This window comes from Chryseobacterium potabilaquae (assembly GCF_902728265.1).
Taxonomy (GTDB): Bacteria; Bacteroidota; Bacteroidia; order Flavobacteriales; family Weeksellaceae; genus Chryseobacterium; species Chryseobacterium potabilaquae.
On record NZ_CACVBR010000022.1, the window covers coordinates 1 to 57,671 of the forward strand.

General features: G+C 30.4%; 34 protein-coding genes and 2 pseudogenes. 22 read left to right on the forward strand and 14 right to left on the reverse strand.

The genetic code is table 11. From position 1 onward, the window contains the following. On the reverse strand, nt 1–258 hold a 258-nt coding region (locus CHRY9293_RS11885; protein ID WP_162033179.1), incomplete at its 3' end, for an ISAon1 family transposase N-terminal region protein. Between the two features lie 96 nt (nt 259–354). Here CHRY9293_RS11885 and CHRY9293_RS11890 point away from each other — a divergent pair. Then, complete coding sequence (locus tag CHRY9293_RS11890; protein WP_238476826.1) at nt 355–717, forward strand: phage integrase SAM-like domain-containing protein; 363 nt, start codon at nt 355–357, stop codon at nt 715–717. A gap of 343 nt (nt 718–1,060) precedes the next feature. On the opposite strand, the gene CHRY9293_RS11895 is transcribed toward CHRY9293_RS11890, so the two are convergent. From CHRY9293_RS11895 to CHRY9293_RS11905, 3 genes are read right to left on the reverse strand one after another with little or no spacing between them, the layout of a single operon-like run. Then, the gene (locus CHRY9293_RS11895) at nt 1,061–1,858 is read right to left on the reverse strand and encodes an NUMOD4 domain-containing protein (RefSeq protein WP_162033180.1); all 798 of its coding nucleotides are present in this window, start codon (nt 1,856–1,858) and stop codon (nt 1,061–1,063) included. Further along, nucleotides 1,845–2,027, reverse strand: coding sequence for an NUMOD4 domain-containing protein (locus CHRY9293_RS11900; RefSeq protein WP_162033181.1), 183 nt, complete (start codon nt 2,025–2,027; stop codon nt 1,845–1,847). Before CHRY9293_RS11900 ends, CHRY9293_RS11895 begins: the two co-directional genes overlap by 14 nt. Continuing rightward, nucleotides 2,024–2,803: an NUMOD4 domain-containing protein gene (locus tag CHRY9293_RS11905; RefSeq protein ID WP_162033182.1), complete on the reverse strand. Its 780-nt coding sequence runs from the start codon at nt 2,801–2,803 to the stop codon at nt 2,024–2,026. Before CHRY9293_RS11905 ends, CHRY9293_RS11900 begins: the two co-directional genes overlap by 4 nt. Nucleotides 2,804–3,010: 207 nt before the next feature. On the opposite strand from CHRY9293_RS11905, the gene CHRY9293_RS11910 reads away from it, so the two are divergent. Both CHRY9293_RS11910 and CHRY9293_RS11915 read left to right on the forward strand, forming a co-directional pair. After that, nucleotides 3,011–4,237, forward strand: coding sequence for a MutS-related protein (locus CHRY9293_RS11910; protein WP_162033183.1), 1,227 nt, complete (start codon nt 3,011–3,013; stop codon nt 4,235–4,237). 153 nt (nt 4,238–4,390) lie between these two features. Further along, on the forward strand, nt 4,391–5,845 hold the full coding sequence (locus CHRY9293_RS11915; protein ID WP_162033184.1) for a lipopolysaccharide biosynthesis protein: 1,455 nt from the start codon (nt 4,391–4,393) through the stop codon (nt 5,843–5,845). Between the two features lie 61 nt (nt 5,846–5,906). Here CHRY9293_RS11915 and CHRY9293_RS11920 read toward each other — a convergent pair whose 3' ends face one another. From CHRY9293_RS11920 to CHRY9293_RS11945, 6 genes are all read right to left on the reverse strand, one after another. Then, complete coding sequence (locus CHRY9293_RS11920; RefSeq protein WP_228455523.1) at nt 5,907–6,746, reverse strand: thiopeptide-type bacteriocin biosynthesis protein; 840 nt, start codon at nt 6,744–6,746, stop codon at nt 5,907–5,909. A 181-nt stretch (nt 6,747–6,927) separates the two neighbouring features. Further along, entirely contained in the window at nt 6,928–8,982 is a 2,055-nt protein-coding gene (locus tag CHRY9293_RS11925; protein WP_162033186.1) for a lantibiotic dehydratase family protein, read from the reverse strand. A gap of 161 nt (nt 8,983–9,143) precedes the next feature. Further along, a complete protein-coding gene (locus CHRY9293_RS18725; protein ID WP_228455524.1) occupies nt 9,144–9,434 on the reverse strand; it encodes a hypothetical protein in 291 nt (96 codons plus the stop codon). Between the two features lie 475 nt (nt 9,435–9,909). Continuing rightward, nucleotides 9,910–12,087: a prolyl oligopeptidase family serine peptidase gene (locus tag CHRY9293_RS11935; protein WP_162033187.1), complete on the reverse strand. Its 2,178-nt coding sequence runs from the start codon at nt 12,085–12,087 to the stop codon at nt 9,910–9,912. A 9-nt stretch (nt 12,088–12,096) separates the two neighbouring features. Then, complete coding sequence (locus CHRY9293_RS11940) at nt 12,097–12,249, reverse strand: hypothetical protein (protein WP_162033188.1); 153 nt, start codon at nt 12,247–12,249, stop codon at nt 12,097–12,099. Between the two features lie 136 nt (nt 12,250–12,385). Continuing rightward, nucleotides 12,386–14,116 (reverse strand): helix-turn-helix domain-containing protein, encoded by a 1,731-nt coding sequence (locus CHRY9293_RS11945; RefSeq protein WP_162033189.1) that lies wholly within the window; start codon nt 14,114–14,116, stop codon nt 12,386–12,388. 385 nt (nt 14,117–14,501) lie between these two features. Between CHRY9293_RS11945 and nusG the strand changes: the two genes are divergently transcribed. The 17 genes from nusG (at nt 14,502) to CHRY9293_RS12030 (ending at nt 51,979) form a co-directional block, all read left to right on the forward strand. Beyond that, a complete protein-coding gene (nusG, locus tag CHRY9293_RS11950; protein ID WP_162033190.1) occupies nt 14,502–15,002 on the forward strand; it encodes a transcription termination/antitermination protein NusG in 501 nt (166 codons plus the stop codon). Then, nucleotides 15,002–23,794 carry a non-ribosomal peptide synthetase gene (locus CHRY9293_RS11955; protein WP_162033191.1) on the forward strand — a complete coding sequence of 2,931 codons (8,793 nt, stop codon included), beginning with the start codon at nt 15,002–15,004 and terminating at the stop codon, nt 23,792–23,794. The genes nusG and CHRY9293_RS11955 overlap by 1 nt, the downstream gene beginning before the upstream one ends. Continuing rightward, a complete protein-coding gene (locus tag CHRY9293_RS11960; protein WP_162033192.1) occupies nt 23,784–25,022 on the forward strand; it encodes a PLP-dependent aminotransferase family protein in 1,239 nt (412 codons plus the stop codon). Before CHRY9293_RS11955 ends, CHRY9293_RS11960 begins: the two co-directional genes overlap by 11 nt. Continuing rightward, entirely contained in the window at nt 25,012–25,794 is a 783-nt protein-coding gene (locus tag CHRY9293_RS11965) for an alpha/beta hydrolase (protein WP_228455525.1), read from the forward strand. Before CHRY9293_RS11960 ends, CHRY9293_RS11965 begins: the two co-directional genes overlap by 11 nt. Beyond that, entirely contained in the window at nt 25,784–30,097 is a 4,314-nt protein-coding gene (locus CHRY9293_RS11970) for a type I polyketide synthase (RefSeq protein WP_162033193.1), read from the forward strand. The genes CHRY9293_RS11965 and CHRY9293_RS11970 overlap by 11 nt, the downstream gene beginning before the upstream one ends. A 132-nt stretch (nt 30,098–30,229) precedes the next feature. Further along, nucleotides 30,230–31,810 (forward strand): MBL fold metallo-hydrolase, encoded by a 1,581-nt coding sequence (locus CHRY9293_RS11975; RefSeq protein ID WP_162033194.1) that lies wholly within the window; start codon nt 30,230–30,232, stop codon nt 31,808–31,810. Nucleotide 31,811: 1 nt separating this feature from the next. Next, nucleotides 31,812–33,173 carry a condensation domain-containing protein gene (locus CHRY9293_RS11980; protein WP_162033195.1) on the forward strand — a complete coding sequence of 454 codons (1,362 nt, stop codon included), beginning with the start codon at nt 31,812–31,814 and terminating at the stop codon, nt 33,171–33,173. Nucleotides 33,174–33,225: 52 nt separating this feature from the next. Beyond that, the gene (locus tag CHRY9293_RS11985) at nt 33,226–40,131 is read left to right on the forward strand and encodes a non-ribosomal peptide synthetase (protein ID WP_162033196.1); all 6,906 of its coding nucleotides are present in this window, start codon (nt 33,226–33,228) and stop codon (nt 40,129–40,131) included. Next, nucleotides 40,118–41,068 carry an NAD(P)-dependent oxidoreductase gene (locus CHRY9293_RS11990; RefSeq protein WP_162033197.1) on the forward strand — a complete coding sequence of 317 codons (951 nt, stop codon included), beginning with the start codon at nt 40,118–40,120 and terminating at the stop codon, nt 41,066–41,068. Before CHRY9293_RS11985 ends, CHRY9293_RS11990 begins: the two co-directional genes overlap by 14 nt. Continuing rightward, nucleotides 41,058–41,435: a RidA family protein gene (locus CHRY9293_RS11995; protein WP_162033198.1), complete on the forward strand. Its 378-nt coding sequence runs from the start codon at nt 41,058–41,060 to the stop codon at nt 41,433–41,435. Before CHRY9293_RS11990 ends, CHRY9293_RS11995 begins: the two co-directional genes overlap by 11 nt. Beyond that, nucleotides 41,432–42,529, forward strand: coding sequence for an alanine racemase (locus CHRY9293_RS12000; protein ID WP_162033199.1), 1,098 nt, complete (start codon nt 41,432–41,434; stop codon nt 42,527–42,529). The genes CHRY9293_RS11995 and CHRY9293_RS12000 overlap by 4 nt, the downstream gene beginning before the upstream one ends. Beyond that, nucleotides 42,526–43,191, forward strand: a complete 666-nt coding sequence (locus CHRY9293_RS12005; protein ID WP_162033200.1) for a thioesterase II family protein — start codon at nt 42,526–42,528, stop codon at nt 43,189–43,191. The genes CHRY9293_RS12000 and CHRY9293_RS12005 overlap by 4 nt, the downstream gene beginning before the upstream one ends. Continuing rightward, nucleotides 43,192–44,814, forward strand: coding sequence for an ATP-binding cassette domain-containing protein (locus CHRY9293_RS12010; RefSeq protein WP_162033201.1), 1,623 nt, complete (start codon nt 43,192–43,194; stop codon nt 44,812–44,814). Nucleotides 44,815–44,831: 17 nt separating this feature from the next. Further along, nucleotides 44,832–49,259, forward strand: a complete 4,428-nt coding sequence (locus CHRY9293_RS12015) for a non-ribosomal peptide synthetase (RefSeq protein WP_162033202.1) — start codon at nt 44,832–44,834, stop codon at nt 49,257–49,259. Further along, nucleotides 49,259–49,903, forward strand: coding sequence for a 4'-phosphopantetheinyl transferase family protein (locus CHRY9293_RS12020; protein WP_162033203.1), 645 nt, complete (start codon nt 49,259–49,261; stop codon nt 49,901–49,903). Before CHRY9293_RS12015 ends, CHRY9293_RS12020 begins: the two co-directional genes overlap by 1 nt. A gap of 34 nt (nt 49,904–49,937) precedes the next feature. Continuing rightward, complete coding sequence (locus tag CHRY9293_RS12025; RefSeq protein WP_162033204.1) at nt 49,938–51,815, forward strand: alpha/beta fold hydrolase; 1,878 nt, start codon at nt 49,938–49,940, stop codon at nt 51,813–51,815. Then, a complete protein-coding gene (locus CHRY9293_RS12030) occupies nt 51,809–51,979 on the forward strand; it encodes a hypothetical protein (RefSeq protein WP_162033205.1) in 171 nt (56 codons plus the stop codon). Before CHRY9293_RS12025 ends, CHRY9293_RS12030 begins: the two co-directional genes overlap by 7 nt. A 430-nt stretch (nt 51,980–52,409) precedes the next feature. On the opposite strand, the gene CHRY9293_RS18730 is transcribed toward CHRY9293_RS12030, so the two are convergent. Next, the gene (locus CHRY9293_RS18730; RefSeq protein ID WP_228455526.1) at nt 52,410–52,619 is read right to left on the reverse strand and encodes a hypothetical protein; all 210 of its coding nucleotides are present in this window, start codon (nt 52,617–52,619) and stop codon (nt 52,410–52,412) included. Between the two features lie 2 nt (nt 52,620–52,621). Continuing rightward, nucleotides 52,622–52,702, reverse strand: a pseudogene (locus tag CHRY9293_RS18955) (hypothetical protein); the annotation flags it as partial. 171 nt (nt 52,703–52,873) lie between these two features. Between CHRY9293_RS18955 and CHRY9293_RS12040 the strand changes: the two are divergent. Further along, nucleotides 52,874–53,337 (forward strand): annotated as a pseudogene (locus CHRY9293_RS12040) (IS982 family transposase); the annotation flags it as partial. A 42-nt stretch (nt 53,338–53,379) separates the two neighbouring features. Here CHRY9293_RS12040 and CHRY9293_RS12045 read toward each other — a convergent pair. Beyond that, on the reverse strand, nt 53,380–53,760 hold the full coding sequence (locus CHRY9293_RS12045) for a VOC family protein (RefSeq protein WP_162033207.1): 381 nt from the start codon (nt 53,758–53,760) through the stop codon (nt 53,380–53,382). Nucleotides 53,761–55,094: 1,334 nt separating this feature from the next. Here CHRY9293_RS12045 and CHRY9293_RS12050 point away from each other — a divergent pair. Next, nucleotides 55,095–56,165, forward strand: coding sequence for a LytTR family transcriptional regulator (locus CHRY9293_RS12050; protein WP_162033208.1), 1,071 nt, complete (start codon nt 55,095–55,097; stop codon nt 56,163–56,165). A 194-nt stretch (nt 56,166–56,359) separates the two neighbouring features. Here the strand turns inward: CHRY9293_RS12050 and CHRY9293_RS12055 are convergent, their stop codons facing one another. Beyond that, on the reverse strand, nt 56,360–57,253 hold the full coding sequence (locus tag CHRY9293_RS12055; protein ID WP_162033209.1) for a hypothetical protein: 894 nt from the start codon (nt 57,251–57,253) through the stop codon (nt 56,360–56,362). Nucleotides 57,254–57,671: the final 418 nt, after the last annotated feature.

Here is a 57,671-nt window from a genome sequence, read left to right on the forward strand (position 1 = left end):
TGAGCTTTTATCTGTCCATCTTCTTCTTTTAATATGAAGTTTTACGATTTTCCCCCGTAAAGGATAATCATCCACAGTAATTTCTGGAACAAAGCCTTTAGATTCTAAAAGTCGAGCAGAATATTCTTTAGGGATAAGAGCTTTTTCTTCAAAATAAATATGAAGCTCTGTTTGTAATGTTTCGGCTTTTATTATATCAAAGTGTTCTACCAAAAATTCTGGAAGTAATAATTTAAGAAGTTCCTGATCAGTTATCATAAAGCAAAGATAGCAGTATTAAAAATTCCCCCCAACTTTTGCGCCTGAGCCACTTTAACCCGTTATAAAACCTGCCTGAGCCATACTAAAGAGTTTATACGCTGGAAATATAAAATTTCGGATATTGATATTCAAAAAATTGATTATGCTTTTCTTAATGATTTTGAACTGTTCCTGCGAACAGAAAGACTATGCAATAACAATTCAGCAGTAAAATATATCAGGAATTTAGGAAAGGTTATCAGAATTTGTATCGCTAATGGATGGATTCAAAAAGATCCGTTTGTAAACTATCACTCTAAAATTAAGGAAGTAACAAGAGTCTTTCTTAATGAATCTGAGATGTCAGCTATTTCTTCTAAAAATTTCAATAATAAAGGCTGGAAGATATTATACTGTACAACACATACAACTAAAATCAGTAATATGATAAAAATAGATACTAAGCCGATATTTTAATAGCAAATTACTGCTGTCATTATTGACAGCATTTTTTTTAGCATGAACTCGATGTAAGAAAGGAGGGACATTGGAGGGATTCGAACCGTCTCTTTAAACCTCTTTATTTGTCAACATTTTTTTAAGCTGAGTCTCAGGCTACTCACCGAATTACTCACTTTGAAAATGTAGGTTTATAATTCGTTTTGTATGTCAAATATAATAATTTCCACTGTATTTTAAGGAATAACTACTGAGATTTTTAAGATTACAACTTGATCGAACTCACAATTGCAAGCTTTTTGCTCCAATAATTGTATGAAGCAAGGTTTGAACAATTCTGGAATGCATCTTATCTACTGCTTTACTTTCTATGTAATATTAGCTCATCTGTCAGATCAGAAAGATTTTGTGAAATTTTTCTATTCCACTTTTTAATTATCGTTTTATTAAATGTATCCGCAATAGGGCGTAATGATAACTTTGACAGATCTATATCCCAGAGAGGCTCATTTTCATTAATTATCCGCAATGTTCTATCATTAAGATCAAATTGTTCGACAAAGCAATAGTAAAGCAGCCGTAAAAGCATTTTGGGGTTTGTATCTTCCTTTGGGTGCAACTTAAAATAAAGGTAACCGGATTTATCTTTCTTTATTACGTTGAGTGAGATAATCTGTTCTTCTCCGAAAAATTGATACCCCGCGCTCCAGTCACTTAATCGTTTTATTCTTCCTTTATTTGAAATTACATATTTCCCTTCAAAGCCGGGTAATGGTTTCCATTGTTGATCCGGCAAGTCTTTTATCGATAAATTGAAAATAGCAGGTGGATTCTTCTTATTAATTTGTGGCTTACCTAGCTGTTTCCAAAGCGAATCGTTAAATACTTTTTTGGAATTAAATATTGTTCTCACCTTAATCACACCAAAATCTTTATTTCTCTCTCGAAGAACATAAGAAACGGGACATAATGAAAGTTTTGACAGGTCTATATCCCATTGCGGATTACTCTCATTCACCACAGCAAGTCTTCTGTTTTTAAGATCAAACTTTTCTACAAAACAATAATAAAGTAATTTGCTCATTACAGGCAGGACTTCTTTACCTTCATTATTTAATCTGCAATATAAGGAATACGTTGTATCGCTATTGCGTATCATGAAACTGGGATAATATCTGTTCTTTCAAAAATATTTTTCTTCCTTTTGAAGTCCAGCCTTTTAACCGTTTTACTCTGCCTTTGTTAGAAATCATAAAACGATTTTCAAAACTTTGGATTGGTATTGGAATCCAGGATTCTCCGGGAAGATCTTCAAGTGACAGATTCATGCATGGAGGAGGGTATCTTTGTCAATTAAAGGTTTACCCAGCTTCTCCCAAAGAAACTGATTAAATGAGTCAGCTGAAATATCTGATGGTGTAGCGATGATAAAGTCTTCTTTTTTAGGAGGATTACTTTGCAAAAACCATCGAAATGTTCCTGCTGTTAAAAATCTTTTATTAACTACATCCAAAATGCTTTCTGGGGCAATACCTAATTTTTTTCCTGCGACGTAAATACTTTTAAAATCAGCGATGAAAACTCCTTCAGCAGTGTATTGGCTGATGGGCTGTAGGTAGTCAACATGTAGATTCCTTGTTCTATTTTGGCGAAAGGTTTTTAGTCTTTTTTCGCTGGCTGAAATTTTCTCTAGATTATTGCAATGTATATGAAGGCTATTTTCATCTTTACATGAAATAACAATTAAACGGTTATTCATGTCAAATTCTTCAACAAAATGATAATATACCAAACGTGCTACTGATCTTGTATACTTACGACCATCCCATATAAATCCACAATGAACATTAAAAACATCAGCTTGAAGATAGTTATTAAACTGTTTTACAAAAGTCAGCTTCCTAATAAGTTCCGGAAGCCAGCGTTCTTTACCGAATAATGACAAAGATATACGTTCTAAGCTCTTCACCCGTCCATAGTTAGAGATCGCATAATTCTCAAAACCTTTAATCAGCCTCCATTCTTCGTCTGGAAGATCTTCTAAAGATCTATTATAGAGTACTTCTTTTACGTATTGGTCTTCTAATTCAGGAGGTAGCTTCATGGATTCATCTCTTTATTCATAAAATTAACGCTATTCGTAGGATAAAAATAAAGAAAAAGTATAAAATCGTAAGCAAATAATAAATATCCGATCCATTAATCACTAGTGAAACTAAAAGTGTCTCATTAATATAATTTTAGGATTTTTTTAAACATGCTTGAGATTTAATTACATAGTTTTACATATATAAATTCAACTACATGAATCATGGAAAACATTGCTGAAATAATAACCCATTTTAATTTCACTCAGACAAGAAAATCTAAGCAATATTTAATATCATTTTTCAATCAAAAATCCTTTAACAAAAAACAGACCTTATATGTCCAACAAAAACTAAAACTGTTCCTGGATAATTTTCAAATTATTAATAGCTATGAAATCAAGGAAAATAGAGTTTCTGCAATTCAAAAATTTTTGGATGAAATTGATGTCAGCCAATACAATTATTTCACAAGCATTAAATACCGAGAATATTTTAAAGAAATAAATACTAATATTTCTTTGTTAATAGACTTTTTTTATCATTTCGGATTATTATTAAGAAATTTCCAAAAGAAAGAAACTTGTCTAGAGTATTCTTATGAGATTGAAAAAATGATTGTGTTCATCAATTCACTGCCCATCAATGAGTTTTATAACAAAGAACTTGATTTTAAGCAAAGAAAGAATATTTTAGTCAAAATTGCACCCGAAATTGATAAGGGCAATTTCGACTTATTCTGGGATTTCTTTTACATGTTTGATGTATATTCCAGTATTGCGAAAGGAATTAAGTTAAACAATTTGATATTTCCTGAGTTCAATTCTGAAAATATTTTTACAATTGAAAATTTCTACCATTTAGATCTTAACAATGCCGTTAAAAATACTATAAATGTAAAAAATAAAACTATTGTTATTTTCACAGGAGCAAATATGTCTGGGAAACCTACTACAATGAAGTCGATTAGTATTAGTGTTCTACTCGCTCATTTAGGAATTGCAGTTCCGGCCGAATACTGTAATATCCCTTTTTATGACAGTATTTTCCTTTATTTTTCTGTTAATGATAACCTCAAAGAAGGTTATAGTCATTTTGCTCAGGAAATCATAAATGTAAAAGGTGTTTTATTAGAACTAAAATCTAAAAACTGTTTTGTTGTATTTGATGAGATTTTTAGCGGTACAAATATCAATGATGCTGCGCAGATTACTGTAAGTACAATAAATGGCTTATCAAAATTTAAAAACTCTCTCTTTATTTTTTCTACACATTTAAACCTAATCGAAGATCATTTAACTGAAAATGAGAATGCTTTATTACTTCATTTAGAATGTTTTTTAGAAAATAATGAACTGTCATTTACCTATAAGTTAAAAGAGGGCTGGTCTAAACTTGAAATTGGAAAATTATTATTTTATCAATATGGCTTGAATGAACTTTTAAAATGAATACATATAATCAAATGTTATCGATCTTAGGGGGTTAGCATTTAATTTAAGTAAATTTCAACTGACCAGTAATATTTTTTTATTTTAGTAAAAATATTTCATTGAAAGTCCAGTAAATTAAATAGGTATTTTTATTAAAAACAGGAAGAAAAATTGTTTAAAAAATTATTTTATCAAACCGCAACTTATGGTTTTAGTACAGTTTTAGTCAAGCTATTTCCATTTATTATATCTCCATTTATATCTCAAAGGTTTGGCCCGAGTGCGATAGCTCCATTTGTTGATTTTTATTCTGTGGCGGGTATAATAATTGTTTTGCTAACACACGGAATGGAAACCTCTTTTTTTCGTTTTGCTCAAAAAGATATTAGCTCTGGAAAGTTAATGTCAACAGCTTCCTTAAGTGTTATTGGAGCTTCGTTATTTTTCATTATCATATCTTTATTTTTTAGACAATCATTAGCAATAGCATTTAAAACACCGGATCAGGTTAGTTTTTTAGTAATAATGCTAATTATATTGGGTGTAGATGGAATATGTGCCATGCCTTTTGTAATTCTTAGAAAAGAAGGAAGATCAAAAAAATATACATTAGTTAAAACTGTGAATGAAGTTATAAATTTTTTATTTGTTATTTTCTTCATTGTTTTGTTTCCAAAATTTTCTAATGGGCTATTTGGATTTCAATATGACCAAAAGTTCGGAATTGGTTATGTTTTTATAGCTAACCTTATAGCCAGTATATTTTCTTTAATTCTATTATTTGGTGAGTTTAAAAAGATAAATATAAAAGATTTTGATGTTAATTTATGGAAAGAAATGTTATCCTATTCCTGGCCTATAATGCTTGCTGGTTTATCCGGGGTTGTTAATGAAACAATGGATAGACAGTTTTTAAAATACCTCTTACCTAATGGAGAGAATGTAATTCAAATGGCAATTTATGGTACTGTATGTAAGTTAGTAACATTTATTACTTTATTTAGACAGGCGTATCTGCTTGGTGTGGAACCTTTTTTCTTTGCACATGCGAAAAATGAGAACTCTGGTCAAACGTACTCCAAACTAATGACTTGGTTTATTATTGTGAACTGTGTGATATTTTTAGGACTATGTGTTAACCTCAACTGGATTTCAGAACAGTATATACGAAACTCCTCTTTTTATGTTGGTTTACCTATTGTTCCAATTGTTTTGGTTGCAGCTGTATTTTTAGGTATATACTTAAATCTTTCTATTTGGTATAAACTTTCTGACAAAACCAGATTTGGTGCATATATTTCAATTATTGGGGCAATAGTAACAATAAGTATTAATTACTTTTTTATTCCTTCATATGGTTACTGGGCTAGTGCTTGGGCTACATGTGCCTCATACTTAATAATGATGATAGTTTCTTACTATTTAGGACAAAAATATTATCCGATACCATATGAAATAAAGACATGCATTATTTATGTATGTTCAGGAATTGTAGTATCATATATTTCTTATTACTTATTGAAAGGGAATATTATTTATGGGAATATTTTGTTTCTGTTATATACATTATTTATATTTTTTGAGCGCAAACTTTTTATTAACATAAAAAATTATATAAAAAGATAAGGGCAAAAATGAAAACTACTAATTGAAATTTTTTAGAGATCATTTATAAAAAAATTGCAGATTATACAAATACAGCAGATTTATAGTATCTGTTTAAATAATCATAAATTACCAATTCAAATAAACGTTGATTAGAAACAAAAATTCTGTTGATATTCATGTGAAATATGCTTTGGAAAAAGTTTTGCAAAGGTATTCCCAAAGATTGGTTTTCATCATGGTAAATAATATCTTGTAAGATCGAGTTGCTTTCTTCAATATTGGAAGTAATAAAATCCCTTTCCTCTGAAAATTCCTCTGATTGGATAAAATCTAAATATTTTAGTTTAAAATTCCTATATTTTTTATCGAGTTGTGAGTTGAGCTTTTTATCAGCATTAAATTCTTGTTTAAAAGCCGTATTAAAGTCTTTAATCCAATTTAGTTTTTTCTCAATTGAAAGATTGAGTTTACTTAAAACTTCATCAATATAAAAAAGACTAACTAGTAATTTTTCTTCATCACTGTATGCCAAACATTGTAAAGTAAGTTCACTATTTTTGTGGAATAATATTTCAGCATCTTTGATGGTATTTACCCCATAACGTTCAACTTCTCTGTTATAAGTATCCAGTAAAACATTTGAAATCTCACCACTACTTATATATTCTTGTAGGGCATTATTGTTTTTTTCAAAAACTCTATTATAATTCTCCGAATTTTTCAATTTAAATCTTATTCTCAAATGGGATTTAGGATCATTATAGCGAATGAAGAACCATTTTGAAATATAATTTTTTGTTTGAAGAGACTGTATTAAGGGTATAATTACCTCTTCCAAGATAATATCTGAGGTTTTTACTCCTGTGTAAATCTTCAGATATAACCATTCACTTCCGGGAATAAATTTTCTTTCAATCATCACATCTTAATTTTTGGTTCTTTCTTCTTTTTCTTTATTGTACATTGAAAAAATAAATTGATGCATAAAATCACTATTATCATTGTAGATAAACTCCTCAATCATGATTGATTTCTTTTTCTTCAAAGCATCAATAAATAGTTGAACCAAATCATAATTCTCAAGATTAATGGTAAGTTTATTAATCTGATTGTACCCATTGTATCCATTGCGGAATTTGTCTTTTATTTCTCCAATTTCTTAATTCTGCCAATATTTGTTCCTTATTATTAATAATGTCATTTTGTGCTAACATTAAAACATGCATAATTCCCTTTTCTGAAATTTTCCACCAAGCCTTTGAGAGAATGATATTTTGATATTCAACCCTTGGTAAGAATTGATATATCTTTTTTAAATCTCCCCAATTAAAATAGAGTCGCGATCTTATGTTTTGCGAATGTAAATCACACAAGAAATGATAGACAGGCAAAGAGTTAGCAGAATAATTATGAGCGTTGGTTAAATAAGGTTTGACCTCTTTATTTAATTTCTTAGAACGTAATATAATTCTGTTATTTTTTAAAGAAATATACAAATCCTCTACGGAAATTTGATTTTCGGCAGGCAAAAGAGATTGAGCCAAATAAGGGATTTCATATTGTCGTAAAGTTGGTCTTCTGATTACATTTCCAATTCTTGCTTCCGGCAAATGGATAATTTCTGCCAAAATCTCTTCAGGATTGAGTTCCTGCTCTTTTTTGGTAATGTCTTTTGTGAGGTTCCGAACTTTCGATTTTTCTGAACAAAATCGCCCCAGAAGATTAGCCGCACTACTTCCGGTGCTACTGTTTAAGAATAACTTTTCCTGGTTATTATCCGAAACGAGTTCTGTCATGATGGAAATCGTATTGGGCAGATCATCCCAGTTCTGTTCAAAATCTTTAAAGTCTTCGTCTGTTAATTTGATTGTATACTGATTCTCCAATAAAGCTTCCTGCACCTTTTCATTAAGAATCTGATGAACCGGAGTAAGCTCAATATTCTTGTTTTGATTTTTCTGCGAAGCCGGAATTATCAGGTCGTCTAAATAAGGATGAATACCTTTTAATAAAACATTTTGTTTGTAGCCAATATCTACTTCATTATCCAGGATATACAGCAATGGTAATTCCTGTTCTTCAAATATTTCGCTAAACGCTTTTTTAAATTTTGAAAACTCACTTTCCCTTTGACTCAAAGTGATTTTGTTCAAAAAGCTTATTCCCTTTTTTAATTGCCTTTTCCATTCAAATGGCAAATTAAACAAAGCTTTATGATAAAGATCAGCTTGGAAAAGATACTTCGGCTCGTATTCTATTGTAAAAGATTTTATTAATTCCTCAATTTCAGCATACCTGGAGATTGGATTACTAATATTTTGGTCTAATTCATCCAGTTTATTTTTTATCGAAATTAAAATTTCAGCCTCTTTTTTTATTTCCCTTTTACCTAGAATAGTAATAATAGTATCCAAGAAATCGTTTCCTAATACATTAGGTTCCAATTCGCTTACCAATATCTGATTATCGATAAGTTCTTCTACAAATTCCAGAGCTTCTTCTTCTGTGATTTCTTCATCAATCAAAATTTCTGCAATTTGCTGTATCGTTTTTCCTTCTTTTGAAAAATTCAATATCTGCTGTAATTCCTCAGAAAGTGGGGCTAAAGAAATGATATATTCTCTTTTTCCTCCGCTGTACTGGTATTCTATGTAGCGGATTCGGCTTCCTACTTTATAAATACTGTTATTAGGGTAAAATAAAAGCTTGTTTCTTACCTCCAGTTGTTGTACAAAATATTGGGCTAAGGAAACAAGAAAATACATATCCAGCTTGGTATCCCGCAAGAGATTATCAGTTGAGACTTGATGATTTTCAGTTTTGTTACTGAAAGTGTTGGGAATGTCTAAACTGAAGTTCCCCAACCCAACAGATGAAAATAAACCGAATGAAGTACATCGTGTACTTATTCGGCTATAATATTTTAGTATGGTTTGTTTTAGTTTTTGATGCTCTTTTGTTAAAAGCCGTTTTTCTGAATTAATCCATTTATTAATCTCTTTATGTAAAGTCGGTGAAGCTAAATAAATAGCTTCCTGAAATATGGGATTGGTGCAGATTTCTTTCAGTTCTTCATCAGAAATATTAAACCTGTTTAAACTTTTATTTTCCGGAGGAACAAAATGGAGAAAGCCAGATAATGTAGATTTATCCATGTCACATTCAAAGTCTCGAATCTTATTAATAAAGCTTTGAAACTATCCAGCCAGGCATTTGCTTTTTCTATTTTGAATCTTCTCTTATACAGTTGGTTATCAAAATATTTTTCATGTTTGGCACCCCCGTTACGAGGATTCTCTTTAATATTCCCGATTATTTATTTTTGATCCAGAAGATCCCTGAAGTTTTTACTGTCAAAACCAGAATCTGCATTGAGAAATAATCCCTTACACTCTATGTCTGTATCATTCAGCAGACCAAGAATATCTTCCAAAGTTTCTTCAATATCATAAAGGTCATGATGCTCTCCGCTTATTGGCTTTCCCATTGAAAGCATTTGTCCCTGATTATCACAAAGAAAAATACAATTACTGGTCCTAGATGATTTTCTTCCCTGATATCCTACCGATTCTCCTCCTGTTCTGCTACGGGTATGGCTTCCATCCATTTGAACACTAAAAAGATCCAGTTTCCTTCTATGGTTCCGCAGAAGAGAAATCCAGATTAGTCTGAAAGAACCATCCTTACACCATTTGTTGAAGTAATAATAAATTAATTGCCAACTTATGGTTTCTTTTGAAAAGTATTCTTTTGAGACTTAATTCCCGCCATTGACAGCCCGTTTTCAATCGTTTGATAATGAGTCTGAATATGTTTCCTAAATCATATTTCGTAGAAAATCCTCGTTTGCCCCTGCTTAAATGAGGTAAAATCCATTTTTCCAGTTTATCTTTGCTTATGAGTTCCAGATTTTAGTTCTTTTTTTTTGCAACTCTAAATTGCTAATTTTCTGGAAACTCTTTTTCTAAATAAGTTTAAATAGGTTCATTATATTCATCAAATTGATTCTGAAAATTTTTGCATGAAAATAAAGGAATACGTACTACATACTCATCAAAAAACTGGTAAGGAAAGCATGACATTTATTTTTTCTTTTTGGGCTGGTAATCAGGATGGCCAAGCTGCCAAAAGGCAAAGGCAAAAACATCTGATAAGTTTAAGTATTTTTGCTTTAAAAGAAGATCTCGGCCACCATGCCCACCCTTATAATCAACTTTAAGTAAAATAGGATTATTTGCGGTATTATCTGTTTGTAATTTTGCCGCAAATTTTACAGGCATCCAAGGGGCTACCCGTGGGTCGTTGATGCCGGTAGTAATAAAGGTTGCCGGATATTTTATGTTTTTTTTAATATGATGATATGCGTCCATTTCATATAGAGCCTTGAACTCGGATTCAATATTTTTGGAACCAAATTCTTTGACACTATTTAATCCGTTTGGCATTGCCTCAATTCTCAAACTATTTACTATTCCTGCTGTTATGATAGCAACTTTAAATAGGTCAGGTCTTTCAGTCATAGCTCTTCCTACTGTAATACCTCCTGCACTTTGTCCCCAAATGGCTATTTTATCGGCAGATGTATAGTTTTCGTGGATCATATATTCAGCACATGATATTAAATCCTTCCAAGAATTGGGCTTAGTATCTTTAAAGCCTCCTAAATGCCATGATTCGCCCTTTTCTGCGCCTCCTCTTACATGAGCAATAGCAACAATACCACCTTTTAATGCCCAAAGCATAAATGTCATATCTAAAAATGGGCTGTTATTGATTCCATAAGCACCATAAGTATCTATTAAAAGGGGATTTCTTTTATCTTTCGGGAGGTCTTTTTTATATATTAAAGAAAGTGGAATATCTAGTCCGTCATGAGATTTGACAGTTATTTCTTTTACTATAATATCATTGAATTCAGGATACTCTACAATCGATGCTAAATTTTCATGAGTAAATTTTTTTGTTATTGAATCAAATTTAAAACGTTCATTATCATTCTTCCATCCTGTGCAATTTATCCAGAAGTCATTGGATTCATTATTTTGGGTAGTTACGGTAATATCACCTGATGGAAATGGCAATATCAGGTTTTCAATTTTATTATTTTGATAAAGGTATAGTTTAACTTCCACACCATTTTTTGAACTGCTAAAGACAAAGCCGTCTTTAATTTGATAAAGTCCATTAATTACTTCGTTGGGGATGCTAGGAATTATTAGTTTAGGATTTTTAAAATCTGGGGATTTCAATGATGTACAATAAATAGAATTGACACCATTTTTCTCTGATATAAAAATTATACTGTCATTTTTTACAATAAATCCATCAATTTTTTCCTCTTTAGAAAAGAGTAGCTTCCATTGATTTTGTTTATTAATAAGACTAGCTGGTTGGTAGTAAGTATCATTAAAATTTGTAGCACCTGCTATATAACCAAATAAATATTGGCTTTCTTTTGTAGGTAGTTTGACTATAGGATAGTCCTCAGGGTTTATTTTTAAGTTAGGATTATTTTTTTTTGATAAAATTACATTCAGTTCTTTCGGATTTTGTCCTATTTTATAGACAACGGCCTGCATGTTTTTCATAAACAGATCTGAGTTAGGATCTGTTACAGGAAACTGAAGATAAATAAAGCTGTTATTGTCAGGAAGCCATGAAATACCACCACCATTCGTTGGCCAGCAATTTGTAACAAGATCTGGAAGTATTTTATGAGATTCCAGATCATATATGATTATTTCAGAAATTTCTTTTCCGCTTTCAGTTAAGGCAATAGCAACCTTAGAGCCATCATAATTAGGTTTAATATAATTAATTATATATTTTTTATCAGATTTAGGATTATAATTTTCGGGATTTAAAATTTCTGTTTCTGTGCCTTGAAATCCCTTTCTGTAATATAATTTTGCTGTATTTTCATCAGCTCTTTTCTTTAAATAAAAACAAAAATCATTTTCCGTAATATTAATTCTATCTACGGAAAATGATTGTCGCTGATCAAATTCGATTCTTTTATTAACGTAATATTCTTTGTTAGGAATTTTATTAAGAACTGAATCTGAATAATTGGTTTGTGATTGCATCCAGTTAATGACCGAAGGATCTTTTAAATTTTCAAAATTCCTGAACTCATCCACGACCTTAATTCCAAAATAGTCTTCAGTAACAGGCTTTGATGGAGCTAAATTTATTTTTTGGGCATTCAACATGCCAAAAACAATGTGGATAAAAAATATGAAAATTAATCGATGTATCATAACGTAGATTTATCTCCTTGTTCTACCAGTACCTGTTGGTTCATCATCTCCATTAAAATAATTCACATCATTACCACCTCTAATTGATTTAGGATTGCTAATTTTAGTTAGTTGTAATTTTTTTAAAGATAATTTTTTCGAGATTTCTTTTTTCTGTTTCATCTTGCTTTGTTGTTTTTATTTAATTGTTTTACAAATCAACGAAATTAATATATAATTATTCAAGAACTACATACCGAAATTTATAAATTTCGTATAATTTTAAATTTAACTAACTGATTATACGTTAGATAAAAAATCATAACTTTTCCTCTTTTAAAGCTTTTATAAAGTAAGATGGCAGAGTATCTGTCATTTTTTTAAAGGCCTTAGTGAAAGATTCTACATTATTATAGCCGGCTTTATCAGCAATAGCAGCAATCGTATGTTTCTGTAAGTTTTTATACTTCTTTAGTTCTTCATCAATATAATTAATTCTTAATTCATTAAGATATTGAGGGAAATTTTGTCCTTTGAGCTCATTTACTGATTTTGATAAATAGGCTCTGTTTGTATTAAGTTCTTTTGATAATAAATCTAGATTGATTGTTTTATCTAAGAAACGTTTGGTTCTTTCGAATTCTTCTAATTGTATTCTAAGTTGTTTAATTTTATTATTAGATAGATTTGACAGCTTAGGTTTTTCAGTTTCTTGTTTTAATGAAGGGTAAGTTGCTTTATTATCTGTTACCTCAACTTCTTCTGATATAACATCTTTTATATCTTGATGTTTAGCTAATAAGTTGGCTTTGAATTGATATAGTTTTATTTTTTTCCTATTTTTTATTTGTAAAAATATCAAACTAGTTATAAGCAAACCACCTACACCCAACAACCAGAATAAGGTGTAATTTTTAGAATTTAAATCCGCAATTAGGCTTTCCTTTTCACTGAGTAAAAGAGGTGTATCATATTTCTTATTGATTTCTGTGGATAAAAAGCTGTAATTTTTATTTAAGATACTATCAACAGATAAAAGGTGTTCAATGTAAAATAATTGTTTTTCTTTGTTTCCTATTCTTTTATAATAATCAATTAAAAGTGGATAAGTATTTCGCAATTCATAGGACACATTTTTACTTGCTATTATGATTGAATCTACTTTTTCAAATCGATCTATAAAATTTTTATTCTTATTATGATATAAAATTTGTCCTATATAGTACTCACTTAGAGCTACATTTTGAATATTGTCAGGGTTTTTAGTGAAAATTTTGGATGCTTTTTCCAAGATTGGTAAAGCAAGCTTGGAATTTCCTTGTTTGAAAGTGTTGATGCCAGAAACTAATGATAAAGAAGCATATAGATCTTGATCTTTACTTTTTGAATTTTGTTCAAACCCTCGTTTTACATAGTAATTTGAAGAATCTAAATTATTACTTACGTGATAGGCATAAGACAAATTATATAAGCACTTCTCATAATTGATTTGATTTGTAAGATTATTCTTTTCTAAATAATTTTTATATCCTATTAGAAGTTTTAAAGCCTCTGGGTAATTCTGCAATTCAAGCTTTAGTAGACCTATACAGGAATTTATATTATGGTAAAGTTCACTATCCTTTTCGGCATACCCCTTAGCAACTAAATAATTATCTAATGATTTAGTATAATCTGCATCATAATAATAGTAAACCCCTTTATATCGATATGCTTTTGACAAATATTCAGGTTTTTGCATTTTTTTTGATACAGTAATCATACTGTCTATAAATGAAATGGCCTGCTTATTATTGCTTATTTTATATATTGACTCATATCCATCAACAATTTTTTCATCATTTTTATTTTTTTTCCCTTTTGACAGAATTGTATTAGCATAAATTTTTGCTTTATCTGTATTGTTATAAAGTTGTTTTTCAAAGGATTTTTCTAGTTGCTCAAAACTTTTTTGTTTTAAGGAGTCTGGGATACGAAATCCCTTTATACTTTGTGAAAAATATAAATTTTGACAAAAAATAAGTAGATAAAAGAAGAACTTCTTTTGCATATTGTGTTTCAAAGTGCAAAAATAAGCATTTTAAATACTATCTTAATAATTATATGAATTGTGATAGCAGATTGCTGGAAATTAATAATTTAATGCGTATGCGCCTTGCCTGAATTTATAAATTTCGTATAATATTTACCCAAAATTTATAAATCCTGATATGCTTTTCTTGTATCAGCAAAAAAGCTACTGCATCTTTGCTAAACAAGAATGGAGAAGTTGTAAATATACATTTCCACTTTTGCTTGTCTAGCAAATAAAAGGCAGATTCAATGCAACTGGATTTCTAGAACTTCATTGATTTTAATATTTTTTGAAAATATAATTTAGGTAGGCTAATGTGACTGAAAGGGCGAAGCTGTAAAATGATAATAATTATATGCAAATGAATTTTATAAAAGGATGGTATGTTATCTATACCAAATCACGTTACGAAAAAAAGACTGCACAAATACTGACTGAGCAAAACTTCAAAGTATACTTGCCACTTAATAAGATAATCTCCCAGTGGAGTGATCGTAAGAAAAAAGTAGAGAAGCCTCTTTTTAGTTCTTATGTTTTCATTTATTTAGAAACAATAAAAGATTACTTACGAGCTCTCGCAATTGATGGTGTCGTTATATTCATCAAGTTTGGAGGTCGATTAGTAAGGGTTCCTGATGAGGAAATTAATAGAGTTAAAATATTTCTTAATCAGTTTTCAGAAATTGAAATAAGAAACATTCAAGATTTAAACATTGGTGAGAAAAGGAAAATTACTTCCGGACCTTTTGAAAACTACGAGTGTGAAATTATAAAAATAGATAACAAGCAAAAGATTTGTGTGAGGATAGACTCTTTACAACAAAGTCTCGTTGCTGAAATACACTCTTATCACTTAATTTAATGAACGATACTCAGATTTTATCCAACATTTTTTGGCATAATAAAATAGCAAGTAAAGAAAAAGCTGCTTTTTCAAAGGGGCCAATTAAAAGTCTCAAAAAAGGAATTTTGAAAGAAAATTTTGAAGGCTTTATAAAAGTCGCAAAAAACAATTCTCTTTCAAAATTTACAATAGTTTCCTCTGTCTTTTCTTTCGTAATTAATAAATACTTTGAAAATTATCAAGGTTTTATAAAAGTGTACCCATCTCATTTAATTGATTTGGAAAAATATTTGTTATTGGAAATTGGAAATGATGCAAGATCATTCAAAAAATTATTGCAAAATACTGCCACTGAAGTTAAACAGGTTTTTTCTCATAAAAATTATAATTCTGATCTAAACATAGAACCGTTTTCTAATTTTTCCATTCAGTTTGGTAAAAAAACTGAGTCTCTAAATGATGAGATCTCTTTATTATGTGAAGAAATAGAAGACAATTTTCTTTTTACGGTTTTTTATAAGGAAAAATATCCAGATTATGTTATTGAAAGTTTATTGAAAAACGTAATTAATATACTTTCGGATTATGACATTCTTTTGAATAAAAATAAAAAAGACTATTCATTTGTTGATAAAGAGGAAGTTCATCAATTATTAGTAGAATTTAATAATACAAAAAGAGAATATCCAAGTGATAAGACCGTTGTTAAGTTGGTTGAAGAACAGGTGCAGAAGACCCCTGATAATGTGGCAGTAGTTTTTGAGGATATTGAACTTACTTATCATGAACTCAATGGGAAAGCAAATCAATTAGCAAATTATATAAAAGAGAAATATATTGTTGAGAACGGAGAGGTCATAGCAATATTGTTGCCTAAATCTGTAGACTTGTTGGTTTCATTATTAGCAATTGAAAAAATTGGCTGTATTTATTTACCTATTGATATTAATTATCCGAAAGACCGAATTGATTATATTTTAGAGGATAGTAAAGCGAAAATACTGTTAAGTGAGCAAGATATTGCCCAAACATTAGATATTAATCAGCCCTACATTTCTCTAAAATTAAATGAAATTCAATTTAAATCAACAGCTAATCTCAATGTTACAATAGAGTCTGATGATGTTGCATATTTAATTTATACATCAGGTTCTACTGGAAGACCCAAAGGAGTTTTAGTGGAACATCACAGCAATATCAATATGTCTTTAGACCAAATAAAGACGTTTGGAATTACCGCTGAAGATAAAATTGTATGGTTTGCTTCTGTAGCTTTTGATGCTTCTATTTCTGAAATTATGATGAGTCTTTATTCGGGCGCAACACTATGTATTCCAACAGAAGAAGAGCAAAAAGATAAAGACCAGTTTATTTCATTCCTAGAAAAAACTAAATCTACCGTTGTTACTTTTCCTCCAAGTTATTTGGAACTATTGCCAGAGAAAGATTTGAAATCCTTAAAAACAATTATTACAGCAGGTGAACCTGCGAACCCAATCAAGGCAAAAGAACTCGTTGAAAATGGAGTAAGCTACTATAACGCTTATGGTCCGACAGAATATTCTGTATGTACCAGTATTTTTAAACTCAGTCCACACGAAGATTACATATCAGTTCCTATTGGCGTTCCGATTTCGAATACGAGTGTTTATATTTTAGATGAAGATTTTCGGGTAGTTCCTATAGGAGTAAGCGGTACGTTGTATGTAAGCGGCGCAGGTTTATCCCGAGGTTATTTGAATAAACCTGAGTTGACAAGGGAGAAGTTTATAGACAATCCTTTTGAAGCGGGGACGAAGATGTACGATACTGGAGATTTGGCGAGATGGCTTCCTGATGGGAACATAGAATTTTTGGGTAGGAAGGATTTCCAAGTGAAGATCAGAGGTTACAGGATAGAATTGGGCGAGATTGAGATGAATATCAACTGGTTTAGTCCATCCATCAGACAAGTCGTTACCGATGCAAGGGACATTAATGGAGAAAAAGTACTGGTAGCTTATTATACTAATGACAGTGAAACAAGTATAGACAAGTCAGAATTGCGGGAGTATCTTCAGAGTAAACTGCCTGACTATATGATTCCCGGTTTCTTTGTGGAGTTAGAAAATATACCCCTCACACCCAATGGCAAGATAGACCGCAAGGCACTTCCAGGTGTTACGGGCGAGGATCTGATTAGGCGAGAATATGTAGCCCCTAGAAATGCTACAGATGAAAAGCTTTCTGAGATTTGGCAGAAAATATTGGGCGTAGAGAAGGTAGGGATTACTGACAATTTTTTTGAACTTGGGGGACATAGTTTAATGGTAGCTCAGGTACTAAATAGGATCCATCAGAGCCTATCAATGCAGGTAAGTTTCAAAGACTTTTTTGCTTCGCCTAGCATTGAAGGTATTACCAAAAGTCTTACAGGAAAAGAGTATACCCCGATACCGAAAGCACCAGAACAAGAGAACTACCCACTAACACCATCACAACAAAGACTTTGGATTCTGAGCCAATTGGAAGGTGGTTCACAGGCCTATAATATGCCTGCGGTAGTTACTTTAAGAGGAGAGCTTAATGAAGCATATTTTGAAAAGTCCTTCCAAGCTTTGATAGATAGACATGAGATACTCAGAACATCATTTAAGTCGGATAAGACTACGGAAGAAATCCGTCAGTATATCATCCTTAAAAAAGAACTTCATTTTACAATAGAAGTATTAGATTTTAGTGGGAAGAATGAATTAGAAGTAGAAGACTACTTACAGTCTGCCAATAATGAAGCCTTTAATTTAGAAGAGAGCCCACTCATAAGAGCCACTTTACTGAAGAGAGAAAACAAAGAACACCTGTTCTTTTTATCCATGCACCATATCATTGGTGATGGATGGTCAACAGAAGTATTGGTATCAGAGGTTGTAGAAAACTATAATAATCTTCTTAATGGAAATGCTAAGGAAGATGAAATATTAAAAGAAGAATTAGCAATACAATATAAAGATTATGCAGTATGGCTACAGGAAGAGATAAAGGGAGAAAAATACCGGAATGCGGAAGCATATTGGTTAGAACAATTTGAAGGAGAGCTTCCTGTATTGGAATTACCGAGCTATAAAACAAGACCGTTGATACAGACGTATAATGGTAATAACATCAGCCACTTATTCTCAAAAGAATTTACAGATAAGCTGAAGCAGTATTCGGAGAAGCATGGAGTAACATTATTCATGACTTTAATGGCTGGGATAAAGTCATTACTATACCGCTATACAGGGCAACAGGATATTATTGTGGGTACCCCGCTAGCGGGAAGAGAACACCCTGATTTAGAGAATCAAATCGGGCTTTACCTGAATACTCTCGCCATAAGGACAAGGTTGGAAGGTGACAGCAATACTTTTGAGTCCCTGCTTAAGAAAGAGAGGGACACTTTACTATCGGCTTATGAGCATCAGCTTTATCCATTTGATGAACTTGTGGGTAAGCTTAATATCAAGCGTGATATGAGCCGTTCGGCATTGTTTGATGTATTGGTTGTATTCCAGAGTCAAGGTCAGTTGCAGATAGGAAACGCACAAAACAATATAGAAGGCCTACAGGTAGAGGGATATGATTATCAACGTAAGACGTCCCAGTTTGATGTGAGCTATGCTTTTGCAGAAGAAGGGGAACAGTTAGGATGTAGTATTGAATACAATACTGATATTTATGATGAGCAGCTCATCCAACGAATGTTTGGTCATTTTGAGAACCTTTTGACCCAGGCTATAGAAAATACAGAAGATAAAGCGGAGACAACAACCATAGAAGAAATAGACTTCTTAACAGAGCAAGAGCGTCAGCAGCTTCTTCATGAGTTCAACGATACGAAAGTAGATTATCCTAGCGATAAAACGATTATAGAATTATTTGAGAAGCAGGTTGAGAAGACGCCGAAAAATGTTGCAGTAGTTTTTGAGGATACTGAACTTACATACAGAATGCTTAACGAACAGGCAAACCAGTTGGGGGATTATCTACGACAAAATTATAAGATAGAACCTGATGATTTGGTAGCTATCAAGCTTGAGAGGAGCGAGAGGATGATCGTGGCAATCTTGGGAATTTTAAAGTCGGGAGCAGCTTATGTTCCTGTCGATCCTGAGTACCCGGAGGAAAGAATTGAGTACATAGAGCATGACACTCAAGCAAAGGTTACCATTGATGCCGCTTTTTTAGAGTCTTATCATGAGGAATTAAAAGAACAGAAAAGACAATACACAAAACAGAATCTTCCGATAATCAGCAGACCAGATAGTTTGGCGTATGTGATTTATACCTCAGGAACTACAGGATCGCCTAAAGGAGTGATGATGCAACAGGAAAACATTCTGAATTTGATTAAATATCACATAAAGACTATTGCCCCATATAATAAAGTTACCTTCTTGTCTAATCCAAGTTTTGATGTATCTTTTCAAGAGATCTTCAGTACTTTATTAACAGGAGCTACGCTATTCCCTGTATCAGATACAATTAAGAAGGATATTCAGGCACTTACTTATTTTATTTCAAAAAATAAATTAGACGTCTTATTCTTCCCGACCGCATACTTTAAAGTTCTAATAGAAGATGATTCATTTTTAGAATGCGTAGGAGAAAACGTTAAGCATATTATAGTAGCCGGAGAGAAACTAATTCTTAATAATGCCATTTTTGAAAGTATTAATGAGAAACTTATAAAGATTCATAATCATTATGGACCTGCGGAAACCCATGTAGTTACTACTTATGTGATTGATGAAAAAACAGTTAAAAACTATATTCCACCTATTGGTAAACCAATAGCTAATATATATGTTTATATATTAAACACAAATAAGGTGTTATGCTCAATAGGTGAATATGGCAGATTATATCTTTCAGGAGCAGGACTGGCGAAAGGATATATTAATAAAAAAGAGCTAACGGAAGAGAAGTTCATTGCTAATCCTTTCATTCCTGGTAGTAAAATGTATGATACAGGAGATATTGCCAGATGGCTTCCGGATGGGAACATAGAGTTTCTTGGGAGGAAAGATTTCCAGGTGAAAGTAAGGGGATATCGTATCGAAACAAATGAGGTGGAGACCGTTCTTACTAAGCATAACTCTATAAATCAGACTATCGTTGATACTAAAGAAATTAACGGGGATAATATATTAATAGCATTCTATGTAAAGAAAGACCCCACTGAGAAACTGGATAAATCAGAATTAAGGGACTATATGCAATCTAAAGTTCCTGAATATATGGTTCCTGGTTTTTTTATTGAAATAGATTCAGTACCTCTTACTCCAAACGGAAAGATAAATCGTAGAGCTCTACCGGATGTAAAAGAATACGATATGGTAAGAAAGGAATATGTAGCTCCGAAAAATGAAATAGAGAAAAAGCTAGTAAAGATATGGCAGGAAGTTTTAGGTATTGAAAAAGTAGGAATTACAGATAGTTTCTTTGAATTAGGAGGGAATAGTATAAAAGCAATGCAGTTTATTTCAATCCTAAATTCCCGTCACAAAATGAGCGTGGAACTTTCTGTTCTGTTTAAAAATCCTCATATACAGTATATTGCCTATTCTCTGATTATGGAGAAAAAAGAAATAGAGAGATTTGAGGAGATTTCGGAGCCTTACAAATTATCACCGCAGCAAATGAACATGTGGATATCAGAAGTGAAAAATAATACTTCCAATATAATTGTCACGCAGTTGATTGTAGACGAATTATTGGATATTAATTTATTAAAGAAATCTATAGATAAGATAGTACAGAGACATCTGTCTTTAAGAACTGTTTTCATTACACATGATAATTTACCTTTACAGAAAATCATAACAAATGACTATGATAAATATGATATTAACATTATTTCAGAAGAAGATCTTGTTGCTCAAAATTTAGAAAATGACTTTAGTTTAGATGAATATCCACTTTTTAAAATTTATGTAATTCCTAAACAAGATAGGTTCAAAGTTGTTTTGAAAATACATCATCTAATTTTTGACGGTTGGTCTGTTAATCTATTTAGAAATGAACTTCTAACTATTTATAAAAATAAAAACAATACACTTCCCGGAACTAATTATGAATATATTGACTATGTTAATTATTTGAAACACCAAAACAAAGACATTCTATTAGAGTACTGGAAAAACAAGCTTAAAGACGTACCTGATTATTTACATATTTCTAATCCTGAAAAATCCATAGACCATGAAGTAGCCTATACGTCAAATTATGCTGATTTTCAAATTGATAATAGATCCTATGATGAGATAAAAAAAATTATAAAACAACGTGGAGTTACATTGTCAACATTCTTTATCTCATGTTTCAAAATTTTATTAGGTAGAATTTCTAATACTAATAACATTACGGTAGCGATACCTGTTGCCAAAAGGAATGATCCTGCTTTTTCGAATATAATAGGACTTTTTACAAATATTATATTTCACAATGATTTGCTGAATCAGCATGCTTCTTTTGAAAAACTTTTAGATCAGGTTCATAGTACTTCTATTGAGGCTTTAAATCATGCTGATATCTCAGTTCACGAGATATGTGATTTATTAAAAATTAATAATACAGTCCATACCCTTCCTTTAACTCCAGTCGTTATTAATATCTTAGATTTTATCAAAGATAATTTTGAATATGAGCCTGGCTGTGATGATAAAAAAGACCATTTAACAGCTTCAAAATTTGATTTAGAATTTTTTGTAGAAACTACCTCCGGAGGAGTTCTCGTGAGTAGCGTTTTTAATAAAGATCTATTCAACAGTAAAGAAGTCTTTTTTTGGTTAAAGGGGCTTGGGCATATCATTGATGAAGTAATTCATCACTCTGAAAAAATAATTGAGGAAATAGAAATCTTTGATCAGTTCCTACTTTCTGATCCGGTTACCCCTAAAAATGATTACGTAGATTGGGAGCTAGAATACGATTCAATAATTGATCGATTTGATTATATATGTGAAACTTATCCTGATAAATATGCTGTTGTAGATGATAATCAAAAAATAACTTACAGAGAACTTAATGAAACATCTACTATTATTTCAAACGAAATAATAAAACACAGTAGAAATAACAAAGTATTAATTCTGTTGTCTCACGGATATCAATCAGTTCTGGGAATTCTTTCTACCTTAAAAGCAGGTAAAGCTTATATACCATTAGATATAAGTCTTCATACGCTCAGGACAAGAGAAATTATAGCGGAAATCAATACGGATCTTATATTGTGTGATAATCAAACAGAAGAATTTGCAAACAAATTTTTGATTGATTCTTCTCTTGTTTCAGTTAATATTGAAAGAATAATTAATCAGGATTCTCAAGGTACAATGCAATCTTTAGAAGAAATTCCATCCGCTGATTCTTTGGCTTATATTTTATATACTTCTGGTTCTACCGGAAAGCCTAAAGGGGTGATGCAATCTCATAAAAATGTATTACATTTTATCAATATATATACAAGGCAGTTACATATAGCGCCGGAGGATCATCTAAGCCTGATACCATTTTATAATTTTGATTCTGCCGTAATGGATATTTTCGGAGGATTGTTGAATGGCGCAACATTGTACCCTTTTAATGTTAATATTAAAGGAATAAATGATTTGGCCCGATGGATTGATCATCACGAAATTACGATCTATCATTCTGTTCCGACATTATTCAGGTCTTTAATAAAGACAATCCAATATAGGCTCTCATCAATTAGATTAATAGTGCTCGGTGGAGAAGCGGTATTTAAAAGAGACTTCTTAGAATTTAAAAACAAGTTCGGAAAGGACGCTATTTTTATCAATGGGTATGGACCTACGGAATCTACTATTGTCTGTCAAAAATTTTTAGATGATCAAAGTATAGTAGGTTATCATGTGCCTATTGGAAAACCTGTTGATCGGACAAAGGTATACCTTGTTAAATCCGGTAATAAACCGGCACGTATATATGAAGAAGGAGAAATTGTTTATGGGAGTGATTATTTGGCTTTAGGGTACTATCAGGATGAAACATTAACAAATCAGAAATTTAAGACCAAGGCAGATTTTCAAAATTCAGATCCGAATCTTAGATACTACTATTCTGGAGATTGGGGAAAATTACTTCCAAGCGGCGATATAGAATTTATTGGGCGATTGGATAATCAAATCAAGCTTAATGGCATAAGAATAGAATTGAACGAAATTAATTTTGTCATAGAACAAATCGCAGAAGTAGCAGTAAGTGTTACTGTATTTAAAACCTTTAGAGACAATGATTTAATTTCTAGTTATATTTGTTTTAAGGCTGGCAATAGTATAAGCAGAGAAGCAATACTTGAAATATTAAAATCGTCTTTACCTGCTTATATGGTTCCTAAATCCATTGTAATTCTTGATCATATTCCATTAACCAATACTGGAAAAATAAGTTTTAAGGACTTACCTGATATACAAGAAAATGATTTATTCAAAAAAGAGTTTACACCTGCAGGAAATGTACTGGAAAAAGAACTTGAGAATATATGGAAAGACATTTTAAAAATAGATCAGATAGGAATTCACGATAATTTCTTTGATATTGGAGGAACTTCGGTAAGGGCAATTGAATTATCAAACAAATTAAAAATCAACTATCCGGATAAAAATATTTCACCGGTAATAGTATTTGAATATCCAAATATTTCCACACTTGCAGAGTTCCTCTCTACCACGGTTACTACTACTGATCAGGAACAGGAAGAGAACTTAAGTATTTTAGAAACTACATTAAATATTTACAATTTAGATCACAATGATTATGACGAGTAACCATTATCTTTCCTTATTAGAGGAAGAAGCCAGAGAGCTATCGGATATTCTGCATTTGACAGCAAATGAAAATATTCTTTCAGATTTTGCTGCTAAGGCTTTAAACAGTAATTTCTCTTTTAGATATCATTTAGGAAGAATAGAAAACTTCAATACTGATAATATTACTTTCTCAAAAGGTAATATATACAGGGGAATAGGTTTGGTAAATAAGCTGGAGGAAATCTCATCAAAAATTCTTAACAAAAGATTAGGAGGTGTGGCTACAGAATTCAGACCTCTTTCAGGAGTATATGCTATGATGTGTACCATATTGTCAGCTACTGATGTTGGAGATTATATACTAACAATTGATCCTGAAAAAGGAGGACATTTTGCCACTCAGAATATTATTGAAAAGACAGGGCGAAAATCTATAAAGGTTCCGTTAAAAAGAGAGACGCTTGCAATTGATTATGATTTTATACTAGAGATAAAGGATAAGTATACCATCAAAATGTTTTATATTGATGACAGTCTTGCGTGCCAACCTGTAGATTTTTCATTATTAAGACAATTATTGGGGGAAGAAACAATTCTGGTGTACGATGCATCACATCCGTTTGGACTTATATTTGCACAGGAATTTATGAAGCCCATATACGAAGGCTGCGATATCATTCAAGCCAATACCCACAAAACATTTCCGGGTCCTCAAAAAGGGATTATACATTTTTCAAATAGCCAATTGGGAAATCTTGTTAAAGATGAAGTAGGAAAAAGCTTGGTTTCCAGCCAGCATACCCATCATACCATTGCATTGCATTTGGCGATTATAGAAATGGATGAATTTTCCGAAGATTATGTGAAAAAAATTATTGAAAATACCCGATATCTATATAACTTGCTCACCGATAAAGGTTTTTCTATCTTGGAGCCTAAAAACAAAAAAGAATTAATAACCAATCAGTTATATATACGAATACCAAACTTTTTTGATGCAGAGAAAATTGCAAAAGTTTTTTATGCCAACAATATAAGTATCAATATTAGAAGAATTTTTGACGAAAACTTTTTAAGAATTGGACTTCAGGAGGTAACAAGACTGGGTTTTTGTACAATTGAAATGGATATTATATCTGATATTATTTCAAATATAATTCATGATCAAAATTTAGAGAGCATTACAAAAAGTATAAAAAGACTAAATCTTCAATCACGAAAAATATTATATAGTTATGATAAGTAAACTTTTTTATTTATTTTTTTGTCTTCAGGTTATATTACTATCTTATAGCTGTTCAAGTACAAAAAAAGAAATCGCACAAAGAACCAATTTTGCTCAAGTAAATGAATATGATGTTGCTTTATTTGATAATAGCAGAAACCGTTCTGTTCCAATTACTATTTATGATAATAATCATTCCAATCAAGGAAAAAAAATTGTCATATTCAATCATGGATATGGTTTTAACAAGGGAGGGGATTATAAGATATATTCTAAGCTTTGCAAATTTTTAGCAGAAAATGAGTACTTTGTTATTTCCATTCAGCATGAACTCGCTACGGATGATCTTCTTTCCATGAAAGGCGACTTATATAAAACCAGAATGCCTAATTGGGAAAAAGGAGAATTAAATATAAGTTTTGTAATAGACGAAAGTAGAAAAAAATATCCTGATCTTGATTGGAAGAATATTACCTTAGTGGGACATTCAAATGGAGGAGATATGGTAATGTTATTTGTAAAAGATCATAGCGATTTAATTAATAATGTTGTATCTCTGGATCATAGGCGTTTTCCTATTCCCAGAACTGCTAAACCCAGAATCTTATCATTGAGAGGATCTGATTACCCCGCAGATCCGGGAGTGGTTCCTACCCCTGAAGAACAAACCAAATATGGGATTAAAATTATTTATTTGAAAGATATTAGGCATACTGATATGGATGATAAAGGGACAAAAGAACAAAGTGACGAAATAAATAATCAGATAATAAATTTTTTGAATGGAAAATAGAGTTTACACCGGTTTAGAAATTGCTATTGTTGGAATGGCGTGTAAAACTCCTTTGGGTGGTAATTATAATGATCTGTGGAAAGGACTTGTAAATGGAGAAGAATCTGTATACTTTTTAAACGACCAAGAGAAAAAAAAATATAAAATAGAAGACAATTATATTGCAATCAAAAATGATATAAAGAATAAAGAATTCTTTGATTATGATTTTTTTGGATATACTGAAAAAGAAGCTTTACTCCTTTCGCCTCAAAGCAGACATATACATGAAGTAATTTGGAACGCAATTGAAGATTCGGGAATATCCTTAGTAGAGTTAAAAAAGTCTACAGGTCTTTTTTTAGGAATGTCTGAGGATTATAACTGGAAGATTTTTACACTTCAGAACAAAGATAAATTTCCCATCGAAGATTTTATATTCCAAAATTTTTCCAGTTACTATCATATTCCAGCCTTAATTTCATACAAATTGGGATTTTCTGGGCCATCTATTGCTATTAATACAGCATGTTCGAGTTCTCTCATAGCTGTAGATTCTGCTTGTAAAAGCCTTTTACTGGGCGAAACAAGAATTTGTCTTGCCGGTGGAGTTTATATTGGAAGTGAGCCTCACAAAGCCTATAAATATACAGATGGGCATATTAATTCAATAGATGGGCATTGCAGGCCTTTTGATAATTCTTCAACGGGAACCATTTGGGGAGAAGGACTTGGTGTTGTAGTATTGAAAAGACTAAAAGATGCGATAGAAGATGGAGATAACATCCACGGTATCATTAAAGGTATAGGTATAGGAAATGACGGTGATAAGAGAGTTGCTTTTACAGCACCAAGTATACAGGGGCAAGTACAAACAATTAAAAGAGCTTTCCTGCTTAGCAAAATTAAACCTGAAACAGTTAGCTATATAGAATGTCATGGCACTGGGACGCAGCTTGGAGATCCTATTGAGGTGGAAGCTCTTAAACAGACATATAAAATTTCCATAGATAATAAAATCCCTATTGGATCCATTAAAAGTAATATAGGTCATCTCAATACGGCAGCAGGAATTATAGGATTGATTAAGTGTATCATGATTTTAAAAAACAAAAAGATCCCTCCAAGTATTAATTATGAAACACCGAATTCTAGGATTGACTTTCAAAGCACTCATTTTTATGTAAATAATAATTTGATATCTCTTGAGCACAGTGAAAATCCAGCTAGAGTAGCCGTTAGTTCGTTTGGGATAGGGGGAAATAACGCTCATTGCATTTTAGAAGAAGCTCCAGCAACAAAGGCAAAAAATAGTGAAAAAGGAAATGTTTTTTTATTGAGTGCCAAGAATGAAGTTTCTTTAAAAGAAGCTGTTAAAACGTTTTATTCTGAAAAAGATCAATATGATATAAATGAGCTGGCGATTTCTTCACAATTAAGAAAAATTCACCATAAAACAAGAGTTTCATTAGATTTTAATACCAAGGCTCCTTTGAATTTTTTGCATAAAGACAAGATTAAAAATGTAATATTTGCATTTCCCGGGCAAGGAGTTTTGTATAATAATACTACTAAACAATTATATCAGAGATCAAAGCTGTATCGAAATATCCTAGATGAGAATTTGAGTATTATTAATGAAAAATTAAATATTAATATCAAAGACTTCTTATTTAATGAAGAATATGATCAACAACGGAATATTAATAAAATAGACACTGTAAAATCACATTTGACATTATTTATTATCCAATATTCTTTAGCCAAATATTTGATGGAGTTAGGAGTAAAACCGGACGGCCTTATCGGGCATAGTTTAGGGGAATATACAGCCTGCTGTATTTCTGGAGCTATGGATTTAGTCCAGACAATTCAAACAATTGCTAAAAGAGCTGCTTGTCTTTTGAACGGGCCGGAGGGAAAAATGATTTATGTTTCTTCTTCAGAAGATATGATAAAACAGAAAGAGTTTCAAGATGTATATTTGTCCATTATTAATAGCCCAAATGAGAGAGTTTATTCAGGGAAATCTTATAACATAGAGAAATTTGAAGAATGGCTTATAGAAAAAGGAGCTGAATATAAAGTTTTAACTACAATACATCCTAATCATTCTCCTTTATTAGAAATAATAAGAAATAATTTTGAAAAGCATACTGACGGTATTCAGTATAAAGATGTTCAAATTCCATTCATTTCGAATACATCGGGACAAATTATCAATGATAAAAAACAAATATCATCAAAACATTGGGGAGATCATATAATTAAACCTGTATTGTTTGAACAGGGTGTGAAAAAAATATTAAACGTATTTCAAGATTGTCTCTTTATTGATTTTGGACCTGGAAATTTTATAAAAAATCTGCTTGAAAGAGAATACTCTATAAAAAATACATTAAACCTGGTAAGGAATAAAAATATAGAAATTGCAGATGACGTATTTTTTGATCAGAATTTAGGCAAAATATGGGAATATGGAATAGATGTTCAATGGGAAAAACTATATTCAGAGAAAATAAATTACATCGAAATACCTCCTTATTATAATTTTACAAAATCGAAACTCCTGGCTGAAATACTGGTTGATAATATTGATTTTTCTTCTAAAAAAAGAATTGCAAAAAATGATATTTTTTATAGTTCGATATGGGAAAACTATGAAATCAAACAAAATTCTTCTGAGGCTTATCCTAACATCTTATTGTTGTTGCCAAGTGATTTTATCGACTCTCTTTTTGAGAATAAATTTAAAGAGTATAATATTTTGAAAATTAGGCATGGTCACAATTTTAATGTATTAAACGATGAAGAAATTGAAGCTAATTTTAATATCGAAGATAGCATTATTGAGGCATTGAATTATGCTAAAGATTCAACGTTCACTTTTGATAAAATCGTTTCTTTTTTAGATTATGATTTTAATGAAAAAGTAGAGAATCTTGATCATGTTCATTTTGAAAATTTTTTTACAATAACTTACCTTTTGAGAAATATTAATAAAATTTTCTCAAAAGGGGAAATTATATGGGTGTGCAATAATGTGTTTTCTTGGGAAAATAACTCTGTTAATCATTTATTAGATATCTCAAAATCCCAAATTATGGGCCCATTGATGTGCTCAATGCTTGAATACGAATCTTTTGAAACAAAAATTGTTGATGTAAAAAGTTTAGATTCTCAATCTATTAACATTCTATTTGATTTATTTAATAGTAATGATGAATATAACGAGTTTGCCATAATTATCAATACAGATCAAATATTATGTAGAAAGTATCAAGAAATTGAAATCAAAGAAGATGTACAACCTTTTACTCGGGAAGATATAATTCTGATAACGGGTGGAACAGGAGGAATGGCACAAATCATCATTAATGATATTCAAAAAAAATATGGATCAAAGTTTATATCTGTTGGTAGAAGTCATGAAAATACAGAAAAAATTAATAATTATGTTTATACTGTTAAAGCTGATATCTGTGACCAGATATCCTGTATTAATGCATTAGAAAATGCAGAAAAAGATTTTGGAAGAATCACTGCAGTCCTCCATACTGCTGCTCATGTCAAATTTGAATTTATTGATGGGCTCAACAGTGGAGAAAATATACTTGAAAATTCACCTAAGATAAAAGGAACGGAGACTATATTGTCATATTTTAAAGACAGAAGCTTAAAGTTTTTTACCAATTTTTCATCGAGAGCAACGACAATACCAACTGTTGGACAATCTATCTATATATCAGATAATAGTTTCCTAAATAGTTTAACAGATGCAAGTGTCCAAAATCATTTTAGATTTCCCATTTATACATTACAATGGTCAAGAATTAAAGATGTAGGACTAGCGGCTACAACAGATAAAAATGATGAATTGAACACAGAGATATTAATAAATGAAGATATTTTGCCTATTCTGGAAACCTCTCTGTCCCAAAAAAAATATTTTAATATCATAATTTCTCCAAATAATATTAATGATACAATAACTAATTTATTTAAACTTAAAGAGAATAAAAAGAGCAGTAAAATTCGAGAATCACTTATTTCCAATCATTACGTTAGCCCAAGTTCTGAAATAGAGATCGGATTATGTGAAATAGTAAGGGAAATACTAGATATGGATAAAATCGGAATAGAAGATAATTTCTTTGAGTTAGGAGGAGATTCTTTAAGAGTAATGGTTTTGAGAAAAAAAATTAACGAAGAATTTAATTTAACGATTTCTCAAAATATGATATTAGAAAGTTTAGTGCTCAGGGATATTGCCCTTAAACTATCAAATCAGGATAAAAAAAATATAAAAAAAATAATAATTTAATAATACTCTTGTTTTTGATGAAAATTGTTTTCAAAACTATCTTGTTGTATGGATTAGCAGATATTCTATAAAAGATGACATAGAATAAACGTAATAGCGATATGATCCTTAATAATTTAAGCTTAATATAATATGTTTTTAAAGCCCAACGTTGTAATTGAACCTTTAGTAATGAAATGGTATGGCTGGTCACATTTAATTTCTCCAGCAACCTTAAGTAGAAATATTGTTGGCAGACATATAAGAATCATGAATTCTTATATGAAGTCTGCTAAACTCCATCAGGAGGCTGTAAAGAACCCTAAAATGCTTGGGGGGCCTTTTATAGACTATAATAATGATAGAACAAGTGAAATTGAGCAACTAATTGAAGAAACGCTTATAAGACAAAATAAGCTGATTGAACTTAATCATGCTTTTACGGATCTGAATGATTTGTTGAAAAATAATGCGCAGGGTCAAAAACTAGAATCCTTATATGAGTTTATTCCGAAGCCCCTAAAAGGATTTGTGGAATTGGTTTATGACGTGAATAATAATCCAAGTTTTAAAATTTATGAACGATTATTGTATCAGGAATATTATGACGAATCTACTCAAAGTATAGCATTATGGGAGACTAATAATGATTCCAGGCCGTTTGTATTGAGTACCCCCAGAATTAATAATGAAAATGTCTTGTTTCTTGAAATCCCATTCAGCTCTCCTATAATAGACAAAATATCTTATTCGAAGAGAAATTCTATAGATATTGAACCTCTCATTTCAGAGCTTGGTTTAACGGGTGAGAGGAAACGATTATTTGAAAATTTGTTTTCAAACGAAAACCCCAATCAATATCAAAATTATTCGGGAGATAGAATAAGGATGAGATACTTTGGACATGCATGTATTTTAATAGAAACCAATGATATTAGCATTCTGGTGGATCCATTAATTAGCTATTTTGGATATATGTCCGAAATAGATCATTTTTCAGATTATGATCTTCCTGAAGTTATCGATTATGTTCTAATCACTCACAATCATCAGGATCATATTCTTTTGGAGACCTTACTTCCATTAAGACATAAAATTAAAAATATTATAGTTCCTAAATCTAATCGCAATTCGTACTTGGATCCCAATTTAAAGCTTATGTTTAATCATATTGGATTTAATAATGTATACGAGCTTGATGAACTTGAAGAAATCAATAAAAATGACTGTAAAATAATAGGTTTGCCTTTCATGGGAGAGCATTCTGATCTAGATATCGCATCAAAATTGTGTCATTTTGTACAAATCGGAAACTTTAAATTATTATTTGTGGCTGATTCAAGAATTATAGACAGTAGTGTTTATGAACAACTGCAAAAAACAGTAGGAAATGTCGATGTTATATTTTTAGGAATGGAATGTGACGGAGCTCCTTCATCCTGGTTATATGGCCCTTTAATGTTCAAAAAACTAGAACGAGAATATGATCAGCAACGAAGACTTTCCGGATCTGATTGTGATAAAGGAATGTCATTGATTAATATTTTTAATCCGAAAGAAGTATATGTTTATGCTATGGGTATGGAACCGTGGTGCGAATTTATTAGTAGTATAAAATATACAGATGCCTCTAATCCTATTGTTGAATCCAACAGGCTGATCGAAATATGTGGCCAAAAAGGAATGATAGCTGAACGTCTTTATGGAGAAAAAGAAATCTTATACTCTAAATAATATGCAGAATATTAATGATTTTTATAATGAACTGACAAATTTAAACATTAGTATAAATCTGTTTGATGATAACCTTGAAGTTTTTTATGAGCAAGATACCGAAAATATTAATGAATATCTGATATTGATAAAAGAGAACAAAGCTCAGTTAGTAGATTTTCTTACTAAAAGGAAAAAAAATCTAAATGAGATACCGTTATCCCCTGCACAAAGAAATATTCTCTTTAAATGTTTACAAGGCGGGTCTTCCAGCTATAATATGAGCCAGATTTTTAAAGTGGATAAATCTTTTTCTGATATTGAAAAGATCAAAGAGAACTTCAATTATATAACAAATAAACATGAGGCTTTAAAAATGAAGCTTTCAAATAAAAACGGGAAGTACTTTTTTATTGTAGACAACAATTCTAGTCAGGTTGATATTTTTGATAATGTAGAACATTCACTAGTGACAGATTATGTCTATTCAACATTTGATTTAGAAAAGAATTTGGTGAAATTAGGAATATTTAAAAATGAAAATGAAATTTTTCTTTGCTTGGTTCTTCACCATATTATTGGAGACGATAAAAGCTTAAGTATTATTCAAAAAGATTTTCTTGATTTTATTAATGGGGTTTCAGTAGATCATAATTTGGTTGAGCATTTTACAGACTACTTAACATATCTTCAAAATGAAAGAGAAACAATTAATAGGTCTAAAGGTTTTTGGGTAGAAAAAATGTCAAATATTAAAAGAAATCAAAGTAATTCATTTAATATACTACATAAAAGTGAAACACCAATTTCTAAAAATGGATATTTTTCGTTCAAATTAAATAATAAAATTCAACGAAATTTATTTCCAAGGCTTATAGCATCATTATCGTTCACAATTAAAAATCTTTTTAACAAACATTACGTCATCTTTACCGTCCCTTTTTCAACGAGGGATATTCTATCTCACCATCAACAGGTAGGATATTATATTAATCAATTGCCCTTAGGGATAGATTCCGATAGTCATAGAATAGAAGAATTAATAATGAATGTGAGAAATGAAATCTTTGAATATAATGATCATAAATTATATCCTTTTTCATCTATCATGTCTGGTATAGGTATATCCCACGAACTATTTAATATATCAGTTGTTTTGTTAAACGAAATATCTGAAAATATTGCCGATAATAGGTTTGAAGCAGTCAAAAGTGAGGTGATTCAAAATGTCAGCCTTAAAAATGATATAGCCTTTGAGTTTTTGTATGATGAAAATGAAACAACTCTTACCCTTCATGTTGAGTATAATGATAATTTCATTGAGACTAATAATATGGAGAAACTTATTAATAAAGCATATGAATATTTATTAGAAACAGAATAATACGGCAAGCTTTTAATATAAATCCTTCGAAAAATAAAGAAATATAGATATAATGACAGCTCATACTAATAATAACATTGTTAATCTTTTTAAAGAACAAGTAGATAATAACCCGGAAAGAATAGCGATTATATATGATAATAAAAAAATATCATATAAAGAACTGGATAATCTCAGCTCTTTATTTGCGGCTTTTCTATTCACTAAATATGATATAAGACAAAAGGACAATATTATTTTAAACCTTCCTAAGACTGATTATTTTATTCTTAGTATTTTGAGTGTTTTAAAATTGAATGCTGTATACGTTCCTGTCGATTCTGAATCACCACAGGAAAGACTTGATTTATTAAAAGATATCTGTAATTCAAAATTAATTATTACAGAGACATTGATGCATGAGTTTTTGAATGAAAAAAATGATTTCGGACATGATACTGATGCTATTACATCAGTTGAAAAACAGGAATATGAAAGCATCATATGTATCTTATTTACTTCAGGAACTACTGGAATACCTAAAGGGGTAAAAATTAAACAGTCCAGTGTTATAAATTTAGTTTATCCTTGTGAATATTTTCCGCTATCAAACGAAACCATAATGCTAAGTACAGGAAATGTAAGTTTCGATGCAACATTATTTGAATTTTTCGGAACAATTCTAAATGGAGGAACTTTAGTAATTTGTAGTAAAAGTACAATTCTTGATACTAAGAAATTAAAAGAAGTCATATATACTCATGCAGTCAATAGCACATGGATTACTTCCTCATTATTTAGCAGATTACTTGATAACGATATTTCATTATTTGATACAATAGACTATGTTATTACTGGAGGGTCAGTAGTTTCACCCACTCATATAGATAAGTTGTATAAGAATAATACTCAAATAACGGTTTATAATGGATACGGCCCTACAGAATCTACTACTTTTGCTTGTGTATACAAGATTGAACGAAGATATTACAACAATATCCCCATCGGGAAACCTATCAAAGGGGTAAATGTTTTCATACTTGATAATGATTTACTTCCTGTTAAAAATACACCAGGAGATATTTATATTTCCGGAGCGGGTATTTCCCAGGGGTATATAAAGGAGATTGATGAAGCAGGTCGTTTTATACAAGATCCTTATAATGTAGAAATGAAAATGTATAACACTGGAGATATGGCTCAATGGATGCCAGACGGAAATATAGAGTACATTGGCAGAAAGGATGATCAAATAAAAATCAATGGAAATAGAGTAGAACTCAATGAAATTACCCAATATTTAAAAACGTTAGCCACTATAGAAAACGCAGAAACAATCTTTATTAATGATAAAATCGTTTCATATTTTACAGGTGCAAAGGAGGTAAATGACACCATTATAAGAAATTTTCTTATAAGCAAATTACCGGGCTATATGATTCCACATTTTTTCTATTTCATTAAAGAAATTCCTTTGACCCAAAATGGAAAATCTGATTATAATTTTCTTAAGAGCTATCACCTTAATATCATAGATAAACCAGCCAAAGAAGAAATCTATTCGAATGAATTTCATGTAAATGATGAAATTTTGAATATTTGGAGTGAGGTTTTAGAGGTATCTCCTGAATCTATTGATGTCTCTAAGAATTTTTTTGAAAATGGAGGAGATTCATTAGCCTTGTTAAACCTTATTGGAAGGTTGAATAATATTGGTCATTCTGTTACCTATGATCAATTTATGGATCATCCATATATCCAAATTATTGGCGAAAAAGAGCTTCCGGAGACTCCGGATTTACATAATGAAATTTTGAATATTTGGGGCGAGGTTTTAGAGGTGTCTCCTGAATCTATCGATGTCTCTAAGAATTTTTTTGAAAATGGAGGAGATTCATTAGCCTTGTTAAACCTTATTGGGAGATTGAATAATATTGGTCATTCTGTTACCTATGATCAGTTTATGGATCATCCTTTTGTAGATAATTACAAAGGAAGTTCTGAAGAGATGAATCAAGAAGTTTCTGGAATATATGATAAAAGCTTTTTACTTGCGCCTATTCAAAAATGGTTTTTTAATAATGCTCCTGAAAATGTAAACTTTTTAATGTACAGCTCATTTATATTAGAGGAAAATTATCAGGTTGATAAAGTATTAAATGCTTTAAGAAAAATCGTGACTAAACATTCTTCTTTTAGACTTAGATTTTCTAAGAAAATATATTGGACTCAACATTATGAAAAAAGCTCAGCTGCTGATGATTTATATATATTCAAACAATATCTTGATGATAATGTAAATTATTCCGAACAATTTTGTCTGAAAGAAGCAGATCGTATGATTGATGTTTCCGATGGTCCCATTTTATACTGTTCTATATTTGCTTCAGAAGGAAAAAGTATTATATTTTTTGCATGTCCACACTTGGTTATAGATGCTGTGTCATGGAATGTGTTTATCAATGATTTTACCCACTATTATCATTTTTCTGATGCTCCGCTGAGAAATATCCAATCATATAAAGACTGGCTTGATAATGTAAATTCATATGTTCTTAATCATATCGACAACAATGAAATAGAATATTGGATAGAGCAGGTGAATGATCAAAATGAATATGCTTTTGAGCCGACTGAAAATAGAAAGGCTACTATTACCATCCCTTTAGTACAAAAGAGTAAAAATCTTGAAGATATTATTGTAGCAGGTATTATTTCTTCTATTGGAAAACTATTGAATTTTTCAAGTATTGTTATCGAAAAAGAAGGACATGGTAGAAAAACATTGAATGATTTTAATTGTGATACGATTATTGGATGGTTTACTACCAAATTTCCTGTAAAATATCAAATTTCCAATAGCCTCCATCAAACCCTGAAGAATGTTTTTAGTACAAATGATAATGTTCCTTATAGTGGATTCTTTTTTGATAAATACAAAAATGTACTATCTGATGAGGTAAAACAATTATTAAATTTTGATCCTAAAATTACATTTAATTTTTTAGGATCAATTTCCAAATCAGGAAAAAATAGTTTTCCATTGCTTGATGACCGGGTTTCTTTAGGATCCTATATCAATCAGAAACATATTGATGAAGTTTGGGAGAAATTGGGAGTCCTTTTGGATATCACGTGTGGCTATACTAAAAATGAAGCTTTCATCAATATCAACTCAATGAAAAAACTAGGCTTGAGTTATGAAAATTGGATTCTATTTAAAGACGAAGTTCAAACAAATATCCAAACGTTATTGACTGAAGAAAATCAAAATGATAATGAACAGAATATTTTAATCTCTCCCTTTCAGGAAGGCTTAATTGCGCATGCCATGTTTAGTTCTGATCATTCCAATGATTATATTGTACAATATGAATTTAAAATTGATGATATCGATACAAAAAGGGTGAGTGAAAGCTGTAGGAAACTTATTGATAAGTTTGACATCTTAAAAACAGCATACTATTATGATATTGAACAAGGGAAATTTGCTTGTAAACTATTATCTGGTGAAGATGCTTTTGTATTCAATACTTATAATAATGTTGAGGACATAAGAAGTACCCTGAATGAAATTAAGAAACTAAAACTTTCTGATAATACATCCTTGATTAAGTTTTCTATTATTGAATTAGAAGGGAAATCAAAAATTTTCGCAATTACAGCTCATCATCTTATTATGGATGGGCAATCAATGATGAACTTAATAAAAGAACTGTTCGATTATTATGTAAATAATAATGGTATTCCTAATACACCTACTTCTTACAATGAGTATGTTAAACATGTTTTAAAACAAGATAAAACAAAAGCTACCAAGTATTGGAAGGAATTATTGTCAGGTTTAACAGTACATAATGAGGCTCAGCCTGCACCATATGAAAATACATCATATAAAGAAGAAGTTTCTCTTTTCGAGATAAGTGGAGAGATTCAGAATATAATTAAACAGAATAAAACTACCCTTTCTTCAACCACGAATTTTATTACAGGATTTGTACTGTCTGAGCTATTAAATCAATCGAAATTTACATGGGGAAATATCGTGAACTATCGCAGTCCCGAGATTGAAAATGTAGATGGTATTATAGGACCGTGTATCAATACAATTCCTGTATTTTTTGACTTTAAGAAACAGTATGAAAATATTTTTGAAAGCATAAGGGCTTTACAAAAACAGATCTTAGAATCAAGGAATTTCTCTTATGTTTCATTAAATGAAATAACATCGTTACATAATCAAACAAAACTATTTGATGTATTATTTACTTTCCAAAATTACAAGAAAGGGGAAATAGGAGAAGCAAATTTAAAGATTGAGATGATAAATGAAGATGTTATAACCTCTCATTTTCCGATTACCGTCACAGTCAGCCAACTTGAAGAAGAAAAGTTTATTATAAGAATGAAGTATAATAATTCTTTTTATAATAAATTTTTTATCAATAATTGTATTGATAATATTATTCAATGTTTGAGTACTCTAGAACTCAATATTACCACACAAAACTCGATCATTACAGGAGAAACGTATAGTGTTGATTATTACCATGATTCATTGGTGCATCGTTTTGTTGAGGAGTCAAAAAAATCCTCTGATAAAATTGCGATCAGATATGATGATGAATCTTTTACCTATAAGGATCTGAATGAAGAAAGTAATGCTATTTTCTGTAAAATCCAGGAACAATCTGTTACGGGTGCTGTTTTTATTTTTATAAAAAATCCGAGAATTATTCCATCAGTAATTTTAGGAATATTAAAATCCAGGATGTACTTTGTAAATATCGATGAATCATTCTCTGCAAATAATATAGATAGAATATATAATCAGTTAGTGCCAGAATTGCTGATAACAGATGATATAAATAATGAAAGGCTTATTTCCATACGAGACAAAGTAAAGATAATGCAGGTGAATAATGATATTCTACGTGTTTCTTGTGATATTAATGAAAGCGGGTATTCGCAAAATGACTTAGTAACGATAAATTATACTTCCGGATCTACAGGAGAACCTAAGCTTGTTAAAATTAACAATAGAAATCATTTAAACAGATTAGACTGGCTTATAAAAAATTATCCTGCTACACAGGAAGATCATCACTATATTTTAAAATCTTCTTTTTCTTTTGCACCTTCTTTAAGAGAATTTTTTGAACCCTTAATCCAAGGAGCCGTTCTACATATCTTAAAACCACAGATTTTGAATAACGTAGACGAGTTCTGTGAATTCATTCAGTTAAACAAAATCTCCAGATTATTTCTTACTCCTTCATATGTATCCCTTCTTATAGAAAATAATAAATTGAAATTTCTTACATGCGTGCAGGTGTTGGAATTAAGTGGTGAGCCATATTTTATTGATTTGGTAAATATTTTGAAAAAAGAGATTCCTCATATTAAAATTTTAAATAGGTACGGATGTACAGAAGCAGCTTCTGTAGTATATTATGATTTTGACGAAGTGCTGCAGGAAAAGAAGAATGAAGTTCCTGCAGGGCATCCAATATACAATACAGAGGTCATGATCTATGATAATGATAAGATACTTCCAATAGGGACACCAGGATTTATTTATATTAAATCAGAGAGTTTGTCATCCGGATATGTGGAAGAAAAATTTAATGAAAATAAATTTATATCAATTGACGGTAAATTATTTCTTAATACTGAAGATATAGGGTACATAGGTGACGACAAGAATTTATATTATATCAGTAGAAATTCAAGGATGGTAAAAATAAGAGGATATAGAGTCGAATTGGATGAGATTGAAAGATCTGTAGCAATGCATGCCAATATTGCTCAATCTTATGCTATGGTAGAAAAAAATGATTTTGGAAATTCTGTAAGTCTTTTTTACTCCACACTAAATAAGCTGCCTATTGAAGCGAATGAATTGTATAATTTTTTATTGCAAAAGTTACCACAATATAGCGTTCCTTCAAAATATACTTATTTAGATAAGATTCCATTAACAAGAAATAATAAGGTAGATGCAATGCAAATCAGTCTGATTTCAAAAAACAAAAATAAAAATTTGAAGGCTGACGATATAGTCTTTAATACTGAATTTGAAGAACAATTATCACAACTGATAAAAGAAACATTAAAGAGCAAGGAGGAGATAGACCCAAATCAGGATTTCATGTCTTTAGGAATGGATTCTATATTGGCCATGCATTTTCTCCATAAGCTATATTCTGTTCTGAATATAAAAGCAGATCCAATATTACTTTATAAAAATAATACGATCAGAAGTTTTACAAATGCTTTAGATAGAAAAGACTTAATAACAGAATATACCGTTTTAAATCCAGGGATGGAGACCTTATTTGTCGTAGTTACTCCCGCAGGAGATGGAAGGATTGATTTTGATTATTTAGAAAACTTGGCAAAAGATTTTAGTATTATGATTTTTCATCCCATTAGACTGGAAAAAGAAGGAAATACAATTGAATATATAGCAGAATCGTATAAAAAAAATATTCATTTGTTTCTGAATGAAAATCCGGATTATAAAAGATGTATCATTGCAGGATGGTCGTTAGGAGCGACAGTTGCTTATGAAATGTCCCGATTGATGAACTTTGATGATATATTATTAATTGATCCAGGGTTCTACAATAAAGAATATGATGCAGGTATTTCAAGAAATGTTCTTTTGGAACACGCGGAAAAACTTGATAAATCTAGTGTTTTTACGAATAAATATGTGAACACGATGTATTTGGCAAATCAGTTAATAGTCAACTATAAACCCGTCAAAGTCAATCAAAAAATTGTACTGATAAAACCAGAAATAGTCAATGATTTCGAAAGAAATTATAATTATGAATATAATCAGTTAGATCTTATTGGAAATAAGGACGTAGAAGTGGTTAAAATTGCAGGAAATCATATGACAATGTTATCCGATTTAAGTCATTTATTGGAAATTTTTAACCAATATATTACAATGAATGAAAAAGCATAAGATTCTTTTATTAGATAAAATTGCGGAAAAGGGACTTGACCAGTTTAAAGAATTTTCAATAGTTGATGATGGATGCATACTGCAACATGATGAAATTAAACTGAAAATAGCTCAATATGATGGTATTATATTCAAAAGCGGAAATCGAATTAATAATGAAATTTTAAATAACGGAATAAACTTAAAATTTCTTGCCAGAGCTGGATCAGGTGTAGATAATATAGATTTAAATACTTTAGATAAATTAGGGATAAGATTATTTACTTCAGCTGAAGGAAATGCCCGTTGTGTTGCAGAATATGTTTTAGGAACCATGATTCTTATGTCTCACAGGCTTTTTGAATCTCATTTAGGTGCTAAAATGAATAATTTTCAGAGGCATATTTGGCAAGGAAGAAATATTAATGATTTGAATGTAGGAATTATTGGATATGGAGGTATTGGCCAGGAAGTTACCAGATTGATTAGTCCTTTATGTAAAAGTGTTCTGGTTTTTACAAACAAGCCTGTCTCCTCAACAGAGGCTAATCATAATGTCCGATTTTATCATGATATTAAACAGGTCGTGTCCCACTCTAATGTCATTACTATTCACACCTCTTTAAATCCTACAACAGAATATTTATTTAATGAATCTCTATTTAATTTGATGCCTAAGGGGAGTATTTTAATTAATACAGCAAGAGGTAAGATTATTGACGATAGAGCATTACTTCAGGCATTTAATAACGGAACAATAGTGGGAGCCGTATTAGACAGTCTTTATCCGGATCCACATTATAATATTGATCCGGTTCTAAATACCTACAATCATTTTTTAATTCATCATCCTAATGTATTCTATACGCCACATATTGCAGCTGGTACACGTGATGCACTAGAAAAAGTATCTATTGACTTAGCTCATAAAATAAAATATTTTTTAAATGAAACATAAAATTTTAACTGAAAAAGCTCCACAGCCTTCAGGAAACTATTCACAGGCAATCCAAGTTGAGAATCTTGTATTTATAAGTGGTCAGCTACCCATAAAAGATAATATACTTCTTTTAGATGACCATCATAATGCATGTAGACAATGTTTGGAAAATATTTCAAACATTTGTATTGCAGCTGGCGGAACAATAAATGATATTGTTAAACTGAATGTATACTATACCGATGTGAATTATTCAATTGCATTAGATGAGGTTATAACAGAGTTTTTTGAGGCTCCTTTTCCTGCAAGAATTAGGTTGGGAGTCACTGTAATTTCAAAAGGAGCCAAAATTGAAATAGATGCAATAATGTGTAAGAAAAAATGATAATAAAAGAAATTCATAATTTATCAATACTTGATTCTCCCTCGATTATACTGATCAGGGAGATTATGGAAGAAAATATAAATTTGGCGTTGAACATGGTACCTTTAGAAAGGTTTAGACCCCATGTAAAAACAAATAAAATACTTGAAATTTGCGAAATACTTAAAAGCAAAGGGGTTAATAAATTTAAGGCATCTACCATTTCTGAATTGGAAATGTTAGGAATTGCGGGGGCACCTGATGTCTTATTGGCCCATCAACCGACATTTGTTAAGATGGAGAGGTTTCTAAAAATGATTCATAGCTATCCCGGTACAAAGTTTTCCTGCATTTTTGATAATTATGAGAATCTGAATTATTTTAATGAATTGCTGAAATCTTTTAAGATAACACAGGATATTTATATAGATATAAACGTTGGAATGAATAGGACAGGGGTAAGCCCTAGCCATCTCATTACCTTGTTTGAAGAAGCACTGAAATTAGACAATATAAATATTATAGGATTTCATATTTATGATGGGCATATCAGGGAAACGGATATCGATGAGCGAAATAGAATAGTAAATGAAGCCTTCCAACAGGCATATTCAAAAATTGAAACGTTAGAAAAAAAATATAATAAAAAATTCATTATTATAGCTGGAGGATCCCCTTCTTTTTCAGTACATGCCCAAAACCCGAGAGTTGAATGTTCTCCAGGAACATTTATTTTTTGGGATTGGAAATATTCAAAAATACTCCCTGATTTGAATTTTAAATGTGCAGTTTACGTAATTTCACGAGTAATTTCTATCATAAACTCAAAAAAAATATGCTTAGATGTTGGGCATAAGGCAATAGCATCAGAAAATCCATTTCCAAGAATAATATTCTTGGACTTTCCAGAGGCCAAAAGTATATCGCAAAGTGAAGAACATCTTGTGCTGGAAATTGAAGATACCTCAAATGTAAAGGTAGGTGATATATTCATTGGAATTCCTGATCATATTTGTCCTACTATTGCATTACATGAATATTTACATGTTGTAGAAAAGGGGGAGTATTTGTATGACTGGAAAGTAATGGCAAAAAATAGAAAGATTAATATATGAAACTCATAACATTTCATTTTGCAGGTGGTAATCAATATTCTTTCAGTAAAATTTTTAAAGGACATACCAACAACCATATTCCTTTTGCCTTACAAAGGGATACAGACGATTTGGATTTGAATGAAGCAATACATAATTTTCTACTAGATATCAATGAAAAAATTTTTAAAAATAGCCCTTATGTCATATATGGACACAGCATGGGAGCTTTAATAGGATATTTAATTTGTCAAAAACTCCAAGAAGATGACTTACCAATGCCTCAAAAATTAATTATAAGTGGTAAAAAAGCTGCCAGTATTCCAAGAGAAAAAAAATTAGCTCATTTATCCGATAATGAATTTTGGAATGAAATTCTAACACTAGGAGGTATTCCGGATGAAATGCAAAACTATCCAGAACTGATAGAGTATTACCTACCAATTTTACGACATGACTTCAAATTAGTTGAAAATTATCAATATGAAAAGAAGTCGAAACTCAATATTCCAATAGATGTTTTTTATGGTTCCGAAGAATCCACAGAAGAAGAAATGTTAGGTTGGCAAAATGAGACAACTGAAAAAGTAACCATTACAAAATTAGAAGGCAATCACTTTTTTATTTTCAATCATGTGGAGTATTTTAGAAACTATTTCGATAACCTAATTCATCAAAAATAAATGTTAAAAATTTCAATAAAGAATATACTTTTCTTATTACTATTTGCGCTTCCTAATACGATATTAAGTTTTGGGATTTTGTTTATTATTAATAACGTAATATCTGGTAATAAGAACTATGGAGAGTCCTACATGGTCTGGAGTTTTCTGATTATTGTCATTTTCACTTACTTGTTGAATATCATTTTTCAAAAGAGACTTAATCAATACTCCTATAATATTTTGTATGAAAATGAAAAAAGTATTTTCAAAAGGATACTGAAAACAAATTTAATTATATTAGAAAAGTATGGAACTCAGAGATTCTATACAGCAATAGAAGATTTAAGGATATTTTCTTCTTTACCTGAAGTAATAACCCATACAATAAATTCATTATTAATGTTATTGCTTTGTTTGGTGTATATGTTCAGTCTGTCCATATATGCCGGATTAACAGTTTTAGGATTAATCGCCATTATCGCTGTCATTTATTTTGTCGTAATGAATACAATGAATAGCAGAATTACTGTGTTAAGAAAATTCAATGAACATTACTATAAATATGTTAATGATGTAATAAAAGGTTTCAAAAATCTTAAAGTTAATTCAACATTATCCCAAAATTTGTTGTCTAAAAATTTGTTTCCAAATCGTGATCAGGCAAAAGAGTTAGATTATAATGTTAATTATATTTTTCTATCCATCAATCTTATCAGTCAATATGGGTTATATCTGATAATAGGAGCTATACTGTTTGTATTACCAAAGTTTAATTTATTGCCAAAAGAGGATATAGTTTCCTATGTAGTCATTCTTTTGTTTATTACCGGACCAATAAGTAACTTAATCAATATGCAGAATATCTATACAAGTTTTTCGGTTGCTAATAAAAGAATTAATAATTTTTTGAAAGACTTCAGTGAAGAAAAAGAGGAAGACAACAATCAAAATCTAACAAACGTCAATTTTCAATCTTTACATTTTAAAAATATATCTTTCCAATATGAGAATACTTCTGGAGAGCAATCTTTTGCTTTAGATAAAGTAAACTTTAATGCTCAAAAAGGAGAAGTTATTTTTATTGTAGGAGGAAACGGAAGTGGTAAAAGTACATTCATTAATATATTAACAGGCTTATATGATCATAAAGAAGGAGAAATTAACCTAAACAATGAAAAGTTAAATTCAAAAAAGACCTTACAAAATCTAATATCTCCAGTATTTACAGATAATTACGTGTTTTCCTATAATTATGATAATTATCAATTAGAGAATAATTCTCAATATCAGTCTTTGTTGGAGATGATGGAAATGCATGAAATAATTGGAGATAGCAAAGAAGAATCTGCAAGACGTAATTTTTCAAAAGGTCAAAGCAAGAGAATGTCTTTGATATTTGCATTATTGGAAGAAAAACCTATTCTAGTTTTAGATGAATGGGCAGCAGATCAGGATCCGTATTTTAGAAAATATTTTTATGAAACTCTTATTCCTAAATTTAAGAAAGAAGGTAAAACCATTATAGCTGTAACGCATGACGATGCCTATTTCAAACAGGCGAACAGAATTATCAAATTTGATTACGGTCAAATTGTGAGCGATGTAAAGATAAACTCTGATTTCCAATTATCAATGCTGTAATTTTTTCAAACTAAACAATGAAACTCACACTTCCACAACAGGATATTTATTTTGAACAGCTTTTATTTCCTGATGAACCTATTTACAATATAGGTGCTAAAATTTCTATAGAAGGTTCTTTAAATAAAGATATATTTGAACAAGCGTATGTTGCTTTAATCCAACAACACGATGCTTATCGGTGTTTTTTTAAAGGAGATTTGAACAATGCAGAAATGCTGTTCACTACTGAAATCCGACCTCTTGAATATATAGACTTTTCCAATAAAGAAAATAAAGATGTTTCAGTATTGGAATTCATGCAAAAAGAATTTAAAAAGCCTTTTGATATTGAAAATGACAAATTCTTATACCGATTTGTTCTCATTAAAGTAGATGAAAAATTTCATTACCTGTTTTCTGTTTACCATCATATGATTACTGATGGATGGGGAACTTCTTTAATGTTTACTCGTTTGGTGAAAAACTATAATGAGATTATAGAAAACGGGATAGTTGTTACGGAATATCCATATTCTTATGAAAATTTTATTTCTGAAGATGAAAATTATTTTAATTCTGAGAATTTTAATAATGATAAACAATATTGGACAGAAAAATTTAAAACATTACCTGAAAATTTATTCCAAAAACTGGATTCGTCAAAAACGAAGAATACTGGTTCCAGAAAAGAATTTATCATTAAAAGAGCCAAATACAATGAGTTGGCAAAACTGGCTTTAGAAACAAAATCTAGTACATTCCATATAATATTGGCTATACTATATGCTTATTTTGGAAAAAAATCACAAAATGAATTGGTTTCAATCGGATTACCTGTTCTAAATCGATCCGGAGCTAAATTTAAAAAGACTGTAGGTTTGTTTATGGGGGTTAATCCATTATTAATTTCTATTGATGAAGAAAATACATTTGTGGAATTAGTTGAAAAGATTAAAAACCAGCTTAAACAAGACTATCGTCACCAACGATTTCCTTTAGGACAATTGGTAAACTCTTTGGGTGTTTTTAATCAGAAAGAAAGAATATTCAATATTACATTATCTTACGAAAAACAAGATTATTCATCTCATTTTAAAGATACCATTACTAAGGTAGTACCGCTTAGTCATGAGTCGGAAAGAGTAGCATTGGCACTGTACATAAGAGAATTTAACGAAACGGAGGATGTAAAAATAGACTTTGATTATAACCTAAATTACTTTACACAAGAAAGTATCAATAAGGTTACGGAATACTTCCAAACACTTAAGGAAGAAATTTTGAACAGCCCTAATCGAAAAGTCAAAGATTTAAATTACCTCACGTCATCTGAGCGCTACCAGCTACTTCATGAGTTCAATGATACTAAGGTAGATTATCCGAGCGATAAGACAATAGTTCAGCTTTTTGAGGAACAAGTAGGGAGGACGCCGGAGAATGTGGCAGTACAGGATTCAAAAATAAAATTAACATACAGAGAGTTAAAAGAAAAGTCAGACAGAGTAGCAAGATATTTAATTTCCAATTTAGGAGAGAATAATGAGCCTGTTGGAGTCTTGGTTGATCGTTCGGCAGAGCTTATCGTCTTACTCTTAGGTATTCTTAAATCAGGAAAATGCTATATTCCGATTGACCCGATGCTTCCAAAAGAAAGAATTGAGTATATTATCGATCATAGTCAGGCTTCTGTCATCGTTACCGAAGAAGGCTATTTACAGGAATTTAATTCAATAAAAACAGGAGATAATAATAACAAAAGCACAGCCAATTTTATTGACAAAGACACATTACTTCAGTTTGAAAACACTCAAAAAGTAGATATATACAACATACCTAAACCAAGCGATACTGCTTACATTATCTATACCTCCGGTTCTACCGGAAATCCCAAAGGAGTAGAAATAGGACATCAGGCACTAATCAACTTTTTAACCAGTATCCGAAGCAAACCGAAAGTTCAACCCCAGGATATCCTATATTCTGTAACCACCTATTCTTTTGATATTTCCATTTTAGAATATTTCATTCCTTTAATATCAGGAGCAAGCGTATTTATTGCGAGTAAAGAGACATTGAACAATGCAGAGCAATTAAAGGCAGGATTAGAAAACATCAACCCAACGATTATTCAGGCAACCCCGAGTTTTTATCAAATGCTCTTCAATGCAGGATGGAATGGAAATAAAGATATGAAAATATTATGCGGAGGAGACAGTTTAAATGAATCATTAGCAGAAAAACTCTTAAACCACTCCAAAGAAGTTTGGAATATGTATGGACCCACCGAAACCACCATTTGGTCGAGTACAAAGAAAATAGAGAAGCCTTCGGATGCTTCCAATATTGGAAAACCTATTAACAATACCCAAATCTATATAGTAGATCAACACCATAACCTTTTACCGCAAAATACAGTAGGACGAATTTTCATTGCGGGAGATGGATTGGCAAAAGGATACTACAAAAATGAAACCCTTACTCAAGAAAAAATCATTGACAATCCATTTTCAACAACAGATAAAAATAATCTGAAAATGTATGAAACAGGAGACTTGGGAAAATGGAACGAAGAAGGAGAGATAGAGTTTTTAGGGAGGAATGATTTTCAGGTTAAGGTGAGAGGTTTTAGGATAGAATTAGGAGAAATAGAGACCAAACTACAGGAATATCTAAACATTCAACAAGCGGTTGCTGATGCTAAGGAAGTGAACGGAGAAAAAGTACTGGTTGCATACTATACGAAAGACAATGAAAGTAATATAGATAAGACTGGGTTAAGAGAATATTTACAGAGCAAATTGCCTGAGTATATGGTTCCGGGGTTCTTTGTGGAGTTGGAAGCCATCCCGTTAACTCCCAACGGCAAGATAGACCGTAAGGCATTGCCAAGTGTAAGTGGAGAAGATTTGATCAGGAGAGAATATGTAGCACCGAGGAATGAAACCGAACAGAAACTGGTAGAAATATGGCAACAAATTCTCGGGATAGAAAAAGTAGGTATTACCGACAACTTTTTTGAACTTGGTGGACATAGTCTGATGGCTGGAAAAATTATGAATACTATTTCCAAAGAATTGAACAAAGAAGTATCATTAAAGCATATTTTTCAGAATCAAACCATTGAAAGTTTGGTAAAAGTTTTTAATGATGATTCGAAAGAAAAAACGATTATTCTTAAAGCAGGAGAAAAAGAGTATTATGCATTGACTCCTGATCAAATGAATATCTGGTTGGCAGGGCAAAAAGAAGAATTTTCCAATGCTTATAATATGTATTCTGTTTTTGAAATTGTAGGAGATTTTGATAAGTATTTACTCGAAAAATCTATTAATGGAATCATTCAGGAAAATGAAGTAGTAAGAACCAACTTTATTGAAAAAAAAGGAGGCGTATTTCAATTCATCAAAAAAGAATTCAGTTTTGAGATAGATTCTATAGAAACAACAGAAACTGACTTTATCTCTATAATTGAAAATTATGTTTCCCAAAGTTTTAATTTAGAAACGGATTTACTTCTTAAAACAGCTATCATAAACTGTAATGAGAAAAAATATTTGGTTTTCCTTACACATCATATTATTGTTGATGGAATGTCTTTAGAGATTATTTTGAACAGACTTATTAAAATTTATGTTGATGGTGAATCGGAAAAGCCTATTAATAGTATTCAATTCAAAGATTATTCAGAATGGTTTACTCAAAATAATCAATCAAAGGAGAATATTCATAAATTTCAATCGTATGTCAATGTAAAAACAAAAGTTTTAGGAGGCATTCAAGCGAATGGAACAATTAAAAATGAAAGTTTTCAACTCTCACAAAAAGAATATGCTCAGCTTAAAGAAATTTCAAGTTATAATAAAGTAACTACTTTTTCTGCCACTCTTACCTTATTGAGTATCGTACTTAATAAAATATACCAACAAAGTTCCATTTGTTTAGGAACCGTTTTTAGTGGAAGAAACATTGTGCAACTGGAAGATGAAATAGGAATGTTTATTAAAACGCTGCCATTAAATTTACATATAAATGAAAAAGCTAACTTTGGATCTTTAGCTAAAATAAATCAGGATTTATTAATTTCATTAGAAGAGAAAATGAATTTGCCTTTTACAGGCAATCTAAACGGATTAACCGATTTTTTAGTTATCTATCAACATTCTGACACACAATCAAAAAGTGAGGTTGACTTTGGGACATTTAAGCTTAAGAAACAAAAAGTATACTCTACCCAATCCAGATTTCCCATGGTTTTCAATTTCTTTGAATCAGAAGGATTAAAATGTGAAGTAGAATACAATAAAAGTATTGACCATAAAATAGCAGAGTTCATTTGGGACAAGATATTGGTACTGATTGATTGGGTTTTTGAAAATCCAAATCAGGCTATTATAGAAACCGAATTATTAACCGCTCAAGAACAGCAACTCAAGAGCTCCGTAGATATTGACTTTGATTTTTAATGATAGTTTTATATACATTTATAGACGAGCAAAAACACCAATATTTATTGCATAAGTATTCCAAAATTTGTAATGAAGAATTCAATGCGAAAATTTTAAAGTATAGAAGATGGCAAGATGCTCAACTTTCTTTACTCGGAAGAATACTTTTAAAATATGGTCTCAATCAATATTTCAATATATATGATTTTGAAATTGATCACATATCAAATCATAAACCCTTTATAAAAAATCAGGAGGTACATTTTAATATATCTCACGCAAGAAATATTGTAGTTTGTGGAATTAGTAAATCTATTATAGGAGTTGATATAGAATACGTAGACTCTAAAATAAATTACAATGATTTTAAATCTCAAGTGACTCCAAATGAATTTAATAAAATACATCTTTCGGAAGATAAAGTCAGGCGTTTTTTCACTTATTGGACAGAAAAGGAAGCCGTTATCAAAGCTCATGGCAAAGGATTGTTAATTCCATTACAATCATTTGAAATTTTTCAAGGTCAAACTTTAATTGACGAGGAAAAATTTTATTTAAAAAAAGTTTTTATCCATCAAGAATATAAATGTTGTATAGCTTCCAACACAGACATACGATATCAAAATATACAATTAGAACAACTTAATTTGAACCTATTATAGAATGAGAATGTTTCGTTTTTTTACACTTGTATTAATGTGTTTTTGCATTGTTTTAAATGCTCAAACTAAATTGGAAAAAGTAAAGTCTTACTTTCCAGACTCAAAAGAATTAAGAAAAGATAATATAGATTGGTATCGTTTTTCAGTACCTGAAAATTGGGAAAAAGTAAATGAAAAGAAAATTTCTTTGGCTGTTGCCGTTTTAAAATCAAAAATGACATCAAAACAAGAGCCTGTCGTTTTCATTCAGGGAGGTCCAGGTGGAAATACCATTGCTGAAACAATGTTTTGGGTGGATCATCCTTTGAGAAAAAATCATGACATTATATTAGTAGATTTAAGAGGAACAGGATTTTCGGAGCCTAAACTATGCCCTGATTTGGGGAAAAAATTCTTCGAAATTCTATCTAAAAATCAATCTGAAGAACAGGATGTTAAAGATAAAGTTAAGGTTTCGCTAGAATGCAGACAAGATATGATAAATCAGGGAATCGATTTAAATTCATACAACAGTATATCGGTCGCAAATGATTTGCATGCTTTGAAAAATGTACTGAAAATTCAAAAATGGAATATGTATGGCGTTTCCTATGGAACATATATCAGCCAGAATTATGCTAAAATTTTTCCAAATGATGTACAATCCCTAATATTAGATTCTTCTATCCCCAATATTTCAGAGTATCACACCAATAACACTCAAAACTATATGCTGAGTTTAAGCAAACTTTTTAAAAGTTGTAAAGAAGATACAAAGTGTAATAAAGAATATCCTAACCTGGAAGAAGTTTATTACAATACTATTTCAGAACTAGAAAAGAAACCCATTACTGTAGAAGTAGACCAATCAATCATTCAATCCGGAAAGTTTACTTACAATGCAGAAGATTATAAAATTGCCATACAACAGTCATTGTACGACAAGAAACTAGTTGAAGTATTACCTCTCTTGATTTATCAATTTAAAGAAAAAAATACTGCTACTTTGGCAGGATTAGTCCAGGCTTTTTCGGGAGCGTTATCACTAAATTATGGGAATTACTTTTGTTTTACCTGTAATGAAGTTATTCCGTATAATAATTTACAGAAATATGATTCAATCTCATCAAAATATAAAAAACTGAATGGAGGTTTATCTTTTTATCGATCAGATTTTAGTGTTTGTAGTCAATGGAATAATAATCAAGATATACTAAAATTAAGAAATATATCATTAAAAAATGACAATCCGTTCAAAGTATTAATCCTTTCTGGAGGATTTGATCCGATTACACCAACTTATTTTGCAAACGAAACGTCTCTGAATTTCAATAATAATGGTCTGATTGTAAACGGATATACTTATGGACATGGTTTAGGGTATACAAAATCGGGAGCTAGCATAATTAGAAATTTTGTTGAAAGTAAACCCATAACAGATTCTTTGAAACAATACTTTAATCAGAAAGATGTAGCTTTTAAAACAGGGATTACTTTAAATAAAGGGGTTGTTAAAATGACAGGAGATATGAGTTCAAAACAATGGTATTATTTTATTCCTTTGATTATCTCTTTATTAGTTGTTTTTGTAGTGTTTATAAGTACTTTATTTACAATTATTTCTAAAAAGGGAAAAATAATTGTGAATGTTTTTCTATTATTTTTAACATCTTTACTACTAATAGCATTTACAATTTCTTTAGGATTAGGAATTAATAGTACACTTAAGGATAATTTTTATTTATTAGCCTTTGGATTACCTTCAAAATGGAATTTAGCTTTTCAATTATATAGAGTATCACTACTCCTTTCTATTATTACTTTTGTTATTTCGTTAATCAAAGTGTTCAAAAGCAATATTCCCTTATATATTATGGTATTTTTGGCGATTGGAATTATACACTTTTATTTCCTTGATTGGTTTGGGTGGTAAAAAATAAAAATACCTCTGTTTTTAATGTAGATTTTGCAAGGTCTATAGATATAGAGGTTTATAGTGTTGAAAAAGAGATTGTATTGATAACCAATATAGCATTTGATACTTATCTTTCAGTAGGTGTAATGATTATGTTACAGATTGGCTTTATTATGAAATGAAGTGAAATATTGGAACAATTTCTTCTATTGTAGTATTGGGGGCTAGTGCAAAATAGACAGAGCTTACCACTATAAGAATTGTTTCGTAATGGGAATGAGCAGAATACAAAGGGGGCTTGAGCCTTAATAGTAAAGAATCTATTAACCTACAATGGGAAAACAGTCCAGATAAAATGGATTAACTAACTACATAAATAATAAAGTACTATTTTCAAAATCTATTACAAATTAGAGTTTTCTGCCAGCTTTTATTGATGAAAATAGTTTTATTAATTTTTATTCTATATTCTAATTTAGTTCTTCTATCAAATAATTGTTTCTGATGATTATATGAAAATTCCTGATACTTTAAGCTGGAGGAATAGTTAGAGATATAAATAAGGATTCAATTGTTTATAATCATTTAATCAAGCTAAGTAATTATCCATAATTAGTTTGCATTAAATTGCGAGAAACGAATATTTAGATGTTTTCCTACATTTGCTATACATCTGTTTACGGAGTAGAATAAAGCATCTTTTTCAAGATAATCTTTATGATATAGCCATTCTGTTTTCAATTTTCGCCATAATGTTTCTGCAATATCAGATGGGGAGAATAGGGCGGCAGATAGAAGATAAATAAGCCTCTTTGCTTCCAATTTTCTATATTCTGTTTTAATAGTTTTGACCGATGAACAGACGCATTATCTAAAGCAACTATGGATGGGTCTCCCAACGACACACGTTGGAGCGGTTAATTATTCCAAAAATATTTGTTTTGTAACCTTTTTCTAAATAAATAGCTACTTCTTCATCGGGAAATTGCAATCCATAAGGAACATGGCTTTCGCTGCTTACATGGCTCTCATCTCCATAAAACAAATCAATCAACCCCATACTTTCCAGCATTTCCAGTTCGCAGAAAATGTCTTTTTATGGATATAAATTACACGCAGTATGTTCCATAAAGGGAGTTTTTCAAAGTATAGACCTTAGTGCAGCTTCTGTACATGATATTCATTATTTGAAAGATATACAACATCAAATGTCTGATTGTATTTTGATTGGAGACAAGGTATATTTATCTGAAAGTGTACAACTTAATTTATTTGAAACTGCCAATATTAGGCTTGATAATCCCAAAAGGAAGAATCAAAAACACTATAAACCTCAATTTTATGTATTCAAAAAGAAACGAAAAAGAATTGAAACGTTATTCTCCCAACTATGCGATCAATTTATGATCAGAAGAAATTATACAAAAACATTTTCCGGTTTTAAAAATACTATCAAAAATCACTTCTTTAATGGTTATACAATACATTAATAAAGTCATTTTTGATAGAAATATTAATACTTAAAGTTAGCATTATTTAAAATGCACAACGGGTTAATAAATAGTAACCTTTTTAAGAATTCTTATTGGTCTGTGGGCTCCCATAATTCGATTTTATTCCCTTCGATATCTAAAATATGGATAAACTTTCCATAATCATAGGTTTCCATAGAATCGAGTATAGTTACATTTTCTTTTTTTAATTCTTCAACTAAAGCTTCTAAATTTTCTACCCTATAATTAATCATAAAGTCTTTCGTAGAAGGTTCAAAATAGGGAGTATCTTTAGGGAAAGGTGTCCATTGCGTAAGGCCGCTTGTTGAATGATCATTATTGTCTTGCCATTTAAAACTCGTTCCATAGGGAGTAGTGTCAAACCCAAGGTGTTTTTTATACCATTCGTTTACTGCGTTAGGGTCTTTGCATTTAAAGAAAATTCCTCCTATACCTGTTACTTTTTTCATTGTATATTTTTTCTATTTATTATTGTAAATCTTTATTGATATAGAATAAAATGAGTGATCATTTTACCCATCTATTATTTTCTTTTTCTCGATTAAATTAAGTTTTTAAATAATAAGAAAGAGATAATTTTATTGTTTTTTATAGTAAGTTATCAAATATACATAATTAATCTATCGACTTAAAATGCATTTTATGAAGTGTAGCAAAATAGAAGTATTGAGTTTCAAGGGATTTTATATAATTTAATTGGAAAATCTTCATATTATATTAATTTAAAGCCAAAATAGGCTTGTATATGATGCTTTTGTTGAAATTGATAGAGATAATAATACATATAAGGGAATATTTTTTTTCTAATTTGATCATTTTATTTTTTATTTGATTGTAAATATATCCCGTTCGGAGTTTAATTTTTCCCATTGGATCATTTTCTATTCACTATTAGCTTTAATAGATATATTTTTACATCACAAAATTTATACAAATAAATTAATAACAAAATATATCAGCTGAAGTATAAGCAGATTATATTAACAACTATAAAAAAATAGTTTTGTAATTTATGGAGTAAAATGACACTAAAATAATTTTATCGATAAGAAAAACACAAATGATTACAGTCTGATAAAATTATCTCTTATAATGCGTAGCAAATCTTGTTACGCATTATTTTTTTATCCCAAGATTAATCATCCAAACATTCTAAACACATCTTAATGTAGTTTTTTTTATATTAAGATGTGTTTGTTGTCGTTTTAATTCTATAAAAAGTAGATTGTATGTTTATTTTTTGTAGATATAAATTTACATTGTTTTATTTGGTCAAACTTACTCATAGTTTTAGATTTGTATATAAATTAAAAATATAAGACAGATTTAAAACTGCAATGTTTGTAGAATTTGCTATATTTATTACTATGACTTGGAAATGATGAGAGCCAGGTCATTAAGTGTATATAACTATGCCGAAATATTGAAGAATATATTCCTTAAAAACACAACTAAATACTAATTTTATGATAACGATGGAAAAATCTTACGAATACCTTAGCGGTAAAACCAAGGTGCAGGTTGTCGATGAATTGGGCAGGAAATCCGAATTTTCGTCATCTGTATGGGTATATGTCCTAAAAATAGATATATTCAATAAAAAAACAATTCTCTATATTTATTTCGATGGTGAGGTGGTCACCCATACTAAATTAATTAAGGTATCAGAAATATGATGATCTCTTAAATATTATTCTAATGAATTTCATTCTTAATTAAATTTTAATTATTAAATTTTCAAAACAAAATCTATTTTTCCAAAAATATCATTCAGACGGACTATATGAAAAAAACGTATTTTTTAATTTCATTTTTCATTGTTGCAGCTTTAGCAGTTACCCATTATCTTGCCTTTATATTTATTTATAATTCTTTCCGCTATGATTTACTAGAAGAAGATTTAAGAGTTGCTGAGTATCAGTCCAGATTAATTTCGGAAATGGTTTCCAGAGAACTGGAAAGTGGCAGTACTCAAGAGGAAGCGAAGGCTGAATTGCAAATATCATTGGAGCGCTCCTCTACCGGACCTGTATTTATTTGTATGTTTAATAAAGAAGGAAAAGAGATTTGTCATCCCAATAAAAATTTAGTAGGCATTACGATTGCAGATGATGATTCAACTATAAAAAATTTTTCCAATTTAGATTTAGAGCGAAATTTTAAATCAATTTTGAATACTTATACTGCATATGGAGGAATACATACCATTAAAGATGAAAATAAAACAGAGGTGATTTATTTAAGTCCTGTAAGGAATACGGATTGGATTATAGCTTCACATGTCAATTTAATATCTTTAGAGAAGACACTAAATGCATTTAAAACCAAATTGTTACTTCTTTTTATATTTACATGGGTCTGTAGTATTGTACTCATTTTGTTCTTAATTAATTTTTTATACCAAAGATATTTTAGTAAAATAACAAAAGAAAATTTGAAGATTCGTGATGAAATTTTAGAGAAACAATCTTTTGAAGTAACTAATGAAGTGGTAAAAGAGGAAGAAGAGCCTATTGTAAAAAGATTTTTAGCCGAAAAAGGATTAAAACTAATTCCAGTAGAAATTGAAAGTATTGCATTTATATATTTGGACAATAAAATAGTATATGTTGTTGATATCAATGGAATGAAATCTACTTTAAATATGAGTTTAGAAGAAATATTTCAAACTTTACCTAAAGATCAATTTTTCAGAGTTTCAAGACAAGTTATTTTGGCATTAAAGTCTATTCAAAATATTGAAAAATATGGTTTAACGCAGCTTAAGGCTATTACTAATCCTGTTTCAGAGGTGCCAATAATTATCAGTAAAGCAAAGGTAAGTGAATTTAAATCTTGGATAGGTAAAAAATAAAAGCACCTTGCGTTACTTTGCAAGAAACATAGAGTCCTATGAGAAAAAAAGTTAGTATTTAGTTGATATAGATTTTATTACATATTTTTGATTATCCATTGGAGAAATAATTATTTTAGGTTAGAAAAAAGACTATCTAAAAAATTTAGATAGTCTTAAAAAAAATTTAATAAAATAGTTGTTTTATGATTTGGTTATAATGGGGCAATAGGTGTTCCTGTATTGAATATTGGCCATACGCCTGGATTGGGTACGCTAACTCCCTTATTGTCTCCACGATTTCCGTCTCCTCCAAAATAATATACTGGCCAACCTCTGTAAGTTAATTGTGTTCTTCCGAATACGGTAATGATTCCAAAGTCTGCAGGATTCATAATACTTGGAAACTTCATTTTGTTTAATCCAACAATTGGCCAAACACCATTGTTTGAGAAATCAGAAGCAGTAAAGTTATTGGTGTCTTTTTTATCCGATGCGAAAGCATATAGGGTTCTTCCGTTTGCATCTGTTAAATACATTGTTTTTCCGCTCCCTTCAGTATATACTTGCGCATTAGCTGAAGTAGTGTAGTTTTTTCCATTTTCACCCACTAACTGCCCTGAAGCATACATAACTGTATAATCTGGTTTAGCAACATACCAAACATCACCTACCTTGTCACCAGCTGTATCTCCTATGTTAGTATCATTGGCAAAATAATATAATGGCCAACCTTTATATGTGGTTTGCTTTTTTCCATCTGCACGGGTAATAGTAGCAAAATCAGATTGATTTAAAGAAGGGTCTATCATGTTTACATTGTCTGTATAAAAGATAGGCCAGATATTCAAACATCCATTATTACATTCAGATACACCTTTGTAATCATCTGAAAAGAAATATAACGTCTTACCAGCCTGATCAGTTAATATTTTACCAAATGTAGCATTTTCCATCACTTTTATCGTTCGTGATTCTGGTGTTACTACCGGAGGAGTAACCGGAGGGGTTTTCATATCGTCATTACTATTATTACAATTGTACATTAGTAATCCCGCCATCAATAATAAGCTTATTTTACTTACTTTGGTCAATAAATTTTTTTTCATGTTTTTGATTTTAAAATTATTTTTCGGATGTAAAATTAGGGGTCTATGCTATTTCCCAAATGCATAAATACCTCCAATGGGATGTTTTTTATGCTGAATGGGATTAAATTTTGATTATAATTTATTCCAAAATATTTATTGATAGTATTGTTGTAATTATAGTGTGTTTTTTTTGAATATTTAATACATTATATATTACTTTAATGTAGAATAATGATTACTTTTATTGAGACATAATGCTTTTAAAGAGTGTGTTTATTTTTATTTGAATAAATGAAAACTAAATGAGCTTTTTATTGTTTTATAATCTAGAAAGAAAAGATATTTTACGTAGACTTGTTATGATAGGTTTTTAATCTGAATTACCCATCATGGGTAAAGCATGTATATGTTATAAATAAAAGGTTATAGAGGCTTT

What these genes read in the sequence shown, in the direction of transcription:
- nusG (WP_162033190.1), top strand. Translation starts at nt 14,502, where the DNA reads ATGAATTTTATAAAAGGATGGTATGTTATCTATACCAAATCACGTTAC.
- CHRY9293_RS11905 (WP_162033182.1), bottom strand. Translation starts at nt 2,803, where the DNA reads ATGAAGCTACCTCCTGAATTAGAAGACCAATACGTAAAAGAAGTACTC.
- CHRY9293_RS18725 (WP_228455524.1), bottom strand. Translation starts at nt 9,434, where the DNA reads ATGGATGGAAGCCATACCCGTAGCAGAACAGGAGGAGAATCGGTAGGA.
- CHRY9293_RS11985 (WP_162033196.1), top strand. Translation starts at nt 33,226, where the DNA reads ATGACAGCTCATACTAATAATAACATTGTTAATCTTTTTAAAGAACAA.
- CHRY9293_RS12045 (WP_162033207.1), bottom strand. Translation starts at nt 53,760, where the DNA reads ATGAAAAAAGTAACAGGTATAGGAGGAATTTTCTTTAAATGCAAAGAC.
- CHRY9293_RS12010 (WP_162033201.1), top strand. Translation starts at nt 43,192, where the DNA reads ATGTTAAAAATTTCAATAAAGAATATACTTTTCTTATTACTATTTGCG.
- CHRY9293_RS11940 (WP_162033188.1), bottom strand. Translation starts at nt 12,249, where the DNA reads ATGAAACAGAAAAAAGAAATCTCGAAAAAATTATCTTTAAAAAAATTA.
- CHRY9293_RS11980 (WP_162033195.1), top strand. Translation starts at nt 31,812, where the DNA reads ATGCAGAATATTAATGATTTTTATAATGAACTGACAAATTTAAACATT.
- CHRY9293_RS11910 (WP_162033183.1), top strand. Translation starts at nt 3,011, where the DNA reads ATGGAAAACATTGCTGAAATAATAACCCATTTTAATTTCACTCAGACA.
- CHRY9293_RS12055 (WP_162033209.1), bottom strand. Translation starts at nt 57,253, where the DNA reads ATGAAAAAAAATTTATTGACCAAAGTAAGTAAAATAAGCTTATTATTG.
- CHRY9293_RS12015 (WP_162033202.1), top strand. Translation starts at nt 44,832, where the DNA reads ATGAAACTCACACTTCCACAACAGGATATTTATTTTGAACAGCTTTTA.
- CHRY9293_RS11895 (WP_162033180.1), bottom strand. Translation starts at nt 1,858, where the DNA reads ATGATACGCAATAGCGATACAACGTATTCCTTATATTGCAGATTAAAT.
- CHRY9293_RS11900 (WP_162033181.1), bottom strand. Translation starts at nt 2,027, where the DNA reads ATGAATCTGTCACTTGAAGATCTTCCCGGAGAATCCTGGATTCCAATA.
- CHRY9293_RS12025 (WP_162033204.1), top strand. Translation starts at nt 49,938, where the DNA reads ATGTGTTTTTGCATTGTTTTAAATGCTCAAACTAAATTGGAAAAAGTA.
- CHRY9293_RS12050 (WP_162033208.1), top strand. Translation starts at nt 55,095, where the DNA reads ATGAAAAAAACGTATTTTTTAATTTCATTTTTCATTGTTGCAGCTTTA.
- CHRY9293_RS11960 (WP_162033192.1), top strand. Translation starts at nt 23,784, where the DNA reads ATGACGAGTAACCATTATCTTTCCTTATTAGAGGAAGAAGCCAGAGAG.
- CHRY9293_RS12000 (WP_162033199.1), top strand. Translation starts at nt 41,432, where the DNA reads ATGATAATAAAAGAAATTCATAATTTATCAATACTTGATTCTCCCTCG.
- CHRY9293_RS12020 (WP_162033203.1), top strand. Translation starts at nt 49,259, where the DNA reads ATGATAGTTTTATATACATTTATAGACGAGCAAAAACACCAATATTTA.
- CHRY9293_RS12005 (WP_162033200.1), top strand. Translation starts at nt 42,526, where the DNA reads ATGAAACTCATAACATTTCATTTTGCAGGTGGTAATCAATATTCTTTC.
- CHRY9293_RS11925 (WP_162033186.1), bottom strand. Translation starts at nt 8,982, where the DNA reads ATGGATAAATCTACATTATCTGGCTTTCTCCATTTTGTTCCTCCGGAA.
- CHRY9293_RS11970 (WP_162033193.1), top strand. Translation starts at nt 25,784, where the DNA reads ATGGAAAATAGAGTTTACACCGGTTTAGAAATTGCTATTGTTGGAATG.
- CHRY9293_RS11955 (WP_162033191.1), top strand. Translation starts at nt 15,002, where the DNA reads ATGAACGATACTCAGATTTTATCCAACATTTTTTGGCATAATAAAATA.
- CHRY9293_RS11965 (WP_228455525.1), top strand. Translation starts at nt 25,012, where the DNA reads ATGATAAGTAAACTTTTTTATTTATTTTTTTGTCTTCAGGTTATATTA.
- CHRY9293_RS11975 (WP_162033194.1), top strand. Translation starts at nt 30,230, where the DNA reads ATGTTTTTAAAGCCCAACGTTGTAATTGAACCTTTAGTAATGAAATGG.
- CHRY9293_RS11935 (WP_162033187.1), bottom strand. Translation starts at nt 12,087, where the DNA reads ATGATACATCGATTAATTTTCATATTTTTTATCCACATTGTTTTTGGC.
- CHRY9293_RS11945 (WP_162033189.1), bottom strand. Translation starts at nt 14,116, where the DNA reads ATGCAAAAGAAGTTCTTCTTTTATCTACTTATTTTTTGTCAAAATTTA.
- CHRY9293_RS11995 (WP_162033198.1), top strand. Translation starts at nt 41,058, where the DNA reads ATGAAACATAAAATTTTAACTGAAAAAGCTCCACAGCCTTCAGGAAAC.
- CHRY9293_RS11920 (WP_228455523.1), bottom strand. Translation starts at nt 6,746, where the DNA reads ATGATTGAAAGAAAATTTATTCCCGGAAGTGAATGGTTATATCTGAAG.
- CHRY9293_RS11990 (WP_162033197.1), top strand. Translation starts at nt 40,118, where the DNA reads ATGAAAAAGCATAAGATTCTTTTATTAGATAAAATTGCGGAAAAGGGA.